General features: G+C 66.6%; 53 protein-coding genes (2 of these 53 cut by a window edge). 32 read left to right on the top strand and 21 right to left on the bottom strand.

Annotated features, from left to right (window positions below; genetic code table 11):
- Together ACFWU5_RS01685 and ACFWU5_RS01680 are read left to right on the top strand one after the other, a co-directional pair.
- Positions 1 to 286, top strand: the end of a protein-coding gene (locus ACFWU5_RS01685) for a uracil-DNA glycosylase (protein ID WP_379240635.1). Its footprint begins 398 nt before the window's first position; only the last 286 of its 684 coding nucleotides appear in the window; its start codon lies off the left edge, out of view; it ends in the stop codon at positions 284 to 286.
- Between the two features lie 46 nt (positions 287 to 332).
- Entirely contained in the window at positions 333 to 584 is a 252-nt protein-coding gene (locus tag ACFWU5_RS01680) for a hypothetical protein (RefSeq protein ID WP_379265775.1), read from the top strand.
- Between the two features lie 7 nt (positions 585 to 591).
- Here ACFWU5_RS01680 and ACFWU5_RS01675 read toward each other — a convergent pair whose 3' ends face one another.
- The 3 genes from ACFWU5_RS01675 to rpmB form a co-directional block, all read right to left on the bottom strand.
- The gene (locus tag ACFWU5_RS01675; protein ID WP_379265774.1) at positions 592 to 1,380 is read right to left on the bottom strand and encodes an enoyl-CoA hydratase/isomerase family protein; all 789 of its coding nucleotides are present in this window, start codon (positions 1,378 to 1,380) and stop codon (positions 592 to 594) included.
- Positions 1,381 to 1,390: 10 nt separating this feature from the next.
- Entirely contained in the window at positions 1,391 to 1,963 is a 573-nt protein-coding gene (locus tag ACFWU5_RS01670; protein WP_379265773.1) for a GNAT family N-acetyltransferase, read from the bottom strand.
- A gap of 69 nt (positions 1,964 to 2,032) precedes the next feature.
- Complete coding sequence (gene rpmB / locus ACFWU5_RS01665) at positions 2,033 to 2,224, bottom strand: 50S ribosomal protein L28 (RefSeq protein WP_039799620.1); 192 nt, start codon at positions 2,222 to 2,224, stop codon at positions 2,033 to 2,035.
- Between the two features lie 845 nt (positions 2,225 to 3,069).
- On the opposite strand from rpmB, the gene ACFWU5_RS01660 reads away from it, so the two are divergent.
- Entirely contained in the window at positions 3,070 to 4,887 is a 1,818-nt protein-coding gene (locus ACFWU5_RS01660) for a DAK2 domain-containing protein (RefSeq protein ID WP_379266197.1), read from the top strand.
- Entirely contained in the window at positions 4,888 to 7,143 is a 2,256-nt protein-coding gene (gene recG / locus ACFWU5_RS01655) for an ATP-dependent DNA helicase RecG (RefSeq protein WP_379265772.1), read from the top strand.
- 1 nt (position 7,144) lies between these two features.
- Here the strand turns inward: recG and ACFWU5_RS01650 are convergent, their stop codons facing one another.
- On the bottom strand, positions 7,145 to 8,605 hold the full coding sequence (locus ACFWU5_RS01650; protein WP_379265771.1) for a short-chain fatty acyl-CoA regulator family protein: 1,461 nt from the start codon (positions 8,603 to 8,605) through the stop codon (positions 7,145 to 7,147).
- Between the two features lie 461 nt (positions 8,606 to 9,066).
- Here ACFWU5_RS01650 and ACFWU5_RS01645 point away from each other — a divergent pair, with 461 nt between their 5' ends.
- On the top strand, positions 9,067 to 12,465 hold the full coding sequence (locus tag ACFWU5_RS01645; RefSeq protein WP_379265770.1) for a pyruvate carboxylase: 3,399 nt from the start codon (positions 9,067 to 9,069) through the stop codon (positions 12,463 to 12,465).
- Positions 12,462 to 13,037, top strand: a complete 576-nt coding sequence (rsmD, locus tag ACFWU5_RS01640; protein ID WP_379265769.1) for a 16S rRNA (guanine(966)-N(2))-methyltransferase RsmD — start codon at positions 12,462 to 12,464, stop codon at positions 13,035 to 13,037. Before ACFWU5_RS01645 ends, rsmD begins: the two co-directional genes overlap by 4 nt.
- Positions 13,038 to 13,112: 75 nt before the next feature.
- Here the strand turns inward: rsmD and ACFWU5_RS01635 are convergent, their stop codons facing one another.
- The 6 genes from ACFWU5_RS01635 to ACFWU5_RS01610 all read right to left on the bottom strand — a co-directional run bounded on the left by ACFWU5_RS01635 (position 13,113) and on the right by ACFWU5_RS01610 (position 17,901).
- Positions 13,113 to 14,507 carry an RNA-guided endonuclease TnpB family protein gene (locus tag ACFWU5_RS01635; protein ID WP_379265768.1) on the bottom strand — a complete coding sequence of 465 codons (1,395 nt, stop codon included), beginning with the start codon at positions 14,505 to 14,507 and terminating at the stop codon, positions 13,113 to 13,115.
- 48 nt (positions 14,508 to 14,555) lie between these two features.
- A complete protein-coding gene (gene mutM / locus ACFWU5_RS01630; protein WP_379265767.1) occupies positions 14,556 to 15,416 on the bottom strand; it encodes a bifunctional DNA-formamidopyrimidine glycosylase/DNA-(apurinic or apyrimidinic site) lyase in 861 nt (286 codons plus the stop codon).
- Positions 15,417 to 15,419: 3 nt separating this feature from the next.
- On the bottom strand, positions 15,420 to 16,154 hold the full coding sequence (gene rnc, locus ACFWU5_RS01625) for a ribonuclease III (protein WP_379240646.1): 735 nt from the start codon (positions 16,152 to 16,154) through the stop codon (positions 15,420 to 15,422).
- 19 nt (positions 16,155 to 16,173) lie between these two features.
- Complete coding sequence (rpmF, locus tag ACFWU5_RS01620; RefSeq protein ID WP_379240647.1) at positions 16,174 to 16,356, bottom strand: 50S ribosomal protein L32; 183 nt, start codon at positions 16,354 to 16,356, stop codon at positions 16,174 to 16,176.
- Between the two features lie 63 nt (positions 16,357 to 16,419).
- Entirely contained in the window at positions 16,420 to 17,040 is a 621-nt protein-coding gene (locus tag ACFWU5_RS01615) for a YceD family protein (RefSeq protein ID WP_379240648.1), read from the bottom strand.
- An 87-nt stretch (positions 17,041 to 17,127) separates the two neighbouring features.
- Entirely contained in the window at positions 17,128 to 17,901 is a 774-nt protein-coding gene (locus ACFWU5_RS01610; RefSeq protein ID WP_379240976.1) for a DivIVA domain-containing protein, read from the bottom strand.
- 253 nt (positions 17,902 to 18,154) lie between these two features.
- On the opposite strand from ACFWU5_RS01610, the gene ACFWU5_RS01605 reads away from it, so the two are divergent.
- The 5 genes from ACFWU5_RS01605 to ACFWU5_RS01585 all read left to right on the top strand — a co-directional run bounded on the left by ACFWU5_RS01605 (position 18,155) and on the right by ACFWU5_RS01585 (position 22,326).
- Positions 18,155 to 18,697 (top strand): GtrA family protein, encoded by a 543-nt coding sequence (locus ACFWU5_RS01605; RefSeq protein ID WP_379240649.1) that lies wholly within the window; start codon positions 18,155 to 18,157, stop codon positions 18,695 to 18,697.
- Positions 18,698 to 18,843: 146 nt separating this feature from the next.
- Positions 18,844 to 20,544 (top strand): hypothetical protein, encoded by a 1,701-nt coding sequence (locus ACFWU5_RS01600; RefSeq protein WP_379240650.1) that lies wholly within the window; start codon positions 18,844 to 18,846, stop codon positions 20,542 to 20,544.
- Complete coding sequence (locus ACFWU5_RS01595; RefSeq protein WP_379240651.1) at positions 20,541 to 21,326, top strand: ESX secretion-associated protein EspG; 786 nt, start codon at positions 20,541 to 20,543, stop codon at positions 21,324 to 21,326. Before ACFWU5_RS01600 ends, ACFWU5_RS01595 begins: the two co-directional genes overlap by 4 nt.
- Positions 21,323 to 21,718, top strand: a complete 396-nt coding sequence (locus ACFWU5_RS01590; protein ID WP_379240652.1) for a hypothetical protein — start codon at positions 21,323 to 21,325, stop codon at positions 21,716 to 21,718. The genes ACFWU5_RS01595 and ACFWU5_RS01590 overlap by 4 nt, the downstream gene beginning before the upstream one ends.
- Positions 21,715 to 22,326, top strand: a complete 612-nt coding sequence (locus ACFWU5_RS01585; protein ID WP_379240653.1) for a DUF3558 family protein — start codon at positions 21,715 to 21,717, stop codon at positions 22,324 to 22,326. The genes ACFWU5_RS01590 and ACFWU5_RS01585 overlap by 4 nt, the downstream gene beginning before the upstream one ends.
- A gap of 61 nt (positions 22,327 to 22,387) precedes the next feature.
- Here the strand turns inward: ACFWU5_RS01585 and ACFWU5_RS01580 are convergent, their stop codons facing one another.
- From ACFWU5_RS01580 to coaD, 5 genes are all read right to left on the bottom strand, one after another.
- The gene (locus ACFWU5_RS01580) at positions 22,388 to 22,714 is read right to left on the bottom strand and encodes a hypothetical protein (RefSeq protein ID WP_379240654.1); all 327 of its coding nucleotides are present in this window, start codon (positions 22,712 to 22,714) and stop codon (positions 22,388 to 22,390) included.
- A 43-nt stretch (positions 22,715 to 22,757) separates the two neighbouring features.
- Complete coding sequence (locus ACFWU5_RS01575; protein WP_379240655.1) at positions 22,758 to 23,585, bottom strand: hypothetical protein; 828 nt, start codon at positions 23,583 to 23,585, stop codon at positions 22,758 to 22,760.
- 18 nt (positions 23,586 to 23,603) lie between these two features.
- On the bottom strand, positions 23,604 to 23,915 hold the full coding sequence (locus tag ACFWU5_RS01570) for a hypothetical protein (RefSeq protein WP_379240656.1): 312 nt from the start codon (positions 23,913 to 23,915) through the stop codon (positions 23,604 to 23,606).
- Positions 23,916 to 23,937: 22 nt separating this feature from the next.
- Positions 23,938 to 24,621, bottom strand: a complete 684-nt coding sequence (locus ACFWU5_RS01565) for a hypothetical protein (RefSeq protein WP_379240658.1) — start codon at positions 24,619 to 24,621, stop codon at positions 23,938 to 23,940.
- Positions 24,622 to 24,821: 200 nt separating this feature from the next.
- Positions 24,822 to 25,307 carry a pantetheine-phosphate adenylyltransferase gene (coaD, locus tag ACFWU5_RS01560; RefSeq protein WP_379240659.1) on the bottom strand — a complete coding sequence of 162 codons (486 nt, stop codon included), beginning with the start codon at positions 25,305 to 25,307 and terminating at the stop codon, positions 24,822 to 24,824.
- A gap of 169 nt (positions 25,308 to 25,476) precedes the next feature.
- Between coaD and ACFWU5_RS01555 the strand changes: the two genes are divergently transcribed.
- Complete coding sequence (locus ACFWU5_RS01555; RefSeq protein WP_379240660.1) at positions 25,477 to 26,058, top strand: dihydrofolate reductase family protein; 582 nt, start codon at positions 25,477 to 25,479, stop codon at positions 26,056 to 26,058.
- A gap of 44 nt (positions 26,059 to 26,102) precedes the next feature.
- Here the strand turns inward: ACFWU5_RS01555 and ACFWU5_RS01550 are convergent, their stop codons facing one another.
- Positions 26,103 to 27,395 carry an RNA-guided endonuclease InsQ/TnpB family protein gene (locus ACFWU5_RS01550; RefSeq protein ID WP_379266196.1) on the bottom strand — a complete coding sequence of 431 codons (1,293 nt, stop codon included), beginning with the start codon at positions 27,393 to 27,395 and terminating at the stop codon, positions 26,103 to 26,105.
- Here ACFWU5_RS01550 and tnpA point away from each other — a divergent pair.
- From tnpA to ACFWU5_RS01525, 5 genes are all read left to right on the top strand, one after another.
- Positions 27,322 to 27,819: an IS200/IS605 family transposase gene (gene tnpA, locus ACFWU5_RS01545; protein WP_379240662.1), complete on the top strand. Its 498-nt coding sequence runs from the start codon at positions 27,322 to 27,324 to the stop codon at positions 27,817 to 27,819. The two genes, ACFWU5_RS01550 and tnpA, sit on opposite strands and share 74 nt — an antisense overlap.
- Before the next feature lie 5 nt (positions 27,820 to 27,824).
- Positions 27,825 to 28,862 (top strand): PHP domain-containing protein, encoded by a 1,038-nt coding sequence (locus ACFWU5_RS01540; RefSeq protein ID WP_379240663.1) that lies wholly within the window; start codon positions 27,825 to 27,827, stop codon positions 28,860 to 28,862.
- A gap of 209 nt (positions 28,863 to 29,071) precedes the next feature.
- Positions 29,072 to 30,508, top strand: a complete 1,437-nt coding sequence (locus ACFWU5_RS01535; RefSeq protein WP_379240664.1) for a substrate-binding domain-containing protein — start codon at positions 29,072 to 29,074, stop codon at positions 30,506 to 30,508.
- Positions 30,509 to 30,929: 421 nt separating this feature from the next.
- Positions 30,930 to 32,099, top strand: coding sequence for a glycosyltransferase family 4 protein (locus ACFWU5_RS01530; RefSeq protein WP_379240977.1), 1,170 nt, complete (start codon positions 30,930 to 30,932; stop codon positions 32,097 to 32,099).
- Positions 32,096 to 34,240 carry a glycogen debranching N-terminal domain-containing protein gene (locus ACFWU5_RS01525; protein ID WP_379240665.1) on the top strand — a complete coding sequence of 715 codons (2,145 nt, stop codon included), beginning with the start codon at positions 32,096 to 32,098 and terminating at the stop codon, positions 34,238 to 34,240. Before ACFWU5_RS01530 ends, ACFWU5_RS01525 begins: the two co-directional genes overlap by 4 nt.
- A gap of 54 nt (positions 34,241 to 34,294) precedes the next feature.
- On the opposite strand, the gene ACFWU5_RS01520 is transcribed toward ACFWU5_RS01525, so the two are convergent.
- From ACFWU5_RS01520 to ACFWU5_RS01505, 4 genes are all read right to left on the bottom strand, one after another.
- The gene (locus tag ACFWU5_RS01520; protein ID WP_379240666.1) at positions 34,295 to 35,158 is read right to left on the bottom strand and encodes a potassium-transporting ATPase subunit C; all 864 of its coding nucleotides are present in this window, start codon (positions 35,156 to 35,158) and stop codon (positions 34,295 to 34,297) included.
- A gap of 1 nt (position 35,159) precedes the next feature.
- Positions 35,160 to 37,274 (bottom strand): potassium-transporting ATPase subunit KdpB, encoded by a 2,115-nt coding sequence (gene kdpB / locus ACFWU5_RS01515; protein WP_379240667.1) that lies wholly within the window; start codon positions 37,272 to 37,274, stop codon positions 35,160 to 35,162.
- A 1-nt stretch (position 37,275) separates the two neighbouring features.
- Positions 37,276 to 38,946, bottom strand: coding sequence for a potassium-transporting ATPase subunit KdpA (kdpA, locus tag ACFWU5_RS01510; protein WP_379240668.1), 1,671 nt, complete (start codon positions 38,944 to 38,946; stop codon positions 37,276 to 37,278).
- Between the two features lie 83 nt (positions 38,947 to 39,029).
- Positions 39,030 to 39,158, bottom strand: coding sequence for a hypothetical protein (locus tag ACFWU5_RS01505; RefSeq protein ID WP_379240669.1), 129 nt, complete (start codon positions 39,156 to 39,158; stop codon positions 39,030 to 39,032).
- 100 nt (positions 39,159 to 39,258) lie between these two features.
- Between ACFWU5_RS01505 and ACFWU5_RS01500 the strand changes: the two genes are divergently transcribed.
- From ACFWU5_RS01500 to smc, 9 genes are all read left to right on the top strand, one after another.
- Positions 39,259 to 41,781 (top strand): ATP-binding protein, encoded by a 2,523-nt coding sequence (locus ACFWU5_RS01500; RefSeq protein ID WP_379240670.1) that lies wholly within the window; start codon positions 39,259 to 39,261, stop codon positions 41,779 to 41,781.
- 4 nt (positions 41,782 to 41,785) lie between these two features.
- The gene (locus tag ACFWU5_RS01495; RefSeq protein ID WP_379240671.1) at positions 41,786 to 42,568 is read left to right on the top strand and encodes a response regulator; all 783 of its coding nucleotides are present in this window, start codon (positions 41,786 to 41,788) and stop codon (positions 42,566 to 42,568) included.
- A gap of 91 nt (positions 42,569 to 42,659) precedes the next feature.
- Positions 42,660 to 43,097, top strand: a complete 438-nt coding sequence (locus ACFWU5_RS01490; protein ID WP_379265766.1) for an OsmC family protein — start codon at positions 42,660 to 42,662, stop codon at positions 43,095 to 43,097.
- On the top strand, positions 43,094 to 43,429 hold the full coding sequence (locus ACFWU5_RS01485) for an acylphosphatase (RefSeq protein ID WP_379265765.1): 336 nt from the start codon (positions 43,094 to 43,096) through the stop codon (positions 43,427 to 43,429). Before ACFWU5_RS01490 ends, ACFWU5_RS01485 begins: the two co-directional genes overlap by 4 nt.
- Positions 43,430 to 43,454: 25 nt before the next feature.
- Positions 43,455 to 44,105, top strand: a complete 651-nt coding sequence (locus ACFWU5_RS01480) for a hypothetical protein (protein ID WP_379265764.1) — start codon at positions 43,455 to 43,457, stop codon at positions 44,103 to 44,105.
- A complete protein-coding gene (locus ACFWU5_RS01475; RefSeq protein WP_379265763.1) occupies positions 44,105 to 45,268 on the top strand; it encodes a glutathionylspermidine synthase family protein in 1,164 nt (387 codons plus the stop codon). Before ACFWU5_RS01480 ends, ACFWU5_RS01475 begins: the two co-directional genes overlap by 1 nt.
- A 37-nt stretch (positions 45,269 to 45,305) precedes the next feature.
- Positions 45,306 to 45,761, top strand: coding sequence for a DUF350 domain-containing protein (locus ACFWU5_RS01470; protein ID WP_379240676.1), 456 nt, complete (start codon positions 45,306 to 45,308; stop codon positions 45,759 to 45,761).
- Between the two features lie 86 nt (positions 45,762 to 45,847).
- On the top strand, positions 45,848 to 46,342 hold the full coding sequence (locus ACFWU5_RS01465; RefSeq protein WP_379265762.1) for a DUF1707 domain-containing protein: 495 nt from the start codon (positions 45,848 to 45,850) through the stop codon (positions 46,340 to 46,342).
- A gap of 96 nt (positions 46,343 to 46,438) precedes the next feature.
- Entirely contained in the window at positions 46,439 to 50,059 is a 3,621-nt protein-coding gene (gene smc / locus ACFWU5_RS01460) for a chromosome segregation protein SMC (RefSeq protein WP_379265761.1), read from the top strand.
- Between the two features lie 43 nt (positions 50,060 to 50,102).
- Here the strand turns inward: smc and ACFWU5_RS01455 are convergent, their stop codons facing one another.
- A complete protein-coding gene (locus ACFWU5_RS01455) occupies positions 50,103 to 50,492 on the bottom strand; it encodes a DUF2237 family protein (RefSeq protein WP_379240679.1) in 390 nt (129 codons plus the stop codon).
- Positions 50,493 to 50,646: 154 nt separating this feature from the next.
- Between ACFWU5_RS01455 and ftsY the strand changes: the two genes are divergently transcribed.
- The 6 genes from ftsY to ffh all read left to right on the top strand — a co-directional run.
- Positions 50,647 to 52,254 (top strand): signal recognition particle-docking protein FtsY, encoded by a 1,608-nt coding sequence (gene ftsY, locus ACFWU5_RS01450; RefSeq protein WP_379265760.1) that lies wholly within the window; start codon positions 50,647 to 50,649, stop codon positions 52,252 to 52,254.
- Positions 52,255 to 52,567: 313 nt separating this feature from the next.
- Positions 52,568 to 53,932 carry an ammonium transporter gene (locus ACFWU5_RS01445; protein WP_379265759.1) on the top strand — a complete coding sequence of 455 codons (1,365 nt, stop codon included), beginning with the start codon at positions 52,568 to 52,570 and terminating at the stop codon, positions 53,930 to 53,932.
- 5 nt (positions 53,933 to 53,937) lie between these two features.
- A complete protein-coding gene (locus ACFWU5_RS01440; protein WP_110036141.1) occupies positions 53,938 to 54,276 on the top strand; it encodes a P-II family nitrogen regulator in 339 nt (112 codons plus the stop codon).
- Positions 54,277 to 54,378: 102 nt separating this feature from the next.
- A complete protein-coding gene (locus ACFWU5_RS01435) occupies positions 54,379 to 56,790 on the top strand; it encodes a [protein-PII] uridylyltransferase (RefSeq protein ID WP_379265758.1) in 2,412 nt (803 codons plus the stop codon).
- 132 nt (positions 56,791 to 56,922) lie between these two features.
- Positions 56,923 to 57,237, top strand: a complete 315-nt coding sequence (locus ACFWU5_RS01430; protein ID WP_379240683.1) for a hypothetical protein — start codon at positions 56,923 to 56,925, stop codon at positions 57,235 to 57,237.
- A gap of 55 nt (positions 57,238 to 57,292) precedes the next feature.
- Positions 57,293 to 57,671: the start of a signal recognition particle protein gene (gene ffh / locus ACFWU5_RS01425; protein ID WP_379240684.1), read on the top strand. The gene runs 1,187 nt beyond the window's last position; 379 of the gene's 1,566 nt are visible here — the first part of the coding sequence; its start codon is at positions 57,293 to 57,295; the stop codon falls past the right edge of the window.

The following is a 57,671-nucleotide window of genomic DNA, read 5'->3' as shown; positions in this document are numbered from 1 at the left end:
TCCCGGCGCACCCGCCTCGCATCGCGGCAAGGGCTGGGAGGCGGTCACCGAACAGGCGATCCGGGCGCTGGTCGCCCGCGACGAACCGCTGGTGGCCGTGCTGTGGGGCAACGACGCCCGCGCGCTCAAGCCCACACTCGTCGACGCCGAGGTTCCCTACGTCGAATCAGCGCACCCCTCACCGCTTTCCGCCTCGCGCGGGTTCTTCGGTTCGCGACCCTTCTCCCGGGTCAACGAACTGCTCGACGAACTCGGCGCGGACCCCGTCGACTGGCGGCTGCCCTGACCCGGGGCGTCGCCCGCACCAGAAAATGATGAAGGAGCACAACCGGATGTACATCTCCACCGTTCGCGCCGCGCTTGCCACCGCCGCCGTCGCCGCCGCCATCACCGCGGGCGCGAGCGCGGCCTCGGCGCAGGGCCTGCAGCTCGAGCCCTACAACGAGCAGGCCGCCCCCGTGGCCACCACCCAGGTCGGCGAGGAATGGACCTCCACCGGCACCTCCACGATCTCCTCGGGCGTGAACGCGAAGGTGACCTGCCTGCTGCAGAACACCTTCAGCGCCCTCGGTGCCGCCTGCTGACGTTGATTCAGCTCAGCCCGCGGTAATCGGGCTTGCGCTTGGCCACGAAGGCGTCGACGCCTTCGCGGCCGGTGCTGTTGTTCGCGGCGGCGGCGATGCCGTCGCGTTCGGCGTCCAGCTGCTGGTCCAGTGTCGCTGTCGGCGACTGGGCCAGCAGCTTTTTCATGGCCGTGTAGGTGGCGCGGGGGCCGGTGACGAAGGACTGTGCCACGCGCAGGGCCTCGGCGCGGATGTCGTCGTCTTCGACTGTGCGGCTGAGGATTCCGAGTTGAACGGCTTCGGTGGCATCCAGGACCGCGTCGGTGAGCAGGATCTCGCGGGCGCGGCTCAGGCCAACGATCCGCGGGAGGGTCCAGGACATGCCGCCGTCGGGGGTCAGCCCGATGCCGGGGTAGGCGGGGCGCAGTTTGGTCGACGGGCCGCCGATGGCGATGTCGGCGGCGCAGACCAGGCTCATGCCCGCGCCCGCCGCCCAGCCCTGCACGGCGGCGACCACGGGCACGGGGGCCTGCACCAGCGCGCGCACGTAATCGTGCAGTCCGGCGGCCTTGTCGAACAGATAGGCGCCACGATCGTCGGCGGCGGCGAAATTGCGGACATTGCCGCCTGCGCAGAAGTTCGCGCCCGCGCCGGTGAGCAGGATCGCGCCGACCGACGGGTCGAGGGTGCGCAGGGCGGCGGTGCCCGCATCGATCAGATCGAAATCCATCGAGGTGCCCGCCGCGGCGGTGGCGATGGTCAGCTGCAGCACGCCGTCGATGATCTGGGCGGCGGGGACCGGTTCGGTGGTACTCATGGGCGTCACACTAACCGCGGCGCCACAGTTGTTCGGGCAGCAGGGTGAACGGGTCGAGGCGGTGGATGCCGGTGTCGGTGAAGCCGTGGCGGCGATAGAAGGCGTGGGCGCGCGGGTAGTCGGCGAAGACCCAGAGGGTGCACGGTGATCCGGGTGCAGCGGATTCGATCAGGGCGTCGGCGATGCCGGTGCCGTGCCAGGCGCTGCGGATGTAGAGGGCCTCGAGTTCGGTCTCGCCGGGTGGGGGATCGGTCTCGCCGGGTGCGGGATCGATCTTGCTGACCGCGCATGACTTGTCGGCGATCTCGGTGATTGCGTCGTGGTCGACGTGGGCGAGGGTTCGGCGCCGGTCCGTGGCGGAGGCGAAGCCGATCACACGGTCGTCGACGAGGGCGACGGGCAGCCGGTGGGTGCCTTCGGCGCGGCGCCGTTCCCACGTGATCGCCGAGCGATCCAGGTCGAAGCCGTCCAGGATGTGGGCGGGGACCAGGGTGTCGTAGGACTCGCGCCAGCTGGCGATATGGCAGGAGGCCAGTTCGGTGACCCGGTTCGCGGTCAGCGGCGCGATCCGCCAGTCACTCACGGACGACAAAACCCCCGATCACCCACGAGGGGTGCCGGGGGACTGTCGGCAGAACGTATGGGCTGAAAATCAGCCGCGGGCGACCTTGCCGGCCTTCAGGCAGGAGGTGCACACATTCATCCGGCGAGTGTTGCCAGGGGCAACCTGCGCACGCACGGTCTGGATGTTCGGGTTCCAGCGACGGTTGGTGCGCCGGTGCGAGTGCGAAACCGACTTCCCGAAACCGGGGCCCTTGGCGCAGACGTCGCAAACGGCAGCCATGTCGCGAGCTCCTTCATGTCATAAGCGGCTAACGGCGCACGAATGCCCGTTGAACCGGAAACTGATTCAGTCAAATGCCTTGCCGACTGATGTCGGCCAGCGCAGACCCACGTGGGCCGCACGAGGCAACCCTGCAAGACTAGCGGGCCGGGCCTCGAACTTCCAAACCGGGTATCCCGGTCGAATCGCCGAGCACAGCCCGGACGAGGGCCCTTCCGGGGATCAGCATACCCGCCTCCCTGCTGCGGTCGAAAACCGGTCGGGAACCGTCGCGCTCGGGTGGGGAGACGTCGGTGGCTGCCGCTAATCTGGCGTGCGTGCTCGGCGCGCGGGCACGCAGAACGGGGAGCGAGGTGGCGGTGGCGCACGTGCGGGACTGTCTCGACGGTGGTGACCTGCTGGTCTGGGCCCGTCATTGCCGCACCGACCTGGAACTGCGCCGCGCCGAAATCGACGCCCTCAACGTGTTTCCCATCGCCGACTCCGACACCGGAACCAACCTGCTCGCCACCATGCGCGCCGCGGTCGCCGCCGCTGAGCGAGCGGTGCTCGAGATGCGATCCGACGCCCGCGAAACCGTGGACGTGACATCGGGCACTCCGGCCGCAGGATCGGCGGATACCGGCGAACAGGTGGTCGATATCGCCGACCGAACGGGTGTCGACGCGGTCGCCCAGATGCGCACCGACCGGACGGCGGTCAACGCGCATCAGGCTGCTCAGGCGGGCGCCGACCGGACGGCGGTCAACGCGCATCTGCCCGCCCAGACGCCCACCGACCGGACGCCCGTCAACGCGCATCTGCCCGCCCAAGCGCCCACCGACCGGACGCCCGTCAACGCGCACCTGCGCGCCCAAGCGCCCACCGACCGCACGCCCGTCAATGCGCATCTGGTCGCCCAGGCACTGGCCCGCGGCGCGACCACCGGTGCGCGTGGGAATTCGGGGATCATCCTGTCCCAGGTGCTGCGCGGGATCGCCGAGGCTGTCATCGCGGGCCCGCTGACCGGCGAGCGACTTCAGGCCGCACTGCGCCGGTCGGCGGTGCTGGTGCGAACGGGATTGAGTGCCCCGGTCGAAGGCACGATCCTGACCGTCCTCGACCGGGCCGCGGTAGCCGCCACCGAATCCGCCGACCCCTCGCTGGCCACCGTTGCCCGAAGCGCTGCCGACGGCGCCGCCCGCGCCCTGAGCGAAACACCGGCCCAACTGGGCGTTCTGCGCGCGGCCGGCGTCGTCGACGCGGGCGCGCGCGGCCTGTTGGTGCTGCTGGACTGCCTGGTGGCCGAAGTCTGTGGCGAAGCACCCACCCGGGTCAGGTACACGCGCGGAGACCGAGGCGAGCACGGCCCACACCCTCGGTCCGGCCGTGACGGGAAAGCGTGCTCTACCGAGGACCGACGCGACGACGACCCGGCACCGCGACTCGATTCGGCTGCGGCCGTCAGCGCCGACGCTGCGAGGGGGACGATCGACCGCGGATCGGGGCGGCGAATCGACCCTTCGGACGATGATGGTGAGTTCCGTCATGCAGCCGCCGTGGGCGGAACGCGCGCGATGTCGGACACGCAATGCCGGGGGGCGAGTGCCGACCAGGATCGCACCGATCCGCACTTCGAGGTCATGTACGTGATCTCCGGCACCGATGACGCGGCCGCTGGCGGTCTGCGGGATCGTCTCGCCGTTCTCGGGGACTCCGTGGTCGTCGTCGGTGACGGTGACGCCACCTGGTCCGCCCACGTGCACTGTCGCGATGCCGGTGCCGCGATCGAGGCAGGGCTGGCGGTGGGGACGGTCACCGGGATTCGCATCGAGAGTTTCGCGGTGACCGCGCCGCTGGGCGGCCACCACGAGTTGCGCACTGAAGGGCGCGCCGACCAGCACGGCCGGGACAATTCCACGTCGCACGCGAGCGCCGGTGATCGGCTGCCGGACTCCGCCGGCCGCGATGGTGTGCCGGTCACCGGCGACGGCCCCGTCCTCGGGGAAGCCGCGCGCAATGTCCTCGCGGACCGTGGTGTGCTGGCGGTGGCCGCCGGCGCCGCTGCCGCGCGACTGTTCGAGGATGCCGGCGCGGTGGTGGTGCGGGGCGATCGGCAGGTCGATACGGACACCCTGCTGCGGGCGATCCGCGCGATGCCGAATCGGGAAGTGTTGGTGTTGCCCAACGGAGCCTTGCCCGCGCAGGAGTTGGTGGCCGCGGGTGTGGCCGCGCGTGACGGGTCACGTGACGTGTTGTTGTTGCCCAGTGCCTCGATGGTCCAGGGGTTGGCGGCGTTGGCGGTGCATGATCGGGGGCGGATCGCGGTCGATGACGCGTTCGCCATGTCGGAGGCGGCGGCGACCACCCGGTGGGGTGCGTTGCGGGCGGCTCGGGTGCGCGCGTTGACCATGGTCGGAATGTGTTCGCCCGGTGACGGATTGGGGCTGGTCGGCCATGATGTGGTGGTGATCGACCCGGACGTGGTCGGCGCGGGACGCATCCTGCTGGACCGAATGCTGGGTCTGGGTGGGGAATTGGTGACCCTGCTGATGGGTGCCGATGCGGGGCCCGAGTTGGCGCAGGTGCTCGCCGATCATGTGACGGCCGGTTTCCCCGGTGTCGAGGTGGTCGTGTATTCCGGTGGACAGCAAGCGGATCTGGTGCAGATAGGGGTCGAGTAGATGGCGACATTGAGTGACCGGCTCGACCACGTGTTGGGCGTGAAGGCGGCCGACCGGCTGACCGAGGCGTTCGACATGACCACCGTCGAGGACCTGCTGCGCCACTACCCGGCGCGCTACGCCACCCAGGGCCAGCCTCTCACCGAGGAGGAGCCGGAGGAGGGCGCGCACATCACGGTCATCGGCCGCGTGACGAAAACCGAACTGCGCCCGATGAAGAACCGCCGCGGCTCGCTGTTGAAAGTGCAGCTGGACACCGGCGCGCAACGTCCGATGGAGGTCACCTTCTTCAACGGTGACAAGGTGCGCTATCTGGTGAAAGAGGGTGTGCGAGCGATGATGTCGGGCACCGTGCACTGGTGGCGGCCCGATCGCTGGAACCTGTCGCACCCCGATTACCTGATCCTGCCCGACAAGGCCGAAGCGGGCGTGGAGGAACTGACCTCCGTGCGCGGCAGCGGTGCATTGCGTGGGCTGGCGCAGAGCGCGAAAGGCGCTGGGGGAGTGGATGCCTCGTTCTTCGAGCGCGAGTTCGTCCCCGTGTACCCGGCGACCGCGAAGGTCCAGAGCTGGGACCTGCTCGCGTGCATCCGTCAGGTCCTGGACCAACTCGACCCCATCGAGGACCCGCTACCCGAAGACCTGCGCGACGAACGCCAACTGCTCCCGATCTCCGACGCCCTGCGTCTGATCCACCTGCCCGAACACAAGCTCGACATCGAAAAAGCCAGGGACAGACTGCGTTTCGATGAAGCGCTCGCCCTGCAACTGGTGCTGGCCGAACGCCGTCACGAGGTAGAGGGTCGCACCGCCCCGGCCTGCCCGCCCACCCCCGACGGCATCGCCGCGACCTTCGACCAGCGTTTGCCGTTCGAGCTCACCGAAGGCCAGCTGCAGGTGCTCGAGGACATCTCGTCAGACCTGTCACGCACCCGCCCGATGCACCGCCTGCTGCAGGGTGAAGTGGGTTCGGGCAAGACGATCGTGGCACTCAACGCCATGCTGCAAGTGGTGGACTCGGGCCGACAGTGTGCACTGCTGGCCCCGACCGAAGTCCTTGCCTCCCAGCACTATCGCTCACTGCGCGCCATGCTCGGCGAACTCGGCAACGCGGGCGAACTCGGCGCCGCCGACAAGTCGACCAAAATCGTGCTGCTCACCGGATCCATGTCGACCGCCGCGAAGAAAGCCGCACTGCTGGACGCGATGACCGGCGAGGCGGGCATCGTCATCGGCACCCACGCGCTGATCCAGGACTCCGTGGAGTTCTTCGACCTCGGCCTGGTCGTGGTCGACGAACAGCACCGCTTCGGCGTCGAACAGCGAGATGCGTTGCGCGCCAAGGCCAAAGACGGCATCAGTCCGCACCTGCTGGTCATGACCGCCACCCCGATCCCGCGCACCATCGCGATGACGACCCTGGGTGACCTCGAAACCTCCACGCTCACCCAGCTTCCCAAGGGCCGCTCACCGATCGTGTCCAAAGTCGTTCCGCGCAAGGCACATCCGGGTTGGGTGGATCGCGCCTGGGAACGCATCGTCGAAGAGGTAGGGCAGGGTCGGCAGGCGTATGTGGTGTGCTCGCGCATCGGCGAGGACCCCGACGCGCCACCGGCCAAGGGTAAGAAGGAGAAGGAGCCACCCACTACCGCCGCCGCTGTCGAGATGTACGAGACGTTGAGCGCCGGTCCGCTGTCCGGCGTGCGCGTCGGCCTGCTGCACGGCAGGCTCCCGTCCGACGAAAAAGACCACGTGATGCGCCAATTCAACGACGGCACCATCGACGTGCTGGTCTGCACCACCGTCGTCGAGGTCGGTGTCGACGTACCGAACGCGACAGTGATGGTGATCGTAGACGCCGACCGGTTCGGCGTGAGCCAGCTGCACCAGCTGCGCGGCCGCATCGGACGCGGCAAGCATCCTGGCCTGTGCCTGCTGGTCACCGATGCCGCACCCGGCGGCACGGCGATGGCCCGGCTCGACGCCGTCGCCGCCACCACCGACGGTTTCGAACTGTCGGTCCTCGACCTGCGTCAACGCCGTGAGGGCGATGTCCTGGGCTCGGCACAGTCGGGCACCGCGCGCTCGCTACGCCTGCTCTCGCTGCTCGACGACCTCGAAGTCATCACCGCCGCACAGGAATTGGCCAGACAGGTCGTGGCCGAAGATCCCGGTTTGGTCAACCACCCCGGCCTGGCGGGCATGATGCACGCCGCCGTCGACGGCGAACGCCTCGAATACCTCGCCAAATCCTGAGCTACGAAGGCACCGCTCGCGCGACCGCGTTCGTGGCGCTGTACGGCAACCGCGGATACGGCAGATCGGTGCTGGTGTGCTCGACCACCGCCAGCGGCCGCCCGATCTGCGGGAATGCCCGCTGCGGGCACGCGGGCCGTTCGCACACCTTGCATCCGGCCCCGATCGGCACCGTCACCATGGATTCGTCCAGCTGCAGTCCCTGCGAATACACCAGCCGGTCGGCGTATTCGATATCGCAGCCCAGCGCGATGACGAAGTTCTTCGCCGCCGTCCCGTGCCCCTGCGGCGCGGCCGGGGTGGTGCGCGCGATCCACAGGTAGCGGCGCCCGTCGGGCATCTCCGAGATCTGGGTCAGGATGCGGCCCGGTTGGGCGAAGGCCTCGTGCGTGACCCACAGCGGGCAGCTGCCGCCGACACGGGAGAAGTGAAAAGCGGTGGCGGACTGCCTTTTCGAGATATTGCCCGCTCGGTCGGTGCGCACGAGGAAGAACGGGACTCCGCGCTGCCCCTGCCGCTGCAGGGTGGCCAGGCGATGGCAGATGGTCTCGAACCCGACCTCGAAACGCAGCGCGAGCAGGTCCACGTCGTAGCGCAGTTCCTCGGCCGATCGCAGGAACCGCCCGTACGGCAGGATCAGCGCGCCGGCGAAGTAGTTGGCCAGCCCCACCCTGGCCAGCGTGCGGGATTCGCCGGTCAGCGCCCGCGATTCGGCGAGCACAGTGTCGATCTCGCGGCTGTAGAGCAGCAGCCCGAGCGTGACCGCGATCTGGAACGCGCGCTGGCCCGGACGCAGCCGCCTGGCCAGGGTCAGGGTGCGGGTGTCGGGGTCGTAGTGGCGTTTGGGGATGGTCGGGTCGGCGCCGTCGCCGCGCACCAGCACCGTCACCCCGGCGCGTTCCTCGGCGATGCGGGCCAGCTGACGATCCAGCGAACCGATGCTCAGACCCGATTCCTCGAACAGTTGCTCGGCCGCGTGGTCCAGGGTCGAGATGTGGTTGCGGTGGTCGTAGAAGAAGTCGCGCACGTCCTCGTAGGGCATGGGGGTGCCCGGCGAGCCGGTCGGGGTGTCCACCCGCGCGGACAGCAGGTCGAGTTGGTCGGTGGCCGCGCGCAGCCGCCGGTGCATCGCGATCACGATCCGGGCCACCTCGGGCAGCCGCGTGGCCAGTTCCTCGACCTCGGTGATCGGTGCGGTATCGCCGCCGCCCGCGGCTTCCACCAGCACCTCGTGCAGATCCGAGACCAGCCGCGCGTCGGAATCGGCGGCGAAGAACTGCACATCCAGGTCGAAGGTCGAGTTCAGTTTCAGCAGAACGGGAATGGTCAGCGGACGCTGATCGCGCTCTAGCTGGTTGAGATAGCTGGGTGACAGATCCAGCGATTTCGCGAGAGCTGCCTGAGTCATTCGCCGTTCTTCGCGCAGCCTTCGTAGCCTGGCCCCCGCGTACATCTTCCGCACGAGCAAGATACTAACGCGCACTGTTCGCAATATTCGCTGAATGCGGACATTGCGTGCGGAGAAGTCCAGTGCTGCAAGGGATTCTACGCAAACCTACCCGTGCGTAACGTGCGAAGTAAGGCTCCCGAACGCACCGCGCAATCCCCGGTGACCTGCGTACACCGAGGTAAATCCGCGTGCTCGTGCATCTTTCGCACGCCGCGCCCTAAAAAATACGCCTGTTCAGGCAGTTTCGGTAGGTGTAGCCGTGCGGTTGCGTGTGAAAACGCCATCGGGAGTTCGCCCGGCCGCCCGCGCTGTGTAGTACTGCCACCCGACCCGCGCACCGCGCACCGCCGCGGTGGGTGAGATGTGACGGTCGGATTACCGCGACTTCGCAGGTGGACGCCCTGCGGTGTGAACAATGCCGCGAACCCACCTTGCCTGTTCGGCCCGCGCTCACAGCCGGGTACCGTAGGCCAATGTTCTCGAAAGTCTTGGTCGCCAATCGCGGCGAGATCGCTATCCGTGCCTTCCGTGCGGCCTATGAACTAGGCATCGGAACGGTCGCGGTGTTCCCGTACGAAGATCGCAATTCCGTGCATCGCCTCAAGGCGGCCGAGTCCTATCAGATCGGCGAAGAGGGCCATCCGGTTCGCGCGTACCTGTCGATCGCCGCGATCATCGAGGCCGCCAAGAGCGCCGGTGCCGACGCGATCTACCCCGGCTACGGCTTCCTGTCGGAGAACCCCGACCTCGCCGCGGCCTGTGCCGCCGAGGGCATCACCTTCATCGGGCCCACGGCCGAGATCCTCGAGATGGCGGGCAACAAGGCCACCGCGATCGCCGCGGCCAAGGCGGCCGGGCTGCCGACGCTGAAGTCGAGCGAGCCGTCGGCCGATCTCGACGAATTGATCGCTGCCTCAGCCGAACTCGAATACCCGATCTTCGTCAAGGCCGTCGCCGGTGGTGGCGGTCGCGGCATGCGCCGGGTCGCCGCACCCGAGCAGCTGCGCGAGTCGATCGAAGCCGCCTCTCGCGAAGCGGAGTCGGCGTTCGGCGATCCGACCGTGTTCCTCGAGCAGGCCGTGGTCAACCCCCGCCACATCGAGGTCCAGATCCTGGCCGACCAGCACGGCAATGTCATGCACCTGTTCGAACGCGACTGCTCGCTGCAGCGTCGCCACCAGAAGGTGATCGAGCTCGCGCCCGCCCCGAACCTGTCGCCGGAGCTGCGCGAACGCATCTGCGCCGACGCGGTGGCCTTCGCCCGGCAGATCGGGTACATCAACGCCGGCACCGTGGAATTCCTGCTCGACGAGCGCGGCAACCACGTGTTCATCGAGATGAACCCGCGCATCCAGGTCGAGCACACGGTCACCGAGGAGATCACCGACGTCGACCTGGTGCAGTCGCAGCTGCGCATCGCGGCCGGTGAATCCCTCGCCGACCTGGGCCTGAGCCAGGAAACGGTGCAGATCCGCGGCGCCGCGCTGCAGTGCCGGATCACCACCGAGGACCCGGCCAACGGTTTCCGCCCCGACACCGGCCGCATCACCGCCTACCGCACCCCCGGCGGCGCGGGCATCCGGCTGGATGGCGGCGCGAACCTGGGCGCGGAGATCGGCGCCTACTTCGACTCGATGCTGGTCAAGCTCACCTGCCGTGGTCGCGACCTGCCCGCCGCCGCGGCCCGTGCCCAGCGCGCGCTGGCGGAGTTCCGCATTCGCGGCGTGACGACCAACATCCCGTTCCTGCTGTCGGTGCTCGACGACCCCGACTTCCAGGCGGGTCGCGTGACCACGTCGTTCATCGACGAGCGTCCCGAACTGCTGACCTCGCGCGCCTCGGCCGACCGTGGCACCAAGATCCTGACCTACCTGGCCGACGTCACCGTGAACAAGCCCAACGGTGACCGTCCGACCACGGTCTACCCGTACGACAAGCTGCCCGCCGTCGACCTGACGCTGCCGCCACCGGCCGGTTCGCGCCAGCGCCTGCTCACCCTCGGCCCGGACGGTTTCGCCAAAGCCCTGCGCGAGCAGAAGGCACTGGGCGTCACCGACACCACCTTCCGTGACGCGCACCAGTCGCTGCTGGCCACGCGCGTGCGCACCAACGGTCTGCTCGGGGTGGCCGGGCACGTCGCGCGCCTGACCCCCGAACTGCTCTCGATCGAAGCCTGGGGCGGCGCGACTTACGATGTGGCACTGCGCTTCCTGCACGAGGACCCGTGGGAACGCTTGGCCGCCTTGCGCGAAGCCGTGCCGAACATCTGTTTGCAGATGCTGCTGCGCGGTCGCAACACCGTGGGGTACACGCCCTACCCCGAACAGGTAACGCGCGCTTTCGTTTCCGAGGCCGCCACCACCGGTATCGACATCTTCCGCATCTTCGACGCGCTGAACAATGTCGACCAGATGCGTCCGGCCATCGACGCGGTCCGCGAAACCGGCACTGCGGTAGCCGAAGTCGCGCTCAGCTACACCGGCGACCTCATGGACCCGAACGAGTCCCTGTACACGCTGGACTACTACCTGAAGCTGGCCGAACAGATCGTCGACGCGGGTGCACACGTGCTGGCCATCAAGGACATGGCCGGTCTGCTGCGCGCCCCCGCCGCCGCGAAACTCGTTACGGCCCTTCGCAGTAACTTCGATCTGCCGGTGCACGTGCACACCCACGACACCCCCGGCGGTCAGCTGGCCACCTACCTGGCGGCCTGGCAAGCCGGTGCCGACGCGGTCGACGGTGCGTCTGCCGCGATGGCGGGCACCACGAGTCAGCCCGCACTGTCGGCGATCGTGGCCGCCACCGCGCACACCGACCGCGACACCGGCCTGAACCTGCAGAACGTGTGCGATCTCGAGCCGTACTGGGAAGCGCTGCGCAAGGTCTACGCACCGTTCGAATCGGGTCTGCCCGCGCCGACCGGGCGCGTGTACACCCACGAGATCCCCGGCGGTCAGCTGTCGAACCTGCGTCAGCAGGCGATCGCGCTGGGACTGGGCGACCGGTTCGAAGAGGTCGAAGCCAAGTACGCGGCCGCGGACCGGCTGCTGGGTCGCCTGATCAAGGTGACCCCGTCGTCGAAGGTCGTCGGCGATCTCGCGCTTGCCCTGGTGGGCACCGGCGTCGATATCGAGGACTTCGCCGCCGATCCGGGCCGCTACGACATCCCCGATTCGGTGATCGGCTTCCTGCGCGGCGAACTCGGCGAACCCGCGGGCGGCTGGCCCGAGCCGTTCCGTACCAAGGCACTGGCCGGACGCAACCAGCCCAAGCCCGAAACCCCGCTCACCGCAGCGGAACAGGCAGGTCTGGACGGCACCTCGGCGCAACGCCGCGAAACGCTGAACCGGCTGCTGTTCCCCGGCCCGACCGCGGAGTTCAACGCCCACCGCGAGAAGTACGGCGATACCACCGGCCTGTCGGAGAACCAGTTCTTCTACGGCCTGCGCCGCGGCGAAGAACACCGCGTGCAGTTGGAGAAGGGCGTCACCCTGCTCATCGGCCTCGAGGCGATCTCCGAGCCCGACGAGAAGGGCATGCGCACGGTCATGGCCATCATGAACGGGCAGCTGCGCCCGGTCGCGGTGCGTGATCGCTCGATCGCCTCCGAGGTGCCGGTCGCGGAGAAGGCCGACAAGAACAACCCCGGCCAGATCGCGGCACCGTTCGCCGGTGTGGTCACCCTGGCGGTGTCCGAAGGCGACGAGATCCACGCCGGTGACACCGTGGGCACCATCGAGGCGATGAAGATGGAAGCCGCCATCACCGCCCCGCGCGGTGGCGTGGTCGGCCGGATCGCGACCACCAAGGTCGCGCAGGTAGAGGGCGGCGACCTGTTGGTGGAACTGGTCGCCCGCGAGTCCGAATGACCCGCATCGTCGCGGGTGTAGCCGGTGGGCGGCGCTTGAAGGTGCCGCCCGCCGGAACCCGGCCTACTTCGGATCGCGTGCGCGAAGCGCTGTTCAGCGCGATCGATTCGCGCCTGGATCTGGACGGGACGCTGGTTCTCGACCTGTACGCGGGCTCGGGTGCGCTGGGCTTGGAAGCGCTGTCACGCGGGGCCGCACAGGCACTGCTGGTCGAATCCGACCGCAAGGCCGCCGACATCGTGCGCGCGAACATCGCCGAAATCGGTCTACCGGGCGCGGAATTGCGCCTGGGCAGCGTGGCGTCGGTGCTGAAGCAGACCGCACCCAAGGCCTACGACGTGGTGTTCTCGGACCCGCCGTACGACGTGAGCACCGACGACGTGATCGCCGACCTCACCGCACTGGCGAACAACGGGTGGCTCGCGTCCGACGCGCTGGTGGTAGTGGAACGGTCGAGCCGTTCACCCGAAATCGCCTGGCCCACAGGCTATCTGGCGTTGAAGACCCGCAAATACGGCGAGACGAGGGTCGAACTCGCCGAGTTCGGTGCTACAGCGTGTCCGGAAACCTAAAGGGTCCCGGACACTGCCCTTCTCGGGCGTCGTTGGTTCACGCCACAAGCGTGGCGTGAACCTCGGTTCCCGCGTCTACCAGGACGGTTTCACCGATACCCACAGGGGTTCGGTCAGCGCCTTCCCGTCGGCGGACATTGGTAACCCGGCCTCCTGCTTGGGGTCCGGGGATCGTGAAAAGTCTTGTTCGATGGTCGGCCACAGTGCGAGGTTGACCGCCGCGTTATGGTCGCGATCAGCGCGAAACCCGCACCCGCAGACGAACACTCGATCCGTCAACGCCAGCCTTTGGTTGAGTGAGCCGCAGGCCGAGCACCTTTTACTCGATGGAAACCAACGATCCGCGACGGTGACCGCGCCACCATGCCAGGCCTGCTTGTAGACCAACAGCCGCGCGAAATCCGCCCATCCGACATCGCTGATCGCACGTGCCAAACGTCGGTTGCCGAGCATTCCTGCCACGTGCAAGTCTTCGACAACCAGCCGGTCGTGGGTCTTGACCAGCTGGTTAGCGACCTGATGAGCGAAATGACGGCGAATATTAGCGACCCTGTGATGGTGGCGGGCCAACTGGGCGACCGCCTGCTGATGGTTGTGGGATCCTCTCTGTTTCCGAGACACCGACTTCGCGAGCCGTCGTTGCCGATCCAGCCCAGCGGCCAGTGGTTTAGGCGCGGTATTGATGCGGGCAACCTCAGTACCGTCGGCGTTCGCGGCGACAGCGAAGGCGGTCAACCCGCGGTCGATCCCGACCCAGCCACCGTCATCACCATGATTGCGGGGCCGGTGATGGTGGGATGTGTGGAGATCGGAAGCTTCGACGGTCAGACTGATCCACCAGCGTCGCACCCGATAGGCAACGGTGACGTAGAGGATCCTCGCCCTGCCCTTGGTGAGCATCCGCCGCAAACGGCGGGTGTCCTCGCGAACCCGGATCGCGCCGAACCCAGGCAACGTCACTGACCGAGCGCAGCCCTGGTCACCGACTCGGGTCGATGCTCGCCCCGTCTTGGCGGGTTTGTTGCGGATCCGGAACGCCGGGACGGTTTTAGCCTTCGCCTTGAACCGGGGAAACCCGACCGGTTTGCCCGCGTGTTTGCCGGTTCTGGAGTCAGAGAACGCGGCCAGCGCGCGACCACAGTCGACGGCGGCTTCCTCGAAAACTTGCTGAGACACCTGGCCACGCCATGCCAACCCGGTCACCTGGACTTCGGCGATTCCGGCCGCGTCGACAGTGAAGACCCGTCCTGCGGCTTCGGTCTTCTTCCAGGTGTTGAATGTTTTGATCAGGTCGAACCGGGTCCATGGGACCGGATGTGCTGGGCGGGTTTTGCGTTGAGCGAGAGCGGTTTTCACGAAGTCGAGGCTTTGGTTGAACGCGAAACGGGCCGCGCCTGCATGCCTTGAGAGCATGTCGGACTGCTCGACTGTGGGGTCGAGGCAGTACCGGAAAGTCGTGTGGCGGCTCATCATTGACGAGTGTGACACACGCCACCGACACTCCTTCGCCTGCCCGGTTCAGCGGCGGCGCGGCTTCCGCTGACACTTCGGACAGGAAAACGACGACCGATTCATGAACTGTTCCCGAACCAATGCCGTACCGCACCGATCGCACGGTTCGTCCTCGCGCCCGTAAGCGGCCAGCGACCGGGAGAAATAACCGGATTCGCCGTTCACATTCACATACAGGGCATCGAAGGACGTGCCACCGACGGCCAGTGCCTCGGTCATCACCGCGGTGACCCCGTCGAGCAGGTTCCGCACAACCGGCCGGGTGAGTTCGGCGGCGATTCGGGTGCCGTGGAGTCCGGCGCGCCACAGCGCTTCGTCGGCGTAGATATTGCCGATGCCCGAGATCACCGTCTGGTCCAGCAGGACGCGTTTGATCTCGGTGTTCTTGGCGCGAATGGCCGCGACCACGGCTTCGCGGTCGAACAGCGGGTCCAGCGGATCGCGTGCGATATGGGCGACAGAATCGGGCACCACGGTCCCGTCGACCTCGACGAGTCCACCCAGCGCCCAGCCGCCGAAGGTGCGCTGATCCACGAATCGCAACTCGGCACCGTCACCGAGCACGGCCCGGATGTGCGCGTGTTTTTCGACGGGTGCGGCAGCGGGTTGCACGAGCATCTGCCCGCTCATGCCCAGATGCACGACCAACGCCAGATCGGGTTCGTCGAAGGTGAGCCAGAGATATTTTCCGCGACGCTGGGCGGAGTCGATCCGCAACCCGGTCAGTCGTGCCGCCAAATCAGCACCACCCGCGGCGTGCCTGCGCACAGCTCGCGGGTGGGTGACTTCGACGGAGTCGATGGCGCGACCAACAGCGTGATCGGCCAAACCGCGCCGAACCACCTCTACTTCGGGCAGTTCAGGCACGGATCAAGCTTCGGGAGTAGCAATTTCGTCGGTCAGCGCCTTGTAGGCCGCACCGGCTGCCTTCTGCTCGGCTTCCTTCTTGGAGCGGCCGACACCGGTTCCGTACGGACGACCGGCGATCATCGCGGTGGCGGTGAACTCCTTGTTGTGGTCCGGACCGGTCGAGGTGATCTCGTAGGCGGGCACGCCCAGACCGCGTTCGGCGGTGAGCTCCTGCAGGCTGGTCTTCCAGTCCAGGCCCGCGCCCATGCGCGGACCACGGTCCAGCAGATCGGCGAACAGGCGAAGCACTACCTCGCGCGCGGTTTCGATGCCGTGCTCGAGGTGCACCGCACCGAGCAGCGACTCCATGCCGTCGGCGAGAATGCTGGGCTTGTCACGGCCGCCGGTGAGCTCTTCGCCCTTACCGAGCAGCAGGTACTGGCCCAGGCCGCCGTCGCCGAGTTCACGCGCGACCTCGGCCAGTGCGTGCATGTTCACCACACTGGCGCGCAGCTTCGCGAGCTCACCCTCGGACTTCTCGGGGTGCTCGGTATACAGGCGCTCGGTGATGCTGAGGCCGAGTACCGAGTCGCCGAGGAATTCCAGGCGCTCGTTGGTCGGCAGACCGCCGTTCTCGTACGCGTACGACCGGTGCGTCAGCGCTAGGCGCAGAAGCTCCGGTCGTACGTCGACACCGAGGGCGGTGAGCAGGCTGGCGTGATCCGCCGCGCCCACTGGTTCTTTGCTTGCTGTCACGTTGCTAATGATCTGGCGATCAGACAGCAGAGATGACCTGGCGGCCCTTGTAGGTACCGCAAGACGGGCAAGCGATGTGCGGGAGGGTCTTCTCACCACACGCGCGGTTCGGGCAGGTGACCAGGGTCGGCGCAACGGCCTTCCACTGGCTGCGCCGCGACCGGGTGTTGGAACGGGACATCCGGCGCTTGGGAACAGCCACGGTACTTCTCCTCTTGGTTTTCGCTGATCACGCAGGCAGGTGCTGCCGCGTGAGCGGATCGGTTTAAGGGGTGGAACCCTCAGCGGGGTCGCCGGTGCCGGGCTCGTCAGTGGCGAACTTCGCCAACTTCGCCCAGCGAGGGTCCAGTATCTCATGCCCATGGTCGGGATCCGCAATCGCCATCCGCACACCGCACTCGGGGCACAGGCCCGCACAGTCCGGGGAGCACAGCGGCTGCAGCGGAAGCTCCAGCCCGATGGCGTCGAAGATCACCGGCTCGAGATCGACGAGATCGTCCACCATGCGGTAGACCTCGGCGTCCTCGGTCGTCTTCTCGGTGTTGCTGTCCGGATACGCGAACAGCTCGGTCAGACGAATCCGCACCTGGTCGTCGAACGGTTCGAGGCAGCGCGAGCACTCCCCGACCGTCGGCCCGGACGCCGTGCCGGTGACCAGCACACCTTCCGAGACCGCCTGCAGTTGCAGATCGAGTTCCACCTCGGCGTCAGCCGGGATGGCGATCAGGTCGAGACCCAGCCGCTCGTGGTCGGTGACCGTGCGATGCAGCTCCCGCATGGTCCCGGCGCGACGGCCGAGATTGCGGACATCCAGCACAAAACCGGCCTCCGACACAGGACCATTGGTCTTGCGTGGACGCGCGGGCGAACCGGAACCGGCGGACATCACTGACTCACTTACCGTCGAGGGGACAAGGGGCAACCACTCCACAGTACGGCAGGACCCTGCCGGAACTCAAAACGCGCGTGCTGGTCAGCGGCGGTGGTCGGCAGCGTATTCGGGGTATTCCGCGCCCGGTGCGCCGCGCATGTGCTGGCGACCGCGGCTGATCGAGCGCCGGGTGGTGTTGAGCGTCTCCTCCATCGATGCCAGCTTGTTGCCGAAATCGGCCATCTGCTCGTCGATGTAGTCGTCGCATTCGGTGCGCACCCGGTCGGACTCGGCCTGCGCCTCGTCGATCAGGCGGGCGGATTCGGCGTGCGCGACCCGCACCACTTCGGTCTGCGCGACCAGGCGCGCCTGTTCGGCCTTGCCGTCGGCGACCGAGCGTTCGTAGGAGGCCTTGCCCGCTTCGATGGCCCGGTCGGCGTCGATCTGGGCGCGACCGGTGAGTTCGTCGTATTCGGCGTTGCCGTCGGCGATCACGCGGTCGGCCTCGGCCTGCGCGGCGGACACCAGGCGGTCGGCGTGCGCGGTGGCCTCGGCGACCATGCGGTCGGCGTGGGCCTTGGCGTCGGCGAGGATGCGGTCGGCCTCCGCGCGCGAGGAGTCGATGGTGGTGCGCGCCTGCTCGTTGGCGGTGGTGACCGTGGTTTCGGCGCCGGTGCGGGCGTCGCCGACGATCTTGTCGCGGTGGTCGAGGACGTCTTGCGCGTCGTCGAGTTCGCCGGGCAGGGCGTCGCGGACGTCGTCGAGCAGCTCCAGCACGTCACCGCGCGGCACGATGCAGCTGCGGGTCGGCGGGATGCCACGCGCCTCTTCGACGATGGCGACCAGTTCGTCGAGTGCTTCGAATACGCGATACATGCTCACTACCCTCCTGCTCACTCACGGCGAAACCCACTACCGCCGACGCCCAGTGTGCCCCGTGTCGAGCGCCACTGCCCAATGTCGGCGCGGTGTGTCGCGACAGTGTCCAAGATCGCACACATATCAAGTGGAGTGAACCCCTCCACTTCGGCTACCATCGGTAAGCACGACAACGCCGTCCGCCGGGAAGCACCGCACACCCTTTGCTGTTGTAACTCTCGACGTCTGTTCATGGGATCGGAGTCGAAACATGACCCTCCTGGAGAGTCCTAGGAGTCCGGTGTCGCACGTGGCGGGCATGTTCACTCCCTGGACCGGCCCGTTCCCCGTGGTGGCACCGAGTGAAGTCACACCCGCGCTGCGCCCGCAGTTCACGGGCGCGTTGACGTACCTGCGCGGCGATCGCGCATTACCCCAACTTTTCCGATTCGCGCTGGTCGGCGGATCGAGCAATATCGCCTACGTGCTGCTGTTCTTCACGATGTACGGCGTCGGCCCACTGGTCGCCAATGTGGCCGGCTCGGTGGTCAGCACGGTGATCGCCAACGAGTTCCACCGCCAGCTCACGTTCCACGCCACCGACCGAGTCACCTGGTTCACCGCACAGTGGGAGGGTGGCGGGATCGCGCTGATCGGGCTCGCGATCACCACCGCGTGTCTGGCCGGATTGGACTTCTGGGCGCCCGGTTTGGGCGACGGGGTCCAAGCGCTCCTAGTTCTCGGCATCACCGCCGCTGTTGGCTTGATGCGCTTCCTCGCCCTCCGAGGACTCTTTCGCCTGCCCGTGGCTTAGCCGCCATGGCCGGAGGCGTCATTAGTGAGCGCAAACTGTGCGGTCCGATTTGCTCGAACCGGCCTGCGCACCGTCGACCGCGCCGTCTAGACATGCACTAAGCTGGCCGACAATCAGCGGTTGACTAAAGCAGTGGGGGAAGACTGATGGGCGGGGATTCCAGCGGGATCGGCGGTGTTCTGCCGATCATTCTCGATATCGGGCCAGTGCCGACCGACGCGGGGCAGCAGATTGTCGAGCAGCTCGGAGCGACCCAGCAACGAGTAAAGGCTGCCACCGAAGCCCTCGTGGGCAAGGGTGCGGGCACGGATTCGGATTACGCGGTCACCGACGAACGATTTGAAGGTATGCCTGCTCAACAGCTCTACAACTCGGTGCATGGGCCGGGTGGCATGGAAGTCGCCGGCCTGGAAACCATTCGTGGAGTGTGGAATTCGGCGACATCGGACCTCGGGACAGTGTCGATCGGAATGCAAACTCGCGTATTGGCATTGCTGAACGACGGCGCACTCACCGGACAAGCGGGAGACGCAGCGGCGGCGGCAGCGACTCGGCTCGGGCAGGTCGCCAACCAAATCTCGCAGGTGTTCTCGGCAGTCACCGGTCGCGCCGAACAGCTCTATTACACGGCCGAAGCCGTGCGCACCGCCGTGCAGCAGCTTCCGACGCCGATGCTCACCGTCGACCCGAACAACCCCGCACAGTCCCTCATCCCTGGCATACCCAATCCAGCGACCGTCACCACGGACCGGGAAGCCGAAAAACAAGTCAAAGCCGCGAATGTGGCCGCGATGAACTCGATCTACAAGCCCGGATATCCGCCTGCGGGATCGGGCGTTCCCGCGTATAGCTTCGTTCCTGCTGCATTGACAGGAGACGGTGGCGCGCAAGGCAATTCGAGCGGTCCGGGCAGTGCCGGCGCTCCTGGTGGCACTGGTGGTACTGATGGCTCGTGGAACAACTCGCCCGAAAATGGGTCACCCGCGACGCCGGGTGGCGAGGACGGCACGCCCACCGACACGGGCGAGCAGGCAGATGCAGGCGATTCGTCCAGTGCCGTTTCAGGTCAGTCCAGCGCGGGATCTGATGGCGCCACTTCGGAGGAGCCAGCGCAGACCGCACCAGCGGGCACCGCACCGGCGACACTTTCGCCGAGTTCGGCACCCCAGGGCAGTCCAGGGGCAACATCGCTCGGCAGTGGATCTGCAGGTATGGGCTCTGGAGTTGGTGGGTCGCTGGGTGTCGGTGCGCCGGCTGCTCCAGTGCCTGGCCAACCCGCACCTGGCAATGTGGCGTCGACCGCCGCTGCTGGCGGCGGCTCGGCCGCACGCCCGGCTGGTTCGCCGATGATGGGGCCGATGGGGGGCGCCGGAGCGGGCCAACGACGCGGCGAACCCGACGAAGAACATACCTCGCCGGGGTATCTCCGCGGAGTTAAGCCTGACTGGCTCGAAGGAATCACCGCCTACGATTCAGTCCTCGGTGGCGAAACTATTGCTGCCGAAGCGAATTCAGCTCAGGGGTATACTTCAGAGCCCGCGCCGACGGCAGCAGTATCGATGCCGGTCTCGCACCAACCAGTCTCGGTCTCGCCTGAACCGGCACCGAATAACCCTGCACCGACACTGGTTGGCAACGTCGAGCGCCCGGCGCGGGATCGCGAAGACACTCCGGCATCCCCGTCAACGACTACGGAGACCTCGCAGGGAACCGGGTCCACCGCCACAGTTGAGCCCGCGATGTCCGCGGAGGTCGCGGCACTGCTGAGCCAATATGACTGGGGCCCAACCGAAACCGATACCGGCACCGCCGCTGGTGTCGCTGAGCCCGAGCCTGGTACGCGGTGACTGCACGCACATCTTTGGACCTCTCCGCGGATGAATTCGCCTGGTTGTGGCGCACCGTCGCAGACGGTGACGAGTTCGGATTCCCTGACCCGTTACGAATCCAGGAGACCGCGACGACCGTCGCGGAATACACCCTGCAAACGCGGGCATTCGGTCAACGTTTCGCCACCCCTGCCATCGCAGCATTGCGACCCGTCTTCGAAACACTCGCACGCCCGACCAGTCGGATTCGCTGCTTCGGCACTACATCCAACGGCTACGAGATCAGGACCCATGCCGCCATCGACGAGCGGGTGGCGGTCATCCTGCACCAACAGCCAGGACCCCGTGAGCACAGCGGACCCATCCGCCTCGTCTTGGCCGACCCGTTCGCTGCTGCCGCGCACGTAGTGGCGACCATGCCATCCGCCGAACCTGGCGGCGCCGGGTCGATGCTGGGCTACACGCCGCGAGTTCGTGGCGATGAGCCACCCACCAGCTGGGGCCGGACCGGCGACGGGCGCCTCCCGGTGGACGAAAGAATTCGCAAACTCGCCCGGATACCCCGCAGCGCCGAAGGCCAACTCATCATCGAGCGGGACTTGACCAGCAACCGACCGTGGCCGCCCCACTACCTGTCCTGGATCGATATCCCATCCGGGCAGTTCGCGTCCGGGCGCTACCTGGTCGAGGTGCGCAACCACGAAACCATCGTCACCGCGGCATCGACTGCCCGGATCGCCCAGGAACTCCGCCGACATGCTGGTTTGCGATCCGACAATCAGCGAAGGAGTGTGTCATGAGTGGGCAGCTACCGAAGATCGATTACGGGCAGGCACAGATCGGTGCGTTTCGGGAAGTCGCCGCGAGCGGCACATTCGAGTACAACGAGCACGGGGTGCGCGCGATCGTTGAATGGTATGGATTGATGATTGACGAGATCGTCGCGATACGGGATTCGTTGGATGAGGCTGAGGCAGCAGGAAGTTTCGGCGGGTTCGACTCAGCCAAAGAGCTGCGCGCGGGGTTCATCTGGAAGGCCACCGAAGGCAAGCATGTGCTGAACCAGCTCATCGACGGCATCTACGAGATCCAGACAGGATTTCTGACCGCCGGCAAAATGACCACCGAAGCCGACGACCTGAACAAGCGACGACTACAACACCAGGCTGGCATGTTGGGCGGCCAATCATGAGCCTACGCAAGCTGATTGGTGCTGGCGGAGCCTGTTGTGCAGCAGTCGTTCTCGCCGCCTGCGGAACCGGCGACTCGCAGCCATCTGGCCCGTCCGGGACTCCCTCGACAGCTGCGGTTTCGATGCGAGTGACAGTGGAGCCCGCGCCACATCAGCCAGCCCGTGCCGGGATTACCGTCGAGCACGACCCGTGTTTCTCCGTCCCGGATTCAGTGCCGGAAGGTCTCGGCTTCGCGCCACTGAGTCGCGAACGGAACGACTACGTCTTCGACGACTACGCCTTTATTGGTTGTGAATTCGAGCGACTCGAGAAGTCTCGATTCAGCGATCAGATGCGGCGAGTGGGAAGCATGACCGTATGGTCGTCAGGCATCACTCTCGATGAAGTTCGGGCGAAGAGATTTGAGGGTTCCCAGGACACCACCGTTCGTAGTCGTCCGGCCGTTTCGTACACCTCGAAGTCCGCCAGTGCGTGCTACATCGCCATGGACGGCCCGGACGGTGTGATCCAAATCCGCATATCCAACTCGCCGGAAACCGATTGGCGCGCCTGCGACCACATTCGAGAGGCCGCCGAAGCGGTCGAAGCAACACTGCCGGACAAGTAGACGTGCAGAGGACAGTGGCGGACAGTCTGAAAGTCGGCGGGAGGTTTCTACGCGTTTCGGGCTACTTTCGCCGAAGCAAGATGGAGGCCTGCAGGAAGAGTCCGATCAGGATCATCGGGTAGAACAGCAGGAACGCCCCGCTGTCGTCGTCATCGACGAACCGCATGATCATCACCAGGGATATGGCTCCGAAGCAGCTCGAAATCGCAACTTGCAGAGCCGTTCTCGCCCACCCCCGCGGATACCCTCGCCATCCGGCGATCATGCCGATCACCTGGACGATCAGGGTGCAGCCGAAGATGGTGGCGTCGAGCGGGGGGATGTTGACGATGCCAGCGATGCCTCCGATCGACAGGAAAGCCGACACAGCGGCGAACGTCAGGGGCACCAGTCGGTCCCGTTGATGGGACCGGCTGACGTTGGCGCCCGGTCTATCCACCGGCGATCCTCCACTTCAATTGGTTGCCGTTGACGCTGGCATCGGCGAAGGTAGGCGCCTGGGAGTCGGGCCAATGCCGCTTGCCATCCGATCCCACTGGGAAGCCATCGTTGTCGTTGACGGCAGCTTCCAGCGATGAGATCGACTTCGCCTGCTGTGCGGTGATGACGCCGATCGCCACGCAGGCTGCTGTGATCTGGGCCGTCGTGATCCCGGCGGTTGCGAGGAATCCGACCAACCCTGCGGAAGCACCGACGCCAGTTGCCAGCGCGGCGATTTCGGCGCCCAGCTGCACCACGAACGAGGTCGTGATCTGCGCCATTGCGATGTAGAAGGCCAGTCCCGCGGCTGCGGTTTCCAGCATCACATCGCGGGCCTTCTCAGAGAGTTCGGCGACCTTGCCCGCTGCGGCGCCCTGGGAGGTGGCCGTCCTCATGTAGGACACCTGTGCGTCGCCCTTCCAGCTGCGGATGGCGGGCAAATTGTTCGGGTCGACGTCGGTCTTGATCCCGGCAGCTTTGCCCTTCGCCATACCCCAGCCGATTCCGCGCTCGAACATGAAGATCGGTGCCAACGCACCCTTCAGGATCTCCAGCAGCTTGTTCCAGATAGCCTTGCAGACCTCGATCATCCGCTCCGCAACGTCGATGACGATCTGCCGGGCCGGGTAACCGATGAAGTCGAGAATCCCCCCGTCGAGAGCAGACAGCCCCCGGTCCCTCGCGTTTGGGATAAGGGTATCGATAGCGTCCTTGATGTTCTTGGCCAGCTTCTCCAGCTGATCGACGGTCGATTTGAACAGGCCAGTGTCAAACTCCACGAGATCCCCCGTTGTTCGTTACCAAAGATTTGCCAATGCGTGCTTTCCGGCCAGGTCTTCGGCCTCGTATGTGTCGGCGCACACCAGTAGCGTCGAACCGACCTCATCGAACTCGCCGGAAGCTTCTCGGCACCGCGCCGCAAGCTTCTCGACCAATTTCTCGTGCGCGCTCACCGGCCCCTGAAACAGTCCCGCCTCGATCCGGCCGAAGTTCAGTTCGCTGATCGAGGTATTGAGACCGTTCATCTCTGTTGCTGATGTATTCCAGATCGTTGCGTCCTGCCGGAGGGCACCCAGGGCAACCTCGAGCTGCTTCGATGTGGGAGCCAAAGCGTTCCACCTTCCCTTTCGATCAGCGCTGAATCAGACTGGTGAGCTGCCGCAGCGCATCGTCGGCCAGCTTGAAACCCGCGAGCGTACGGGTTGGATTTCGCTGCATTTCGTCCCATGCGATGTTGTACGACTCCATGACCGCCCAGCTGATCGAGTCGGCGCCGACGCGGCGAGCCCATGTGTTGTCGAGCACGCAGCCGACGATTCGCCGGGAGTTCAGCGTCACTGCGACCGGGTACTCGCCATCGACCTCCGCCTCGGCGGAAAACGTTTCCGGCGTCGCTGGTTGCTCAGTGAGCATCTGGTCAACCATCACATCTGGTGGGAACTGCGGAGGGCCGTATGGCAACTTGGGGATGGGCATCGGTGCCAGCGTCGAGGGATCGACGGACTCCAGCTTCTCGATCAACCCACTCTCGACGGCCCTAGCCGTCATCCCCTTGACACTGACCAGCAAACAAGCTTGCGACGCCTCGACGATGGCTTGACCGAGCTGTTCGGACTCGAGCCGGGATTGCCAGTCCGACGAGATTCTCAAGTCGATCACCCTGCCCGAGCGGTTCGCCCGAATGGTGATCATCTTCGTGCGATCAAGGCCCGTGGTGGTGTCCGGGGTGCAGTGCAGAACTTGGTTTGCAACCTCCGCCAGTTTCCGGATGTAGGCGCCGTCCCTGCAGCCTGCGGCAATCAAATCGTCCAGCACTAACGTCCCCCTGGTTGTTTGTCGCTCGTGCGACATTGTGACTGCCGATCAGTCACCAGCGCAAGCGGGGCGGACGCCTGCAGCGGCGACTCGCACTCGTCTGCGTCGAAGGAATGGACTGGCTGATTCCGGGCTCGACCAGCGATCCACGCACAATCTTTCACCGTGATCGCTGGACTGTCACCAATAAGGAAGCTCGACTAACCTTTTCGTTCCGCGAGGCGGTCCAGCAGGCGTTTGTGGACTGCGGGTGGGAGCATGTCGCTCACGTCACCGCCCAGGGCCGCTACTTCCTTGACCAGCGAACTGGACAGAAAACTCAACGACGGGTTGGTGGCGATGAAGAAGGTGTCGACGCCGGCCAGTTTGTGGTTCATCTGGGCCATCTGCAGTTCGTAGCCGAAGTCGCCGGCGTCGCGCAGTCCCTTGACGATCGCGCTGACGCCTTCCTGCTTGGCGAAATCGACCGTGAGGCCCTGCCACGACGCCACCCGCACGTTCGGCAGGTGTGCCACGGCTTCACGCAGCAGTTCCATGCGCTCTTCGACGGTGAACATGCCCTGTTTCTTGGGGTTCACGTTCACGGTGATGATCACCGCGTCGAACTGCGCGGCGGCGCGGACGAAGACGTCGAGGTGACCGTTGGTGACCGGGTCGAAGGAACCGGGGCACAGTGCTGCAGCCATGCCTCAGAGACTATCTGAGACCTGAGACGGCACGTGTCAGGCATGACTTCTCACGATCCCTGGCTCCTGGAGAAGGGCGGTGTCCGAATGCCGACAACAGGGTCTCGGACACGCGGTAACGTTTCTCCCGACAGGTCGTGACAGGCCGGGTCCGTGCAGGGAGGACGTTATGCGCAAGCTGACCTATTTCGTGGCATCGACGATCGACGGGTTCATCGCCGCCGAGGACGGGACACTGGATTTCTTCCCCGTCGGCGGTGATCACGGGCCCGCGATCATCTCGCAGTACCCCGAAACGCTGCCGACCAAGGTGCGCGAGGCGCGCGGGATCGCGGCGGGCAACATCTACTTCGACACCGTGATCATGGGGCGCAAAACCCACGACTTCGGGGTGCGGACGGGCACCGCGAGCCCGTATGAGCACCTGCGGCAGTACGTGGTGTCCACGACGCTGCCCGAACCGCCCGCGCCCGGGGTGGAACTGATCGCCGATGATCCGATCACTGCAGTGCGCGCGCTCAAACGCGAAGAGGGGCTTGGCATCTGGCTCTGTGGTGGCGGTGAACTGGCGCAGGCATTGCTGCCCGAGATCGACCAGGTTTTCCTGAAACTGCACCCGGTGGTGCTCGGCACCGGCAAACCGCTGTTCGGTGCTGGCGCGAAACTGCCCGCGCCCGAACGGTTCCGGGTGATCACCAGCCGGGTATACGCCGACGGTGTCGCATTCCTCAAGTACGGCCGGATCAATTGACGTCCTCCCCGCCGTAAGACGGCGGGGATCCCGGTCAACGTCGCTCACGCGGCGTTCCCGGCGGGTTCCTGCTTCATCGACAACTGCTCCGGCAAGCCGAAGTCTGACATCGTCTCCACAGGCGTTGGGCTGTCGGCCCGTCCGGCCGCCAGGATGTTCCGAGCCGCGTTCACGTCCCGGTCGTGGGCCGCGCCGCACATGCACGTCCATGACCGCACGCTGAGTGGCTTCTTCTCGCCGATCACCCCGCACTCCGAACACATCCGGGTAGAGGGGAACCAGCGGTTCACCTTCCCGAACGTGCGACCGTGCAGTTTCGCCTTGTACTCCAGCATCATCGCGAACTTGGCCCAGCCCGCATCGAGCACCGACCGCGCCAACCTGGTGCGGGCCAGGCTGGACACAGCAAGGTCTTCCACGTACACCGCTTGGTTCTCGCGGATGATCGTGGTGGACAGTTTGTGCAGCCAGTCCCGCCGGGTGTCCCCGACACGGGCGTGCGCCTTGGCGACCTTGCGGACCGACTTCGCCCGGTTGGCCGATCCCTTCTGACGGCGCGCCAGCTCCTTCTGTGCCGTCCGCAGTTTCGCCGCCGCCTTGCGTCCGAGTCGGGGTGCTGGGATCTTCGTCCCGTCCGACAGGACCGCGAAGTCCGTCAACCCCAAATCGATCCCCACCTGAGATTCGGTCGTCGGCAACTCACGCTCGCCGACTTTCACGACGAACGAGGCGTGATACCGCCCGGCCGCATCCAGGATCACCGTGACACTCGACGGTGTCGACGGCAGCACGCGGGACCAACGCACCGGCACTTCGCCGATCTTCGGCAGTCGCAGGCAGCCATTGTCCAGCACCCGAAAATGGGCGTTCGCGGTGAACCGGATCGACTGCTTGGAGTTCCGGCGCGACCGGAACCGGGGCGCACCGACCTTGCGGCCCTTTCGCTTGCCAGACAACGAGTCGAAGAAATTGCGGGAAGCTCGGTTCGCGTCCGCCAACGCTTGTTGCAGCACGGGCGCGGACACCTCGTTCAGCCACTCGCGTTCAGGGATCTTCTTCGCCTCGGTAAGCGCCTTCGACAATGCTGCGTCGGTCGGGACCTTCTCTCCGGCCAGATATGCGGTCCGGCGCGTGGCGATGGCGTCGTTGAACACGACCCGTGCACACCCGAACGCCCGAGACAGTGCGATCCGCTGGCCCGGTGTCGGGTCCAAGCGAAACGAGTACCGGAGCTGCACAACCGGCAGTGTATCATATTGGCCTATGAGTGAGTACAGTGACATCCGTACAGGTAGACACTGCACGTTTCTGCTCCACGCGCACTTGGTCTTCGTCACCAAATATCGGCACCGTGTCTTCGCTGACCGACACCTGGAACGGATGGAAGAGATCATGTGGGCGGTATGCGACGACTTCGAAGTGCGACTCGTCGAGTTCAACGGGGAGGCCAATCACGTACACCTACTTGTCGACTTCCCACCGAAGGTGGCGTTGTCTCGACTCGTGAACAGCCTCAAAGGTGTTACGTCGCGACGTCTGCGGCAGGAGTTCCCCGATCTCGATCCCCACTACTGGCGCGCCAACCGCTTGTGGTCCGCCTCCTACTTCGCGGGCTCGGTCGGTGGTGCGCCACTGTCGATCGTCGGCCAGTACATCGAACAGCAGGACTGTCCGCCTAGGCCGCGCTCGGGGTTTGGCGGCCCTCCTTCGTCCACTTTCACCACCGCCCTGGAGGGCGGCGCACTGAGGGAAACCTGGTAGCCGCGATGACGTCGGCGGCGAGTCCTGGTCCGGTGGCGGCGCTTCGTGAGGTCGGGTTCTGGCTCGAGCGCAGTCGCGCGGAAACGCACCGGGTGAAGGCTTACCGGCGGGCCGCCGATGTTGTCGCCGGGTTGTCGTCGGACGAATTCGATACTCGCGCAAGCGAACACAGTTGGCGTGAGCTGGCCGGGATCGGGCCCAAGACGGCCGCCATCATCGAACAAGCCTGTGCCGGTGAGGTTCCCGACTATCTGGTCGAGCTGCGCAAGGACGCGAAGCCGATCGCACCGGCGGGTGATGAGTTGCGCGGACTGCTGCGCGGTGACCTGCACACGCATTCGGACTGGTCCGATGGTGGAAGTCCGATCGCCGAGATGATGGGCGTAGCGGCGGCTTTGGGTCACGAATACTGTGCTCTCACAGATCATTCGCCGCGCCTCAAGGTAGCCAACGGCCTGTCCGCCGACCGGCTGCTGCGCCAACTCGACGTGATCGCCGAACTCAACGAGCAGATGGCACCGTTTCGCATCCTCACCGGCATCGAGGTCGACATCCTCGACGACGGCGCCCTCGATCAACAGGCGGACCTGCTCGAACGCCTGGATGTCGTTGTCGCCAGCGTGCATTCACACCTGCGCGCCGACAGTGTCACCATGACCAAACGCATGGTCTACGCCGTAGCCAACCCCAACGTCGACATCCTCGGCCACTGCACCGGCCGCCTGGTCGAAGGATCCCGCGGCACCCGCCCCGAGTCCTCCTTCGACGCCGAACTGGTCTTCGAAGCCTGCCGCCGCTACGGCACCGCCGTCGAGATCAACAGCCGCCCCGAACGCCGCGACCCACCCGGCCGGCTGATCGAATTGGCCGTCGAGATGGACTGCTTCTTCTCCATCGACACCGACGCGCACGCGCCGGGCCAATTGGCTTGGCAGGGTTACGGATGTGAACGGGCGTTGGCACATGGAGTCACGGCCGAGAAGGTGATCGACACCTGGCCGGTCGACGAGCTGCTCGCCTGGTGTCAGGAATCCACTGGGTGAAGTCTTGCCCAACACTTGATTTCGCGCCGTGGATGGGCAATTCGCGCCTGGTACAAACAACTCGCTGTGTTGGGGAGTGAGCGGGGGACTTTGTGAGTGACTTTCCGATCGAGATTGTACTGTCGGCACTCGGTGTAGTGGTGGCCGTCGCAGCGTACTTGCGCCAGTATGTATTCATCGGCCGTAAACTCATCGGCTACCGAGTGCAGATGGACACTCGAGTAACCGGCCAGGTTCAGTTCCCCGAGGTAGGTGACGGGTCGCCGGACTCGGATGTTACCGGCGCTCTCCGCAACCTGCAGACCCCGTCGCCCCAGGGCGGATCGACGTTGGAGTTGCGCAGGCTGTCGCTGGTCCTGGTCAGAATCGAGAACGCTGGCTCGGCGCCTATCACCAAGGAAGATTACACCCTCAACGACGAGCAAAGGCCTAAAGTCGGCCTGCACCTTCGGTTTCCGGGACGGAAGGTAATCGCCGTAGCGGTAACCGACTTGACGGGAATTCCGGATGAGAACCTGGGGCCATCATCGGGTATCGCGCGTCGCGTCGAGGGTGAGGGCGCAGGTTTGGTCGGCGTCATCGACCTGCCGAAAGTGCGGATGGACCGCAAAGACCACTACAAGGTGCTCGCTGTCCTGAACAAGTTGGGCAACGCCGAGGAAACCGCGCCGCCGACGCTGTCCGGCCTGCGCGGTGGAACGGCTGAGTCCACGCGTAGCGACTCGCGGCCGCCGCGGATTCTGGTGGGCTTGAGCATCTTTCTGTTGGCATTGGTGCTGGTTCAGTTGGGGATCAGCCTGTGGCGGACCGCGCCGCTGCCGAACTACTGCGCCAGCGGCAACGTGAAACTGGTCGGCTCGACGGCGATGGCGCCGCTGGTCCGCACAGCAGCCCGCTCCTTCGAGAGCAACTGCCCCGGAGCGACATTCGCGCTCGACTTCACGGGGACGACCGACGGTCTCGAGGATCTGAATGAGCCCGCGTTGGCGCCGAACATCGTGGCGATCGGTGAAGGGCCCAAACGTCATACCTTCCCTGACTTGTCCGGCAACGCGTTCGCGGTGGCGCCGTTCTCGGTGGTAGTGCACCCCGATCTCGGTGTCACTGACCTGACCACCGACCAGGTTCAGCGACTGTTCCGCGGCCAGATCAGCAACTGGCGGGAGATCGGTGGCCGGGATCTGCCGGTGATGGTGGTGGACAGGGAATACGGATCGGGATCCAGATTTGCGCTCGAACACCGTTTGCTGGACTGGGATCGGCCGCTGTACAGGCCTGAACCCTGTGCGGGACGGCAACAACTGGTTCATTGCGAAGTGGGGACGTCCACCGCGATGGCAGACGTCGTCGCCAGAAACCCCGGCGCCGTCGGCTATCTCGAATCCTCGACGGTGCGCGACGCCCCGATCAAGTCGGTGAAGATCAACGGCGTCGAGGCGAACCGGGACACCGTGCGCGCCAAGACGTACCCGTTCTACTCGGCCGAGTTCGCCTTCCACGACTATCCCGGCGGTCAGATTCCGGCGGACTCGCTGGCGGCGAAGTTCATCGACTACCTCACGCACGGGCAGGGCAGGCTCGTGGTCGCGGAGTTCGGCGGCATCGCCTGCGTGGATTGGGAGATTCGGGCGGACTGCGCACCGTGACCGTAGATCGCCGGCGATTCGCTGGTTTCCCCGGTTTCGCGACCGGCAAACGCGCTGTAAGGCCAGGCTCACCATCGTCGGCCTTCGCAAGATTCACCGCGTTGACCATGGTGATCTTGAAGTCTGTACGCCGTAGACCGCCGCTGACCGCGTAATCACGTGCAGTGGTAGGGAATCGATATCCAACATTTCCAGCAACACGCTGGTTTACTCCGCGGTAGCGGGGTACCTTCCAGACGGCCCCTCTGTTCAGACGGGCACCCGAAACGGTGCGCATCGCGTCTGGCCAGGCCAACCATGCCCCATGGACGGCGGTGAAGCTCTCGTCTCCACCTCCGCCGAGGACGGCCATCTCTTGTTCGCGCAAGTGTTGCGAGGTTGTGTCCCTGGAAGGAAGGTCATGAGTGCAGACACGTCGGCAATGACGCCGAACGGTTTGTCCGCGTCCGATCTCTATTCGATCAATCCCCCCGGTGGTCCGCTGCGGATCGCCATGGTCGTTCCACCGTATTTCGATGTTCCCCCCAAGGCCTACGGCGGTGTCGAGGCCGTGGTCGCCGATCTGGTCGATTCCCTGTGTGAGCGTGGGCATCACGTCACCCTGTTCGGTGCGGGCGACGACGGGACCCAGGCGAATTTCGTGCCGCTGTGGGACCGCATCCAGCCCGAGCGTCTGGGTGATCCGTTCCCCGAGATCGTGCACGCGCTGCGGGTGCGCCGCGCCATCGAGCGGTTGGCCGATACCGAAGGCATCGACCTGGTCCACGACCACACCTTCGCGGGCCCGCTGAACGCGCCGGCCTACGCCAACCTCGGCTTGCCGACGGTGGTCACGGTGCACGGTCCGGTGCAGGACGACTGCTACCGGTACTACAAGGAACTGGGCGAGGAATGCTCGCTCGTGGCGATCAGCGACCGGCAGCGCGCCCTGGCGCCGGACCTGCCGTGGGCGGGACGCGTGCACAACGCGTTGCGTCCCGATCAGTGGCCGTTCCAGCCGGTGAAGCAGGACTACGCGCTGTTCCTGGGTCGTTTCAGCGACGACAAGGGTCCGCACCTGGCCCTGGACGCCGCGCACGCCGCGGGGATGCCGTTGATCCTGGCGGGCAAGTGCAGTGAGCCGCCGGAGAAGGCCTACTTCGAGGAATTCGTGCGCCCGCGCATGACCGACCAGGATCAGATGTTCGGCCTGGCCGACGCCGCCGCCAAGCGTAAACTGCTGTCCGGGGCGAAGTGTCTGCTGTTCCCCATTCGATGGGAGGAGCCGTTCGGCATGGTGATGATCGAGGCGATGATCTGCGGAACGCCGGTGGTCGCGTTGCGCGGCGGTGCGGTCAGCGAAGTGGTGGTCGACGGGGTCACCGGCCGGATCTGTGACGATCCGTCCGAACTGCCCGCCGCCATCGCCGAAGTGCAGACCTACGACCCGGCGGTGTGCCGCAAGCACGTGGTCGACAACTTCGGCGCCGACACACTGGGCCGCGGGTACGAACAGGTGTACCGGGAACTGCTCGCGCGCACCACGATCGGCTACGACACCGCGTACGCGATGCCGATGCCCGTCGGGGTGGCGGGCGCCGGGCGCGCATGAGCGCCGACAGCGTCTCGGCACCGAGCCCGCTGAACGCGGGGGAACCCGCGGGGCTCGGTGGCGGTGGCGGCAACATCACACTGGTCGAAGGCGGCACGTTCTGCCTCTCCGACCGGCTGGGCGATATCGAGCCGGGCAAGCCGCAGGGCCTGTTCTTCCGTGACGCCAGGGTGATTTCGCGCTGGGAGCTGATGATCGACGGCAAACGGCCCGAGCCGCTGTCAGTGCTGAGTCCGGAGGCCTTCGCGGCACGGTTCGTGCTGCGCAGGCCCCCGGGCCAGGGTCGCGCCGACAGCACCCTGCTCGTGGTGCGTGATCGACTGGTCGCCGAGGGCATGGTCGAAGTGGTCACCCTCGAGAACATGAGCCGCGAGGCGACGGCGGTGGTGCTGGAACTGCACGTCGACGCCGATTTCGTCGACCTGTTCGCGGTCAAGGAAGGCCGCACGCACGGGCGTCGGGCGGAGATGACCACCGCCGACGGCGAACTGCTGCTGCACGACCGCGCGGATCTGTCGCGTGGCCTGGCGCTCACCTCGACCGTGGAGCCGATGGTGTTGCCGGGCACCATGATCTGGCGGGTTGTTGTCCCCGCGGGCGGACGCTGGCAGACCGAGATCACCGCCCAACCGGCAGGCGCCGCGGCCCGACCGCAGACACAGGGTTCGGTGGGCGAGCGGTACCGGGCCAGCGAGCCGGTGCGCAAGATCCAGGCCTGGCGGGCCACCGCCACCGATATCTCCGCGGATTCGGGGCTGCTCAACCAGATCTTGCGTCGCAGCGAAAGCGATCTGGGTGCTCTGCAGATCCACACCGACTCCGGCACCAACCGGCCGTTCGTCGCCGCCGGTGCGCCGTGGTTCATGACGCTGTTCGGTCGCGACTCACTGCTCACCGCCTGGATGTCGCTGCCGCTGGAAACCGATCTGGCACTGGGCACTTTGCAGCAGCTGGCCGAATTGCAGGGCCAGACGATCGACCCCCTCGTCGAGGAGGAACCGGGTCGGATCATGCACGAGATGCGGCGCGGGCCCTCGGTCGGGCAGGTGCTGGGCGGTCAGATCTATTACGGAACCGTCGACGCCACACCGCTTTTCGTGATGTTACTCGCGGAATGTCTTCGCTGGGGCGCGGATCCGGCCTCGATCGCGACCCTGCTACCCGCGGCCGATGCGGCGATCAGCTGGATCACCGACTTCGGTGACCGCGACGACGACGGTTTCGTCGAATACGTGCGCGCCACCGACCGCGGCCTGATCAATCAGGGGTGGAAGGACAGTTTCGACGGAATCAACGACGCCGCAGGACATATCGCCGAGGCGCCGATCGCGCTGGCCGAGGTGCAGGGGTACGTGTACGCGGCCTTCCGGGCGCGTGCGGAACTGGCCGACCAGTTCGACGATCCCGAACTTGCCGTGCGAATGCGGGAGCGGGCCGACGAACTGCGGACCAAGTTCGCCGAGCAGTTCTGGCTACCGCATTACGGGTGGTACGCGGTGGCCTTGGACGGGCGCAAACGGCAGGTCGACGCGCTGACCAGCAATGCCGCGCACTGCCTGTGGTCGGGGATCGCCAGCAACGAACACGCCGAGATCCTGATCCGGAATCTGTCACGCGCAGAGATGGATTCGGGGTTCGGGCTGCGGACATTGGCTTCGGATATGGGCGCCTACAACCCGATGAGTTACCACAGCGGGTCGGTGTGGCCGCACGACACGGCCATCGCGGTCGCCGGGTTGATGCGGTATCAGCATGTGCCGGGCGCGGTGGAACTGGCGACGAAGTTGTCGGGTGGATTGCTCGATGCCGCAGCGGCTTTCGACGGTCGACTGCCCGAGTTGTTCTGCGGGTTCCCGCGGTCGCGATTCGCCGCACCCGTGCCGTATCCGACCTCGTGTTCGCCGCAGGCGTGGGCGAGCGCGGCACCGTTGCTGCTGGTTCGGTCGTTCCTCGGACTCGATCCCGATGTGCCCGCCAAGACGTTGACCTTGCGGCCGCAGGTGCCCCCGGCGTGGGGGTGCGTGCGGATGTCGGAGTTCCGGCTCGGTGAAGGGGTGACGGTGGATCTCGAGGTGTGTGGGTCCGCGGTGACCGTGACCGGTCTGCCCGAAGGTTGGGCATTGATCACCGACGAGGAGTAGTTCGCAGAGCGTGAAGGGGCCGGATCCATTGTGGGTCCGGCCCCTTCACTGTGTTCAGCCTTTGAACGGGTAGCGGGCGTCGAGGTCGAGGTTGAGTTCGACGACGTTCACTCGGGGTTCGCCGAGGAAACCGAGGGTGCGGCCGTCGGTGTGGGCGGCGACGAGGTCGCGGACCTGCGTGGCGGTGATGCCGCGGGCCTTCGCCACCCGGTCGACCTGGATGGCCGCGTATTCGGGGGAGATGTGCGGGTCGAGGCCGCTGCCACTGGCGGTGACGGCATCGGCGGGAACCGTGGGGGAGGCGTCACCGAGGATCGGGATGATCCGGCCGATCGAGTAGTCCTCGCCTTCGCGCGCGCACTCGACAGCGACGCCACGGAAGGTCTTCAAGAACGGTTGCGTCGGGCACAGTTCGTTGACGCTGACCACCCGCGTGGGTGCCGATACGTCCCCGTTCGCATCACGCGGTCCGATCACCGAGAGCACCGCGCCCACACCATTTTTCGTGCAGAACTGGCGGGCACCGTCGACCCCCTCGCGGTCGCCGATCTCCCTACTGCGCGTGCAGACCGCGGTGAGCAGGCTGGTGCGATCAGCGGTGTCGACGATGTCTTCCGGGCCGAGATTGCTTGCGCCAGTGGACATCGGGTCGTAGCCGTCGCCCGCTGCTGAGGGACGGATCTGGAAGTACTGCACCATCGCCTTGCCGTCGATATCGGTGAACGATTGCCCGATCAGGCTGGAGCCCACCAGTTTTCCGTCCCGCTCGATCAGCGAGCCGTTCGCGTTCTCGTTGAGCCCGGGCAGTTGCGCGACGGCGAAAACCGCGACGGGGTAGAGGATTCCGGTGATCACGGTCAGCACGAGCAGCGCACGCAACGCGGCCAGGTGCTGGCGGATCCAGGTCGACATGCGCATTTCAGGCCATCCCGGGCAGGTGTTGGACAACGAGGTCGATGAGTTTGATGCCGACGAACGGGGCGATGATCGCGCCCAGGCCGTACACGGTCAGGTTGCGGCTCAACAGTGCCGACGCACTGCCGGGCCGATACCCGACACCGCGCAGGGCCAGCGGGATCAGCGCCACGATGATGATCGCGTTGAAGATGACCGCCGACAGGATCGCCGACTGCGGGCTGGCCAACCGCATGATGTTGAGCGCGTCCAAGCCGGGGAACAGGGCCACGAACAGCGCGGGAATGATCGCGAAGTACTTGGCGATGTCGTTGGCGATGGAGAACGTGGTCAGGGCGCCGCGGGTGATCAGCAACTGCTTGCCGATCTCCACGATCTCGATCAGCTTGGTCGGGTCCGAGTCCAGGTCGACCATGTTGCCCGCCTCTTTGGCCGCGGAGGTGCCGGTGTTCATGGCCACGCCTACGTCGGCCTGGGCCAGCGCGGGGGCGTCGTTGGTGCCGTCACCGGTCATCGCGACCAGGCGGCCGCCTGCCTGTTCGGCTTTGATCAGGGCGAGCTTGTCCTCGGGTGTGGCTTCGGCGAGGAAGTCGTCCACGCCTGCTTCCTCGGCGATGGCCTTGGCGGTGAGGGGGTTGTCGCCGGTGATCATCACCGTGCGAATGCCCATGCGGCGCATCTCGTCGAAACGTTCCCGCATCCCCTGCTTCACAACGTCTTTGAGGTGGATGACACCGAGCAGGCGCGGTGTTCCGTCGCGGAGTTCGCCGACCATCAGCGGGGTGCCCCCGGAGGCAGAGATGCCGTCGACGATCGCCGCGGCGTCCGCGGGAACCGAACCGCCTTGGGCGCGAACCCATTCGGTGACGGCACCGGCCGCACCCTTGCGCAACTGGTGACCGTCGGCGAGGTCGACACCCGACATGCGGGTCTGCGCGGTGAACTCCACCCAGGTGGCACCGGGCAGTTCGCCCGCGCTGCGTTCGCGCTTGTCGAACACCTCCTTGGCGAAGACCACGATCGATCGACCCTCGGGGGTCTCGTCGGCCAGGCTCGACAGCTGGGCCGCATCGGCGAGTTCGTCATCGAGAATGCCTGGCACCGGGATGAATTCGGCTGCCTGCCGGTTGCCGAGGGTGATGGTGCCGGTCTTGTCCAGCAGCAGCGTGTTCACATCACCCGCGGCTTCCACCGCGCGACCCGACATGGCCAGGACGTTGCGTTGCACGAGGCGGTCCATGCCGGCGATGCCGATGGCCGAGAGCAGAGCGCCGATGGTGGTGGGGATCAGGCACACCAGCAGCGAGACCATCACGATGCCGGTGATGCCGTGCGCGTCCAACGCCGCGGTGTCGGGCACGCCGGGGTTGTTCGCCTTCGCGAAGATCGCCAGGGGCTGCAACGTGGCCACCGCGAACACGAAGATGATCGTCAGTGCGGCCAGGAGGATGTTGAGCGCGATCTCGTTGGGTGTTTTCTGCCTGCTCGCGCCTTCGACCAGCGCGATCATCTTGTCGATGAAGCTGGCGCCGGGTTCCTGGGTGATCTCGACGACGATCCGGTCCGACAAGACCGTGGTCCCGCCGGTGACCGCGCAACGGTCGCCACCGGATTCCCGGATCACCGGCGCGGATTCGCCGGTGATGGCCGATTCGTCCACGGACGCAATGCCTTCGACGACATCGCCGTCACCGGGGATGACCTGACCCGCTTCGACGATGACGAAGTCACCGCGACGCAGAGCGGTCGCCGGGACGGGTTCCTCGATGAGGTGAGCGCCGGGTGCCCAGTCGGTCAGGCGACGAGCGATGGTGTCGGTCTTGGCTTTTCGCAGCGAGTCCGCTTGCGCCTTGCCTCGACCCTCGGCGACGGCCTCGGCCAGATTCGCGAAAACGACAGTCAGCCACAGCCATACGACGATCGACCAAGCAAAGAAGCTCGGATCGGCGACGGCCAGCACGGTCGCCCAGACGGCACCGATCTCGACGATCAGCATCACCGGGTTCTTCCACAGCGTGCGGGGATCGAGCTTGCGCACGGCATCGGGCAAGGAGGTGAGCAGCAACTTCGGGTCGAGGACGCGCCGCGACTGGGTGGATTCGAGTGTGGGAGCGGTCATTTCAGTGAATTCCTTCGGCGAGCGGCCCGAGCGCGAGGGCGGGCAGGAAGGTGAGCGCGACCAGGATCACCGTCACGCCGACGACCATGCCGACGAACTGGGGACGGTGTGTGGGCAGTGTGCCGATCGAGGCGGGAGTGCTGCCCTGCTTGGCCAACGTTCCGGCCAGCGCCAGCACGACGATGATCGGTACGAACCGGCCCAACAGCATCGCCAGACCCAGTGCGGTGTTGTACCACTCGGTGTTGCCGGACAGACCCGCGAAAGCCGAGCCGTTGTTGTTCGCGGCGGAAGTGAACGCGTACAACACTTCTGACATGCCGTGCGGTCCGCTGTTGAGCATGCTCGCTCGTTCGCCGGGCAGCGACATCGCCAGCGCGGTGCCGATCAACACGATCAGCGGACTGACCAGGAAATACGTTGCCGCCAGCTTGATTTCGCGCGGCGTGATCTTCTTGCCCAGGTATTCGGGCGTGCGTCCGACCATCAGGCCCGCGATGAACACCGTGATCACGGCCAGGATCAACATGCCGTACAGGCCCGAGCCGACACCGCCGGGCGCCACTTCGCCCAGCTGCATGTTGAACATCGTCATCATGCCGCCGAGGCTGGTGTAGGAATCGTGGAACGAGTTCACCGCACCGGTCGAGGTGAGAGTGGTCGCGCCGGCGAACGTGGCCGAATCAGCAACGCCGAAGCGGGTTTCCACGCCCTCCATCGAGGCGCCGATCGCGGTCGGGACCGTGCCGTGGTGTTGCAGCTGAAACAGGTTGGTCAGCGAAATGCTGACCAACGCGATGGTGCCCATCACCGCCACGATCGCGTACCCCTGCTTCACCGAACCGACCATCCGGCCGAACGTGCGCGGCAGCGAGAACGCGATCACCAGCAGCAGGAAGATCTCCAGAAAGTTGGTCCAGGTCGAGGCGTTCTCGAAGGGGTGCGCGGAGTTGGCGTTGTAGAAACCGCCACCGTTGGTCCCCAACTCCTTGATGGCCTCTTGGCTGGCGACCGGGCCACCGGGAAGCGTCTGCTGCGCGCCGCCGACCGTCTGCGCGACCTGATCGTGCAGGTGGAAGTTCTGGATGACGCCGCCCGCGATGAGCGCGATCGCGAACACGAACGCGATCGGCAGCAGGATCCGCACCGTGCCGCGCACCAGATCGACCCAGAAATTGCCCAGGTCACCGGTGTGACGCCGCGCGAACCCGCGCACCAGCGCCACCGCCACCGCCATCCCGACCGCCGCGGACACGAAGTTCTGCACCGCCAACCCGGCCATCTGCACCAGGTGACCCTGGGTGGACTCGCCGGAATAGTTCTGCCAGTTCGTATTGGTGACGAAACTGACCGCGGTATTCCACGCCAGCGCCGGGGTCATCTCCGTGTCCGGATCCTGCAGGTGCAGCGGCAGCGAACCCTGCACGAGCTGGAAGAAGAACAGGAACAGCACACTGACCGCTCCGAAGGACAGCACGCTGCGCGCGTACACCGGCCAGGTCTGCTCGACCTCGGGGTGCGCGCCGATGACGCGGTAGATCAACCGTTCCACGCGAGAGTGCTTGTCGCCGTTGTACACCCGGAACATGTAGTCGCCCAGCGGCACATGCACCAGGGCCAACGCGAGAACCAGGGCCGCCACGAACACGACCCCCGCCGTAGTCGTCGTCACCTAGAACCTCTCCGGGAACAGCAGCGCCGCGACCATGAACACCGCGACCACAACGGCCAGCACCAGCCCGACCAGATTCGCGATCACAGCTTCTCCACCCCACGCTGGATCAGGCCCAGCAGGGCGAAGATCGCCACGGTCAGCACCGTGAACACCACGACAGACATTTCCGACCTCCTCGCACCCCACCGTGGGGCGCACCGAGCAGTCAAAGCCGTCGGATGGGTGCTCGACCGTTTCCTAACGGATTCTTTGCGGTCCGCGGCCCCGCCTTTGCGGATTGTTGACGGGTCGACCAGCGATGATGGGGTGGTGAAACGCGGGCGACTACGCATCTACCTCGGCGCGGCGCCCGGCGTCGGCAAGACCTACGCCATGCTCGGCGAGGCCCACCGACGACTCGAACGCGGGCGCGATGTGGTCGCCGCGGTGGTCGAGACGCACGGGCGGGTCAAAACCACGCAACTGTTGGCCGGGATCGAACTGGTGCCGAGGAAGATGGTCGGTTACCGGGGGACCGAACTGCCCGAGCTCGACGTCGACGCGGTGCTGTCGCGACGGCCCGCGGTGGTGTTGGTCGACGAGCTCGCGCACACCAACGCGCCCGGCAGCGTGCACGAAAAGCGTTGGCAGGACGTAGAACAACTCCTGGATGCGGGCATCGATGTCATTTCGACGGTGAATGTGCAGCATCTCGAGAGCCTCAACGATGTGGTCGCGCAGATCACCGGGATCGAGCAGCGCGAAACGGTGCCCGACGCGATCGTGCGCGGGGCCGATCAGGTGGAGTTGGTCGACCTGACACCGGAAGCCTTGCGGCGCAGGCTCTCTCACGGGAACGTGTATGCCGCCGACAAAGTGGATGCCGCGCTGCGCAACTACTTCCGACCCGGAAACCTCACCGCACTAAGGGAACTCGCGCTGCTGTGGTTGGCCGATCAAGTCGATGCGGCGCTGGCGAAATACCGGGCCGATCATCAGATCACCGAGCTGTGGGAGGCGCGCGAACGGGTGGTGGTCGCGGTCACCGGCGGGGCAGAATCGGAAACCGTCGTGCGCAGGGCGGGACGGATCGCGTCCAAGTCCAGTGCCGAACTGGTGGTGGTGCACGTCGTACGCGGCGACGGACTAGCTGGTGTGTCCGCGCAGCGGATGGCTCGGCTGCGCGAACTCGCGGCCGGACTCGGCGCCTCGCTGCACACCGTGACCGGCGACGACGTGCCCGGCGCGCTGCTGGAATTCGCGCGCGACGCCAACGCCACACAGTTGGTACTGGGCACGTCGCGACGCTCACGGTGGGCGCGGATGATCGACGAGGGCATCGGCGCGACGGTGGTGCAGCGTTCGGGCAAGATCGACGTCCACATGGTGACCCACGAGCAGGCCAACCAGGGCGTGCGCCGCAATCCGCTGCGGGCGCGTCAGCCGCTGTTCGCCTGGATCGCGGCCATGGTCGTGCCGTTGCTGGTGAGCGCGATCTGCTGGGCGACGCTGGACGGGTACCTGGAACTCGGCGGGCTCAGCGCGTTGTTCTTCGTCGGCGTCGTCGCGGTTGCGCTGCTGGGCGGCATAGTGCCCGCCGCGCTGTCGGCGTTGCTGTCGGGGCTGCTGCTGAACTGGTTCTTCACCACGCCGCGCTACAGCCTCACCATCGCCGAACCCGACAACTTCGTCACCGTGGTGGTGTTGCTGATCGTCGCGGTCGCGGTGGCGGCGCTGGTCGATGTCGCGGCGAAGCGAACCAGGCAGGCGCGCAAGGCATCTCGTGAAGCCGAACTGCTCACCCTGTTCGCCGGGGCGGTACTGCACGGTGCCGACCTGCCGAAACTTCTGGAACAGGTGCGCGAGGCCTACGGTCAGCGGGCGGTGAGCATGGTGTGCGGCGATGTCGTGGTCGCCGACGTCGGCACGGATCCACCGTCACGTCGCGGCGATGCCGAGACCGTCATCGAAGCGGGCGACTCGACCAGCGTGCTGTTGCTGGCCGGACACCCACTCGATCCGGGGGAGCGGCCGGTGCTCAACGCCGTCGCCAATCAGGCCGCGGGACTTGTTCGGCAGGAACGACTCAGCGAAGAAGCCAGTGCCGCAGCGGCTTTGCTCGAAGCGGACCGGTTGCGGCGGGCTCTGCTCTCGGCTGTCAGTCACGACCTGCGCACGCCGTTGGCCGGGGCCAAGGCCGCGGTGTCGAGTCTGCGTAGCGACGATATCGAGTTCTCCGCCGAGGACACCGCCGAGTTGCTCGAGGCGATCGAGGAATCCGTCGACCAATTGACCGCGCTGGTGGGCAATCTGCTCGATTCGTCGCGACTGGCAGTCGGCGTGGTGAGCCCGCAGTTGGGGCAGGTGTACATGGATGAAGCAGTGCACCGAGCGCTGGTCAGCGTCGGGATGGGGGCGCGTGGGTTGCGGCGCGCGGCGATGGATCGGGTGAAGGTGGACGTCGGCGAGGTTTCCGTGCTCGCCGACAGCGGGCTGCTCGAACGCGTGCTGGCGAACCTCCTGGACAACGCTCTGCACCATTCCGGTCGCGAAACGCCCGTGCGCGTCACCGCCGAACACGACGGCGACCGGGTGTCGATCGCGGTCGTCGACACCGGGCGCGGCGTACCGTCGGGCACCGAAGAGGACCTGTTCGAGCCGTTCCAGCGACTGGGCGACCGCGACAACACCACCGGCGTCGGCCTCGGCCTGTCGGTCGTGCGTGGTTTCGTGGAGGCGATGGGCGGCACCGTCCACGCCGAACCCACCCCCGGCGGCGGGCTGACCATGCTCGTGGACCTCCCGTCCGGCCCACCCGCCACCGCGTCACCTGTCGACCCCCGAGGAAAGTGAGCACATGGGTAACTCATCGGGGACGGGCGACGTCGGCGCCGCGCCCGACCGTCGGGCGGCGGCGGCGCGCGCCGACATCGCTGAGCCCGGCGCGAAGACGCGGGCAGGCGCGACCGTGCTGGTTGTCGACGACGAACCGCAGATCGTGCGGGCGTTGCGGATCAACCTGACCGTGCGCGGGTACGAGGTGATCACCGCCGGTAACGGTGCCGCCGCGTTGCGGGCCGCCGCCGAAAAGCACCCCGACGTGGTGATCCTCGATCTCGGCCTGCCCGACATGGACGGCATCGAAGTGCTTGCGGGACTGCGCGGTTGGAGCACCGCACCGGTCATCGTGCTCTCGGCGCGCACCGACTCCGCCGACAAAGTCGAGGCCCTGGACGCGGGCGCCGACGACTACGTGACCAAGCCGTTCGGGATGGACGAGCTGCTGGCCCGGTTGCGGGCAGCGGTGCGGCGTGGGGCGGCCGATGTCGGCAGCGACGATCCGGTGGTGGTGACCGAGGCGTTCACCGTCGACCTCGCTGCGAAGAAGGTCACCAAACACGGTGCGGCCGTGCACCTCACGCCCACCGAGTGGGGCATGCTCGAGATGCTGGTGCGCCATCGCGGAAAACTGGTGGGGCGCAAGGAGTTACTGCGCGAAGTGTGGGGGCCCGCGTACGCCACCGAGACCCACTATCTGCGGGTTTACCTCGCGCAGTTGCGGCGCAAACTCGAGGACGATCCGGCCAATCCGCGGCACCTGCTGACCGAGGCGGGGATGGGGTATCGCTTCCAGGAGTGAGGGTGGGCCGGGTCACGTGGGCGGAATGCCAGGGGTGCCGCAGGTGTTCCCAGGCGTGGATCGTCTTCGAGCGAATGGCAGGATCAGGGCTATGTCTGAGCAGAGTGCACCCAACGCCCCCACCGAACTGTGGGTCGAGCGCACCGGAACCCGTGCGTACACCGGGCGCAGCAACCGCGGCGCCGAGGTGTTGATCGCGTCGCAGGGCGTGCCCGGCGCGTTCACCCCCGGTGAGCTGCTGAAGATCGCGCTGGCCGGGTGCACCGGTCTGAGCTCGGATGTGCCGCTGTCGCGGCGGCTGGGCGACGACTTCGACGCCACCATCCGCGTGTCCGGCGACGCCGACCGCGAGAACGAGCTGTACCCGCAGCTCGACGAGGTCGTCGAACTGGACCTGTCCGAACTCGACGAAGCCGCGCGCGAACGCCTGCTGGTCACCGTGCAGCGCGCCGTGGACAAGGCGTGCACGGTGGGTCGCACGTTGAAGGCGGGTACGAAAGTGACGTTGACCTTCAATATCGACGCATGAGCGAAGAACCGGTTCGACTCAGCGCCTGGGTGCACGGATACGTGCAGGGCGTCGGGTTTCGGTGGTGGACGCGGTCGCGCGCACTGGAACTCGGGCTGGTCGGGTACGCGCGCAACCACCGCGACGGGCGCGTGCACGTGATCGCCGAAGGGTCGCGAACGGCGGGCGAGAAATTGCTGGAACTGCTACGGTCCGGCGAAGCGCTCGACAGTTCGCACGCGGTCGGGCACGCGACACACAGTCTGGCCGGGCCGGCTCCCGGACGCGTGGACTTGGTTGTGGAAAGCTGGGAGCCCGCGCGGGGCGACATGACGGGATTCGAGGAGCGCTAGTGGTGGCAGCGGGGGTACGGCAGCGGTGAGCACACAGAACCCTGGCCCACCCGATCAGCCGGATTCCGGTGGCACGCCGCCCGTTTTCGGTTCGGGCGGACATCCCGTCGGCGAACCGCGCCCCGGTCGAATGGCCCGCCAGGAACCCGGCGTCACCCAGCCGCGCCCGCCCACCGTCGGTGAGGCGCGTGCCAGGGACAAGGCCCGCAAGCAGGCCGAAGAGGCGCAGCGTGCGGCGGCCGCGGCGGCGGAGGAGAAGAAGCGCAACCGCAAGCGCGTGATGATCGGCGGCGTCGCCATCGTCGGTGTCGCCGCGCTGGTCGGCGGCGGTTACCTCGCCTACCGGGCGATCACCGCACCCGATCAGGTCACGGCCTCGTGCGTGCAGATCGACGAGAACGGCCAGGAAGTCGTTGTCCCCGACGACAAATGCGGCGAAGGACAGGCCAACTTCCGCAGTGAAGGCTCCTCCTCCGGCGGCCACGGCGGCGGACTGCTGATCCTGGGCTGGCCGCAGTACCGCTACCACTACGGCGGCACACCGACCATCGGCAAACCGCCCACCGGTGGCACGTCGGTGAAACCACGCAACGCCGAGATCAAGACCAAGACCGGCACCACCGTGCAACGCGGCGGCCTCGGCAGCAAGTCCACCGGCGGGAGTAGTGGTTCCTGATGCGACGGGTACAGAGCACGCCACGCGCGGACTGGCAGCAGATCGTCGAGAAGCAGGGTCTTGTCTACGGCGCGCCGGGACGTGACGCCAGCGGTCAGCCGCGTCCGTACTGGGACGAGTCGGTGCACTACGAGTTCTCCATGGACGAGATCCTGGCGCTGGAAGCGGATGTCGAACTGCTGCAGTCGATGTGCCTGCACGCGGTCGAACACGTGGTGCTCACCGAACGTTTCGCGGATTTCGGTCTGCCGGAATGGACTTGGGGCCCGATCGCCGAATCTTGGCGTCGCAGTGACCCTTACGTGTACGGCCGGTTCGACCTGCGCTACGACGCGCGTCGCCCGGCCAAGCTGCTGGAATACAACGCCGACACCCCCACCTCGCTGCTCGAGGCCGCGATCATCCAGTGGCACTGGCTGCAGCAGGTGTATCACGGTGGCGACCAATGGAATTCGCTGCACGAGAAGCTGGTCGAACGCTGGACCGAACTGCGCGGCGTGCTGCCCGGCACCGAACTGCACTTCACCTGGTCCGGTGCCGACGCCACCGGCGAGGACAACGTCACCACCGCCTACATGCAGGAAACCGCGGCCGAGGCCGGCTTCGACACCGTCGCGTTGCCGATCGAGGAAGTCGGGTACGACACCGAACTGAACCGGTTCGTGGATCTGGCCGAGGCGCCGATCGAGGCGATGTTCAAGCTGTACCCGTGGGAGTGGATCCTCGACGACGACTTCGGCAAACGCGTGGTCGGCAGCCTGCCCGCCACCGCCTGGATCGAACCGCTGTGGACCACCATCCTGAGCAACAAGGCGATCCTGGCCATCCTGTGGGAGATGTACCCCGGCCACCCGAACCTGCTGCCCGCCTACCTCGACAACCCGCACGAGCTCACCGAATACATCCGCAAACCCAAGCTCGGCCGCGAGGGCGCCAACATGACCATCGTCGGCCCGGGCATGGAAACCGCGACCGGCGGTGTCTACGGCGCGGAAGGGTTCGTCTACCAATTGCTGGACCCGCTACCGGAATTCGACGGGATGCGCCCGGTGCTGGGGGCCTGGGTCGTGGGTGACACCGCGGCCGGACTCGGCATCCGCGAAACCGCCGGGCTGATCACCGATGACGGCGCCGCGTTCGTCCCGCACCGCATCGTCGACTGACTTTCCTCCCACAACAACATTGTTCGAAAGGACCACGATGACCGCCCTCGCCCTCGAATCGGGTTATTGGAGTGCGCTGGGTGAAGGCGTCGGCGCCATCATCCTGTACTGCCTCATCGGCCTGGTGCTGATGCTGATCGGCTTCTTCGCCATCGACCTGACCACCCCCGGCAAGCTGCGCGACCTGGTGATCGCGGGCAAGCCCAACGCGATCATCGTGTCCGCCGCGGGCATGATCAGCATGGCGTTCATCGTGGTGTTCGCGGTGCTGGCCACCGGCGGGGTGAACAAGCTGTCCGAAGGGCTGATCGCGGCGATCGTGTACGGGCTGGTCGGCATCATCGCGCAGGTGATCTCGGTGCGGGTGATCGAGAAGGTCACCGGTATCGACATCGGGCGCACGTTGCACGCCGACGCGTACACGCCCGAGGTGCTGCTGGTCGCCGCCGCGCACTTCGCGCTGGGTCTCGTGGTGGCCTTCGCCATTCTCTGATCGATGCGTGCGGTTGACATCGCACTGTGGAGGGTGGACGCTGGAAGTCAGCACTCCATCGTGGATGTGACCGAGAGGACATCGGCATGGAAATCACCCCGGGTACGCGCGCGTCCGACGCCGAACGCAACGCGATCGTCGCCCAGTTGGGCACGCACCTGGCCGACGGCCGACTCGACCTCGGTGAATACGACCTGCGCGTAGCCAAGGTCTACGCCACCACGACGCGCGACCAGCTCGACGTGGTCCTGGCCGACCTACCGCCGTTGACGAAACCGCAGACCGCCGCCGCTGTCGAACGCAAACCCGGCCCGCGATTCCCGGTGTGGCAGCGGATCGAAGCGGGCAGTTGGCTCGGGGTGAGCGTGATCGTGCTGGTCATCTGGGGTCTGGTCTCGCTGACCGCGGGGGAGCTCACCTACTTCTGGCCGATGTGGGTGATCGGGCCGTGGGGCGCGGTGCTGTTGTTCCGGGTGCTCACCGGGTGGGAAGCGGCTCCTGGCACCGAGACGCACATCAAGCGGATGATCAAGGATTCCAAGCACATCAACCCGCACGCGAAACCGCACGACCCGCACTGACTCCGCGCCTGCGGCAAGCGCCACGCACCTAGGTCCGACCCGAGTCTCGGGGAGGCGGGTTAGCATGGTTGCTCGCGCGCGGGAAGGGTCTTGGAAGTGCATCTGAAGAGCTTGACGTTGAAGGGGTTCAAGTCCTTCGCGTCTGCGACGACCTTGCGCTTCGAACCGGGCATTACCTGCGTTGTCGGTCCGAATGGGTCCGGTAAGTCCAATGTCGTGGACGCGCTGTCGTGGGTGATGGGCGAGCAGGGTGCCAAGGCGTTGCGGGGTGGGAAGATGCAGGACGTCATCTTCGCCGGAACCGTCGGGCGGGCACCGTTGGGACGCGCCGAAGTCACCCTGACCATCGACAACTCCGATGGTGCGCTGCCGATCGACTACGCCGAGGTATCGATCACCCGGCGCATGTTCCGTGACGGTGCGGGCGAGTACGAGATCAACGGCAGTACGTGCCGGTTGATGGATGTGCAGGAACTGCTGTCGGACTCCGGTATCGGGCGTGAGATGCACGTCATCGTGGGTCAGGGGCGGCTGTCGGCGATTCTGGAATCGCGCCCCGAGGATCGGCGCGCGTTCGTCGAAGAGGCCGCGGGTGTGCTCAAACACCGCAGGCGCAAGGAGAAGGCGGTTCGCAAGCTCGACGCGATGCAGGCCAATCTCGCGCGACTCACCGACCTCACCACCGAACTGCGCCGTCAGCTCAAGCCTTTGAGCCGTCAGGCGGAAGTGGCCAGGCGCGCGCAGACCGTGCAGGCCGACCTGCGTGACGCGCGACTGCGGTTGGCCGCCGACGACCTGGTCACCCGCCGTGGCGAACTCGAATCGCAGCTCAGCAAAGAGGCATACGCCCGCGAGCAGCAGATCAACGTGCAGACCGAGCTCGATGCCGCCAATGCCGCACTCGCGCAACAGGAATTCCAGCTCTCGCGGCTGAATCCGTCCGCGGAAGCCGCGGCGCAGACGTGGTTCCAGCTGTCGGCGCTGGCCGAACGGGTCAATGCCACCATCCGGATCGCCAGCGATCGGGCCAGGCACCTGCACAGCGAAGTTCCGGTCGGCACCGGGCGCGACCCCGAGCAGCTCGAAGCCGAGGCCGAGCGGATCGAGGCCGAAGAGGCCGAGTTGCGGTACGCGGTCGACATGGCCACCGAGACGCTGGAAGCCGCGCGCGAAGCGCTGGCCGAGCGTGAACACGCCGCCAAGGCCGCCGAGCAGGCGCATCTGGCGGCCGTGCGGGCCATCGCCGACCGGCGTGAGGGCTTGGCCCGGTTGTCCGGTCAGGTCGACAACCTGCGCACGCGCGGGCAATCGGTGGACGCCGAGATCGCGCGACTGTCGGTGGCCATCGCCGACGCGCGGCACCGTGGCGAGAGCGCGCAGGTCGAATACGACTCGGTGCAGGACGAACTGGGCGAGCTCGACGCGGGGGAGAAGGGCCTGGACGCCCAGCACGAACATGCCGTTGCCGCACAGGAACTCGCGGACGAGCGGGTGCGGGAACTGCGCGAACTCGACCGTGAGGCCAGCAAGCTGGTCGCGCGGCTAGGAGCCCGGATCGAAGCGCTCGGCATGAACTTGGCGCGGAAGGACGGCGCGGCCTGGTTGCTCGAACACGGGGTGAGCGGGCTCGGTGGGCGGTTGTCCGGGCAGTTGCGCGTGCAGTCGGGGTTCGAGGCCGCCGTCGCCGCCCTGCTCGGACCCCTCGCTGACGCGATCACCGCCGATACCGCGACTGCCGCCGATGCCGCCGTGCGCGAACTGCGCAGCGGCGATGGTGGGCGGGTGGCGTTCGTGTTCGCCACCGACGGGAAGATCGCGAGCGAGCGGGGAACGTTGCCTGCCGGCGCGCAGTGGCTTTTCGACGTGCTCGATGGCGACGATCAGGTGAAACCTGCTGTGGCAGCACTGACTTCGGGTGTGGTGGTCGTCGATGACCTCGCTACCGCTACCGAACTCGTTGCCCTGCGGCCGGAACTGCGAGTGGTCACCCGTGATGGTGATCTGGCCGGTGCCGGGTGGGTTGTCGGTGGTTCGGAGCGGATGCCAAGCCAGCTCGAGGTGCAGGCCGATATCGACACCGCCACAGCGGAATTGGCGGCCGCGCAACGGCGGGCCGAGGAGCTGGAAGCGGCCTTGGCCGGAGCGCTGGCCGAACAGACCGATCGCAAAGACGCCGCCGATCACGCGTTGATGGCGCTGCACGAATCCGATCAGGCCCTGCTGGCCATCTACGACCGGCTCGCGCGCGTGGGGCAGGCCGCCCGTGCGGCGCAGACCGAAGGGGAGCGGCTGGCCACCCAACGCGCGGAAGCCGAAGCCGCGCGGGAGAAGTCGCTGGCCTCGCTCGCCGAACTCGAGGACCGGCTGCGGCACGCCGAGATCGAACATGACGGCAGCGACGACAGTTTCGGCGCCGCCAGCACCGAGACCGCGGCCTATGCGCGAGAAGAGGCCGCCGCCGCGCTCGCTGAGGCTCGGACCATGGAGGTCGAGGCTCGACTGTCCGTGCGCACGTCCGAGGAACGCGCGGAATCTGTTCGCGGCAAAGCGGATTCGTTGCGTCGTGCCGCTCGTGGTGAGCGGGAGGCCAGGGCTCGTGCGGAACGTGCGCAGGCCGCTCGGCGTCAAGCCGCCGCTGTTGCCGCCGCAGTCGCCGAGTCAGGCACCAAGATCAAGCACGAACTCGAACAGGTCGTGGCCACCGCAGCCGCCCGTCGGGACGAATTGGTCAGGCGCCGTGGGGAATGCGCGGCCGCGCTGGAACAGGTGAAGGAACGCGCACGCGCGCTGAACACCCAGCTGGCCCAGCTCACCGACGCCGTGCACCGCGACGAAGTCGCCAAAGCCCAAGCGGCCCTTCGTATCGAACAGCTCGAGACCACCATCTCCGAACAGTTCGGCATCGCACTGGGTGATCTCGTGGCCGAATACGGGCCCGACGTGCCGCTGCCGCCCTCGGCGCTGGAAATGCACGAGTACGAGGAAGCCAAGGAGCGCGGCGAACAGGTCAGCGCACCCCAGCCCATGCCGTACGACCGACCCACCCAGGAACGTCGGGCCAAACGCGCCGAAAAGGACCTCACCACCCTGGGCAAGGTCAATCCCCTTGCGCTGGAAGAGTTCGCGGCCCTGGAAGAGCGCTACACCTTCCTCGCCACCCAACTCGAAGACGTCAAGAACGCCCGCAAAGACCTCCTCGACGTGGTCGCCGAAGTCGACGCCCGCATCCTGCAGGTGTTCACCGAGGCCTACGCCGACGTGGAACGCGAATTCGTCGGGGTGTTCGGAAAACTGTTCCCCGGCGGCGAAGGCAAACTGGTGCTGACCGACCCGTCCGACATGCTCACCACCGGCATCGAGGTCGAAGCCCGCCCACCCGGCAAGAAGGTCAAACGCCTGTCCCTGCTGTCCGGCGGCGAAAAGTCCCTCACCGCAGTCGCTCTGCTCGTGGCCATCTTCCGCGCCCGCCCCTCCCCGTTCTACGTCATGGACGAGGTCGAAGCAGCCCTGGACGACACCAACCTGCGCCGCCTCATCGGCCTGTTCGAACAGCTGCGCGAGAAAAGCCAGCTGATCGTCATCACCCACCAGAAGCCCACGATGGAAATCGCCGACGCCCTCTACGGCGTGAGCATGCGCGGCGACGGCATCACCCAGGTCATCTCCCAACGCCTGAACCGGGCCCAGACCACCGACCCCGACCCGGTGCCGGCCTGAGTGCTGCCTCCGATCCCGACCCGGTGGCAGCCTCGGCCTGAGCTCAGAGCAAGTCGGACACGTCGTCAGGGACGTCGACGGCGTATTTGCGCAGGATGTCCATCGAGATGACCTCGAGGGCGTTCTCGTGGGTGGCAGCCATCACTACGGGGGCCGCTACGCCGTCCTCGTGGGCGTGCAGCCAGCGCACGGCTACCACGCACCAGCGGTCGCCCGGTTGCAGGCCGGGGAAGTTGTTCTCCGGGCGGGGGGTGCTCAGGTCGTTGCCGATGCTGGCCTGATGCTCCAGGAATTCCGCCGTCACGACGGTGCACACGGTGTGGCTGCCGAGATCCTCCGGACCGGTGCTGCAGCAGCCGTCCCGGTAGAAGCCCGTGAGAGGATCGAGGCCGCACTCATCCAGCGGCCCCCCAAGCACGTTTCGATCGGTCACTCCGCCGATCCTATGGGTCAAGCGCCAGAAGTTCCGCAGGACAACGAATCTGTAGTAATTCGCCACGCCGCGACCCGCCCGAAATACGTGTGCCCGACCCGCCGCGCAGACGCCGCCGACGTGCGGCAACTAGTCGCCCGAATAGACTCGCCGGGTGAGTTCGCAAGCGTGGATCCTGATCGCCGCGATCGCCGCCGTCCTGTTGGTGGCGCTCGTCGCGGGTTTCGTCCTGTACAAGCGGCGCCAGATTTCGCTGGCCCCGCCCGAGCCGGACAAGGAGTTGACGGACCGATCCGGTGGTTACGCCGCGTCGGGTGGGTTCAACTTCAGCCAGGGCGGGTCGACGGCAACTTTGCCGCGACCCGAACCCGTCCCCGAGCGCCCTGAGATAGAGCGCACCGACACCGAGGGACAACCGCACGTCGGTGACGACGCCGCCGTACCCCGCGACGCACCGCGCCGTGGCATCACCGACGTTCCGCTGCCCGAGGGCGATATCGCGGTCGAGGAGACCGTGGTGGTCCCCGACGACGCGTCCACCCTCGACACCGTCGCCCCGGCCGAACCGGACACCGACACCGCGCCCGCTGAGACGCCCACGACTGCGCCCGCCGACACCCCGCCGACCAAGGCCGTGCCCGCCGACACCGCGCCTACGAAGGTCGCGCCCGCTGACACCGCGCCGACCACGGCTGCACCTGCCGAAGCACCCACGAAGGCTGCTCCGACCGCCCCCGCACCCAGCGAACCGCTGACCAAGGCCCCCGCAGCACCCGTCACACCCGAAACCCCGGCCGAAGTCGACGCCGTCACCACCGCGATCGACGAGATCGACCCCACCTCCGGCCGCCTCGAACGCCTGCGCGGCCGCCTGTCCCGCTCCCAGAACGCCGTCGGCAAGAGCCTGCTCGGCCTGCTCGGCGGCGGCGACCTGGACGAGGACTCGTGGGAGGAGATCGAGGACACCCTCGTGCTGGCCGACATCGGCACCGCCAGCACCGCGGCCATCGTCGAACGCCTGCGCGAGGAACTGGCCACCCGCACCGTGCGCACCCCGGAGCAGGCTCGCGCGGTCCTGCGCAGCGTGTTGGTCGAGGCCCTTCGCCCCGATCTGGACCGTTCCATCCGTGCCCTCCCGCACGCCGACCACCCGGCGATCCTGCTGGTCGTGGGCGTGAACGGTACCGGCAAGACCACCACCTCCGGCAAGCTCGCCCGCGTGCTCGTGGCCGACGGCCGCCGCGTGCTGCTCGGCGCGGCCGACACCTTCCGCGCCGCCGCCGCCGACCAGCTGCAGACCTGGGGTGAGCGCGTGGGCGCCGACACCATCCGCGGCAAGGAAGCCGCCGACCCGGCCGCCGTCGCCTTCGACGCGGTCGCCGCGGGCATCGACCGTGGTGTCGATGTGGTCCTCATCGACACCGCCGGCCGCCTGCACACCAAAACCGGCCTGATGGACGAGCTGGGCAAGGTGAAACGGGTCGTGGAGAAGAAGGCCGCGGTCGACGAGGTTCTCTTGGTCCTGGACGCCACCGTCGGCCAGAACGGTCTGATGCAGGCGCGCGTGTTCGCCGACGTCGTCGACATCACCGGTGTGGTGCTGACCAAACTCGACGGCACCGCCAAGGGCGGCATCGTGTTCCAGGTCCAGCACGAGCTCGGGGTACCGGTGAAACTGGTCGGTCTGGGCGAGGGTGCCGACGATCTGGCACCCTTCGAGCCCGGCGCGTTCGTCGACGCCCTGCTCGGTGGCACTTCGTAGCATTTCCGCCGATGCCCGTCCGATCCAGCGATCGGGCGGGCATCGCTGGTTTTCGGGGCTGACATCAGTGTTTCCGACCAGATCACCGAAGGCGAATCGCCGTGCGAACTCGCGGCGAATCGCACTTGCGTACCAACCTCACCGTGAGCTGACAGGCTATGGCCGAGAACGTGAAACGTGGTCGCAACACAACACCGCCATCCGTTCACTCAGGTGAAACACCACAGCTCAACGGATGAAACACCGAGTGGCGACCCTTCTGTACAGGTCCTTTTGCCGTAATCGGCGAGGCCCGAGATGAGGAGGAAGCAAGGTGGCATTTCCACTGATCGGTACACCGGATACCGGTGACACCGCTTGGATGCTGGCGTCGGCAGCGCTCGTGCTGTTGATGACGCCGGGTTTGGCGTTCTTCTACGGCGGCATGGTCCGCGGCAAGAACGTGCTGAACATGATCATGATGAGCATCTCCGCGATGGGCTTGGTCACCATCCTGTGGTGTCTATACGGCTTCTCGATGACCTTCGGCGAGGACAAGGGCAACCTGATCGGTGACCCGCTCCAGTACTTCGGCCTGAAGAGCATCTTCGGTGGCACCGCCGCCGATTCGCCGGGCATCCCGCTGTTCACCGCGACCCCGGAGGACCCGACGGCCCCGATCACCGCGGGTATCCCGCTGACGGTGTTCGTCGCCTTCCAGCTCATGTTCGCGATCATCACGGTCGCACTCATCTCGGGCGCGGTCGCCGACCGCTTGAAGTTCGGCTCGTGGCTCGTATTTGCCGGAATCTGGGCCACCGTCGTCTACTTCCCCGTCGCGCACTGGGTGTTCGCCTTCGACGGCTACACCGCTGAGCAGGGCGGCTGGATCGCCAACAACCTCAAGGCGATCGACTTCGCCGGTGGTACCGCGGTCCACATCAACGCCGGTGCAGCGGGTCTGGTGCTGTGCCTGATCCTGGGCAACCGCAAGGGCTGGCCGAAGACCCCGTTCCGTCCGCACAACCTGCCGTTCGTGATGCTCGGCGCCGGTCTGCTGTGGTTCGGCTGGTACGGCTTCAACGCCGGTTCGGCGCTGGGTGCCAACGGCATCGCCGGTGCCACCTTCCTCACCACCACGATCGCCACCGCGGCCGCGATGATGGCCTGGCTGCTCGTGGAGAAGATCCGCGACGGTCACCCGACCTCGCTCGGTGCCGCCTCGGGCATCGTCGCCGGTCTGGTCGCGATCACCCCGGCGTGTTCCTCGGTGAACGTGGTCGGTGCCCTGGCCATCGGCGTGGTCGCCGGTGCGCTGTGCGCCCTGGCCGTGGGCCTGAAGTTCCGCTTCGGCTTCGATGATTCGCTCGACGTCGTCGGCGTGCACCTCGTCGGTGGCCTGGTCGGCACCCTGATGGTCGGTCTGGTCGCTACCAGCGAAGCCCCCGCGGGCGTCACCGGCTTGTTCTACGGTGGTGGAGTCGAGCAGTTGAAGCTGCAGGCTGTCGGCGCCTTCGCCGTTCTCGCCTACTCGCTGGTCGCAACGGCCATCATCGCGTACGCGATCAAGTTCACGATCGGCCTGCGCGCCAGCGAAGAGTCCGAGGCCGCGGGCCTCGACGAGGCCGAGCACGCGGAAACCGCTTACGATTTCGCTGCTGTGGGTGGCACGGCACGCTCGCTCGTCAAGGAGGCATGACGAACATGAAACTGGTTACGGCAATCGTCAAACCGTTCACGCTCGAAGATGTGAAGACCGGGCTGGAACAGGCTGGCGTGCTCGGCATGACCGTCAGCGAAGTCCAGGGTTACGGCCGGCAGAAGGGCCACACCGAGGTGTACCGCGGTGCTGAGTACTCGGTGGATTTCGTGCCCAAGGTTCGGGTCGAGGTCGTCGTGGACGATGCGTCGGTCGAGAAGGTCGTCGAGGTGATCGTCGAGGCCTCGCGTACCGGCAAGATCGGTGACGGCAAGGTGTGGGTGACCCCGGTGGACACCATCATCCGCGTCCGGACCGGCGAACGCGGAAGCGACGCACTGTAATTCGGTAGTCGACGCACAACAAACTATCGAGTGGCGGCCCCGCTCCCACCGGTGAAATCCGGTCGGGGCGGGGCCGCCCGCATGAAATGGGTGGTGTGGGTAGTGGGACAGCGCAACGGCGGAATTCAGCACAACGGGGCGGCGGATCTGGTCAAGGCCAGGGCGCAACTGCTCGACGCGGGTCTGGACGCGGAGACCCTGCGCGGGGCCCTGGTCGATCTGTTCGAACTGTGGCTCACCAGCAAGGGCAACGAACTGGGCATCACCGCCGACAGCGGCCTGTCGGTCGTGGCGGTGGGCGGCCTGGGCCGTCACGAGATGCTGCCGTACTCCGATCTGGACCTGGTCCTGCTGCACGACGACGTCGACCCCAAGGTGGTGTCCGAAGTCGCCGACCAGCTGTGGTATCCCCTGTGGGACGCCCACATCAAACTCGACCACAGCGTGCGCACGGTTCCGCAGGCGTTGCGGGTGGCCGCCGACGACATGATCGCCGGGCTCGGGCTGTTGGAAGCCCGCCACATCGTCGGCGATCAGGATCTGAGCAATCTGCTCATCGGTGGGGTGCGCCGGGAATGGCGCACCGGCATCCGCGGCCGCTTCGACGATCTCATCGCCGCGGCCACCGCCCGCTGGCAGCGCAGCGGCGAAATCGCCCACCGGGCCGAACCCGACCTGAAGAACGGGCGCGGCGGCCTGCGCGACATCCAACTGCTCGACGCGCTGTCGATCGCCCAATTGACCGACGCCATGCCGGGATTGGGCCCCGAATCGCCCGGCGGCGGTCTGAAACTGGCCCACCGCAGACTCCTGGACGTGCGCACCGAACTGCATCGCGTCGCCGGTCGAGCCCGCGACCAACTGCGCGCGCAAGACGCCGACGAGATCGGCGCGGCGCTGCGCATCGGCGACCGCTTCGATCTCGCACGGACACTGACTGATTCAGCGCGTACGGTGAGCTATTCGTGCGACGTCGGTCTGCGCACGGCCGCCAACGCGCTCCCGCGACGCGGCCTGGCCAGACTGCGCCGCATGCCGGTGCGCCGACCACTCGATGAGGGGGTGGTCGAGCACTCCGGCGAGGTCGTATTGGCCAGAGACGCACGCCCGCAACGTGATCCGGGCCTGATCCTGCGGGTGGCCGCGGCGTCGGCGCAGACCGGACTGCCCATGTCGGCGACCACACTGAACCGCCTGTCCGAAGACGCGCCCGAACTGCGCGAGCCCTGGCCCAAGGACGCGCTCAACGACCTGCTCGTGCTGTTGGGCGCGGGCCGCGGCAGCATCGACGCGGTCGAGGCACTGGACCGAACGGGCTTGTGGGGCAGGCTGTTTCCCGAATGGGGTGCCGTGCGCGACCTGCCCCCGCGCGACGCGGTCCACACCTGGACCGTGGATCGGCACCTGATGGAAACCGTCGCCTACGCCAGCGGTTTGAGCACCAGGGTCGCCCGACCGGACCTGCTCATCCTCGGCGCGCTGCTGCACGACATCGGCAAGGGCAGGCAAGGCGACCACAGCGTCGTCGGCGCGGAACTTGCCACCCATATCGGGCGACGGCTGGGCCTGTGGCCCTCGGACGTGCGCACGCTCAGCGCGATCGTGCGCCACCACCTGCTGCTGCCCGACACCGCGACCCGCCGCGACCTCGACGACCCGGCCACCGTCGCGCACGTCACCGACGCGCTCGGCGGCGATGTCGGCCTGCTCGAACTACTGCACGCGCTGGCCGAAGCCGACTCGATGGCCACCGGGCCCGGCGTGTGGGGTGACTGGAAGGCGTCGCTGATCGGCGAACTGGTGCGGCGGTGTCGGCTGGTCATGGCCGGCGAACCGCTGCCGGAACCGGAACCGATCGCGCCGGACCTGCTCGACAAGGCCCGTGCCGGTGGTGTGCACGTGAGCCTCGCGCCCGGCGACAGCAAGCACACCTTCGTGGTGACAGTGATCGCCCCCGACGAGCCGGGCCTGCTGTCCGACGCCGCCGGTGTGCTGGCACTGCACTCGTTGCGCGTGCTGTCGGCGTCGCTGGGTGGCGCGGGGGAGTCCGCGATCAACACGTTCATCGTGATGCCGAAATTCGGCGACCCGCCCGACGCCGGACTGCTGCGCCAGGAACTGATCCGCGCCGGAACCGGTGCGCTCAACCTGTCCGACGTGCTCGCCAAGCGCGAAGCCGAAGCGATAGGAATCGGACAGGGACGGTACGCGCGCGCCCAGCCACGGCTGATCTGGTCACCGACCAGCACACCCGGACAGGTCGTTCTCGAGCTGCGCGCCGACGATCGAATCGGTTTGCTGAGCAGGCTGGCCGGTGCCTTCGCCGCCACCGGCGCCAACGTTCGATGGGCCAGAGTCGTGACGATGGGCTCGGCCGTGGTCGACGCGTTCTGCCTGGATCTGGGCGACGCCGACAGCCCTGTACTGCGCGAACGCATCGAAAAGGCCGTCCTGGGCGTGGTTCCCAAGCCCGCGCCCGCACCACCACCGACCGAAACCCCCGCCGGTGACTGACACCACTAGGACACGGTTTAACCACTGATTGCTATCAGGTTGCTACACACCGTCGGCGCGGCCCGATAAGTCGAGATGTGACCTATAGCATTTTCCTGGTCCGGCTGTCGCTCGTACGAGGGGAGCTGATCTGTGGCTATCGAAGTCGTTTCCGCATCAATGATGACCAGCGACGCGACCGCGCACATCGCGCGGTGCGTCGGTGGTGACCTGTGGGTGGTCTCCTGGTTGCCGGGTCGCACCCTCAGTGGTGCGCAAGCGCTGGCCGCGATGACCATCGCCTCGACCACCGCCCACCACGCCGACAGCGCCGACTCCGAATGGCTTCGGATCGAAGCGCTGTCGCGCGAACTGGGACTGACCGGCAGAGAAGCGGTGTACCTGGTGAACATCGAATCGCACGAGTTGCGTCGCACCGCGCCCCCGCACGTGCAGCACACCGAATAACCTCCACTACCCTGGGAGGGAATTATCTGACCCTTTCAGATCAGGAGCGCGATCGGTGTTCGAATCCCTGTCCGACCGGCTTACCGGTGCACTGTCAGATCTGCGCGGTAAGGGGCGTCTGTCACCGGCCGACATCGACGCCACCGCGCGTGAGATCCGCCTCGCACTCCTCGAAGCCGACGTCGCGCTGCCCGTGGTGCGCGGTTTCATCGCCAACGTCAAAGAACGTGCCAAGGGCGCGGAGGTCTCCGGCGCGCTCAACCCCGCGCAGCAGGTCGTCAAGATCGTCAACGAGGAACTCGTCGCGATCCTGGGCGGTGAGACCCGTCGACTGAACCTGGCCAAGAACCCGCCGACAGTGATCATGCTGGCCGGTCTGCAGGGTGCTGGTAAGACCACCCTCGCGGGCAAGCTGGCCAAATGGCTCAAGGGTC

The sequence above is a fragment of the Nocardia sp. NPDC058640 genome, assembly GCF_042716995.1.
GTDB lineage: Bacteria > Actinomycetota > Actinomycetes > Mycobacteriales > Mycobacteriaceae > Nocardia.
Note: the sequence above shows the minus strand (reverse complement) of the source record. Positions and strands in the feature narration are given on the sequence as shown.

Bases quoted from the DNA above. Each gene is read 5' to 3' on its own strand.
- ACFWU5_RS01590 (WP_379240652.1), top strand. From the start codon at position 21,323: ATGAGTGGGCAGCTACCGAAGATCGATTACGGGCAGGCACAGATCGGT.
- rpmB (WP_039799620.1), bottom strand. From the start codon at position 2,224: ATGGCTGCCGTTTGCGACGTCTGCGCCAAGGGCCCCGGTTTCGGGAAG.
- recG (WP_379265772.1), top strand. From the start codon at position 4,888: ATGGCGACATTGAGTGACCGGCTCGACCACGTGTTGGGCGTGAAGGCG.
- ACFWU5_RS01490 (WP_379265766.1), top strand. From the start codon at position 42,660: ATGTCTGAGCAGAGTGCACCCAACGCCCCCACCGAACTGTGGGTCGAG.
- ACFWU5_RS01605 (WP_379240649.1), top strand. From the start codon at position 18,155: ATGACCCTCCTGGAGAGTCCTAGGAGTCCGGTGTCGCACGTGGCGGGC.
- ACFWU5_RS01610 (WP_379240976.1), bottom strand. From the start codon at position 17,901: ATGTATCGCGTATTCGAAGCACTCGACGAACTGGTCGCCATCGTCGAA.
- ACFWU5_RS01535 (WP_379240664.1), top strand. From the start codon at position 29,072: ATGGACACTCGAGTAACCGGCCAGGTTCAGTTCCCCGAGGTAGGTGAC.
- ACFWU5_RS01475 (WP_379265763.1), top strand. From the start codon at position 44,105: ATGCGACGGGTACAGAGCACGCCACGCGCGGACTGGCAGCAGATCGTC.
- ACFWU5_RS01540 (WP_379240663.1), top strand. From the start codon at position 27,825: ATGACGTCGGCGGCGAGTCCTGGTCCGGTGGCGGCGCTTCGTGAGGTC.
- ACFWU5_RS01440 (WP_110036141.1), top strand. From the start codon at position 53,938: ATGAAACTGGTTACGGCAATCGTCAAACCGTTCACGCTCGAAGATGTG.
- ACFWU5_RS01645 (WP_379265770.1), top strand. From the start codon at position 9,067: ATGTTCTCGAAAGTCTTGGTCGCCAATCGCGGCGAGATCGCTATCCGT.
- ACFWU5_RS01555 (WP_379240660.1), top strand. From the start codon at position 25,477: ATGCGCAAGCTGACCTATTTCGTGGCATCGACGATCGACGGGTTCATC.
- tnpA (WP_379240662.1), top strand. From the start codon at position 27,322: ATGAGTGAGTACAGTGACATCCGTACAGGTAGACACTGCACGTTTCTG.
- ACFWU5_RS01635 (WP_379265768.1), bottom strand. From the start codon at position 14,507: ATGAGCCGCCACACGACTTTCCGGTACTGCCTCGACCCCACAGTCGAG.
- ACFWU5_RS01495 (WP_379240671.1), top strand. From the start codon at position 41,786: ATGGGTAACTCATCGGGGACGGGCGACGTCGGCGCCGCGCCCGACCGT.
- ACFWU5_RS01585 (WP_379240653.1), top strand. From the start codon at position 21,715: ATGAGCCTACGCAAGCTGATTGGTGCTGGCGGAGCCTGTTGTGCAGCA.
- ACFWU5_RS01600 (WP_379240650.1), top strand. From the start codon at position 18,844: ATGGGCGGGGATTCCAGCGGGATCGGCGGTGTTCTGCCGATCATTCTC.
- ACFWU5_RS01530 (WP_379240977.1), top strand. From the start codon at position 30,930: ATGACGCCGAACGGTTTGTCCGCGTCCGATCTCTATTCGATCAATCCC.
- ACFWU5_RS01615 (WP_379240648.1), bottom strand. From the start codon at position 17,040: ATGTCCGCCGGTTCCGGTTCGCCCGCGCGTCCACGCAAGACCAATGGT.
- ACFWU5_RS01485 (WP_379265765.1), top strand. From the start codon at position 43,094: ATGAGCGAAGAACCGGTTCGACTCAGCGCCTGGGTGCACGGATACGTG.
- coaD (WP_379240659.1), bottom strand. From the start codon at position 25,307: ATGGCTGCAGCACTGTGCCCCGGTTCCTTCGACCCGGTCACCAACGGT.
- ACFWU5_RS01680 (WP_379265775.1), top strand. From the start codon at position 333: ATGTACATCTCCACCGTTCGCGCCGCGCTTGCCACCGCCGCCGTCGCC.
- ACFWU5_RS01525 (WP_379240665.1), top strand. From the start codon at position 32,096: ATGAGCGCCGACAGCGTCTCGGCACCGAGCCCGCTGAACGCGGGGGAA.
- rsmD (WP_379265769.1), top strand. From the start codon at position 12,462: ATGACCCGCATCGTCGCGGGTGTAGCCGGTGGGCGGCGCTTGAAGGTG.
- ACFWU5_RS01470 (WP_379240676.1), top strand. From the start codon at position 45,306: ATGACCGCCCTCGCCCTCGAATCGGGTTATTGGAGTGCGCTGGGTGAA.
- kdpB (WP_379240667.1), bottom strand. From the start codon at position 37,274: ATGACCGCTCCCACACTCGAATCCACCCAGTCGCGGCGCGTCCTCGAC.
- ACFWU5_RS01675 (WP_379265774.1), bottom strand. From the start codon at position 1,380: ATGAGTACCACCGAACCGGTCCCCGCCGCCCAGATCATCGACGGCGTG.
- ACFWU5_RS01520 (WP_379240666.1), bottom strand. From the start codon at position 35,158: ATGCGCATGTCGACCTGGATCCGCCAGCACCTGGCCGCGTTGCGTGCG.
- ACFWU5_RS01465 (WP_379265762.1), top strand. From the start codon at position 45,848: ATGGAAATCACCCCGGGTACGCGCGCGTCCGACGCCGAACGCAACGCG.